This is a genomic window from Psychroflexus longus (genome assembly GCF_020164595.1).
Classification (GTDB): domain Bacteria; phylum Bacteroidota; class Bacteroidia; order Flavobacteriales; family Flavobacteriaceae; genus Psychroflexus; species Psychroflexus longus.
In genome coordinates this window covers 1-57,671 of record NZ_JAIQZE010000012.1, presented here as the reverse complement: position 1 = coordinate 57,671, position 57,671 = coordinate 1, and the positions used below count along the sequence as shown (strand labels likewise).

Genomic DNA, 57,671 nt, shown 5'->3' with positions numbered 1-57,671 from the left:
TCAAAACGACGACATTTATCAATCGGCTAATTCAAGGTTTGGTGAATCATGATGTGGAAGTTTATGTCTTAGGCTTTAACGAAGAGGTAAATGAAAAACTTAAAGGGGTTCATTATGTAGGTCTGGGAAGCAGTCAAAGTCGAATCAAATTTGCTTGGACGAGTTTAAAGTGGGGATTGAAACATGGAAATTTACTGAAGGCGATTAGACTTTTGACTAAAGAAAAAAAATCAGAACTTAAGCGACAAAATTTAAGTGCAGCTTTAGAGCAAATTCAGCCTGATCTGATTCAAGTGCAATGGGTGTCTAACATATCTTTGTTTGAAGAGCATTTGAATAAGAAAGAATTTAAATTTATATTATCTCAAAGAGGATTTCAAACTAATGTCCGTCCGTTTGTGAATCAAAAGAGTTTCGAATATTTACATAAGTGGCTTCCCGAATTTGATGGCTTTCATTCCGTCTCCAAAGCCATTTCAAAAGTTGGAGATGACCTCTATACGCATCCTAATAAAATTGACCAGGTAGTCTATACAGGCTTAGATTTAGCTGAATTCAATTTTCAGTCTGAAGTCATCAAAAATGAGACCTTACAACTCATTTCTGTGGGTCGTTCACATTGGATCAAAGGCTATAACTACGTGATTAAAGCTTGCTCTATATTACGTCAAAAAGGAATTGATTTTAAGTACACCATTGTAGGTGCTTTAGGGGATGAAGAATTGTTATTTTTAATCGATGATATGGGGTTAAGGGATAAGGTAATATTAACACCTAAATCGCCTCAAACCAAAGTGTTTGAAATGATGAAAGCTTCAGACTTATTTTTACTACCAAGTCTGGAAGAAGGCATCGCCAACGTCGCCGTAGAAGCTATGGCTTTAGGTACACCAGTCATCTCCACCGATTGTGGGGGGATGGAAGAATTGACTACGCATGGTGAAGAAGGATGGATTGTTCCAAAACGTGATGCAGAAGCTATGGCGGAACAAGTTCTGAGCTTTAGTAAGTTGGAAGAGGATGAGATAAGACTTATTAAAGTAGCTGCAAGACAAAAAGTTGAGCAGCAACATAATGAGAGACAAATGGTAGAGGGGATGTTAAGGTTGTATAATCGTGTAATCGAGTAATGGTCAAGTACATTAGTTGTAATTAGTGTGTGCGATCTTATATATGGTTAGAGATATTAATCTAATTACTTTTTTGATTACCCAACCCGCCTTAGGCGGGTGCAAAAAAGAAAAGAAGAAACCAAATGAAGTTTAATTGTGAAGGATAATTTATATCATGATGAAAGCATGCATAAAGGAGCAAAGCCTGATCTATTCGACAAAGCTAAATTGCTTAGAGAAACTACGACAGAGTCAGAAACTAAATTATGGAAACTTCTAAGAAAGAAAGACGCATTAGGCTATCGATTTAGAAGGCAACATCCTTTTGGCCACTATATCTTAGACTTTTATAACCACGAGTTAAAACTATGTATTGAAATTGATGGTGGTTATCATCAGTCGGTTGACCAAAAAGCTAGGGATAAGGATAGAGATAAGTTTATTGATTTTAATGATGTTACAGTTTTAAGATTCACGAATGATGAAGTTAATAATGGCATTGAAAAAGTATTAGAAAAAATCAGAAAACATATTGTAAAGGTAAAGCCATTCACCCTTTAGTGCTTGGGTAATGACAGCGAATATTTTAGTCAAGAAATCAAGCCATCCACCCTTTAGGGCTGGGGAAAGATGGCGATGCGAACATTTTAGTTAAGATTCAATTATGATTTAAATTCAATTAACAGTAAATTCGAATAATAGTTTTAATATGATAAATGTACCCACCTTAATCCTCCCTCAAGGGAGGAAACTGAAAGCAACTATCCCCTTGAGGGGATTATAGGGGTGTTTAATAGTAAAAATCAAAAAACGTATTCTTTTAATGATTAATAAATACACGTAGATTAAACTTAGTTATTACACTTTTAACCAAAGAAACGCTTACCCGAATATACTAATAGACGATCAAACCAATACACGAATATGCCAACCATAAAAACCCCCATCATCCCCATTCGCCAAACCTTCGTCAAGATCAAAGGTGAGCCAGAAGAACTGGACTACAAGGCCATTTGTGTGTTTGCAGCCACGGGATTCTTTTGGGAGGATTCTACGTATTGGAAGTATCAAAAAGTATTAAGACCAGGTACTATTAATGAAATTGATGAAGACGGTTACCTACTCAGCTCAAAGCCTTGGTTTAAGTGGTATTATAAACCCCAAAACCAAAGTTTTGATGCCTCTTTAAAACAATACGAGGAGTTGTTTGAGCAAATTGTCGACGAGCAAATTGGTGATCAGCAGGCCATTTTACCTTTGTCGGGTGGGCTGGATAGCAGGAGTCAGGCGGTGGCTCTTCATAAATTAGGAAAGCAGGTGACGTCGTATTCGTACTCTTTTCAAGATGGCTATAAAGAACATCAGATCAGTCAGCAAGTTGCTAAAGCTTGTGAGTTTGATTTTCAAGCCTTTGAAATTCCGCCGAATTATCTTTGGAAATGTATTGATGAACTAGCTGAGATCAATCAGTGCTACTCAGAATTTACACATCCTCGACAAATGGCCATACTTAATGAATTGGAGAAAATGAGTGGCGTATTTTGCTTAGGGCATTTAGGAGATTTGCTGTTTGATGAAGTTGGTAAAAACAAAAAAAATGCCGATCTAGTATATATTAAAAAAAATATTATTAAGAAAGGGGGCTTTTTGTTAGCAAATTCAATGTGGAAGTCTTGGGACCTGGATGGTGATTTTGAATCGTATCTTGATGATCTGATATTAAAAAGTTTGAGGAGTATAAATATTGAAAACAAATCAGCAAAATTAAGAGCCTTTAAATGTTTAAATTATGTACCACGTTGGTCGAGTATTAATTTAAGTGTTTTTGAAGCCGCCCATACTATTACTCTTCCTTATTATGACGATCGTATGTGTGAGTTGATATGTCAAATTCCTGAAGAACATTTGGCCAATCGAAAATTACAGATTGCCTACATTTTGCAAAATAGCCATGAAGTCGCCAAAATTACTTGGCAGGATCAGAAGCCATTTAATTTGACTAATTTTCATAAAAATAAAGCTCCTTATAATTTGCCTTACCGAATTACCGATAAACTTAAGCGAGTTTTAAACGAGAAAACGGGGAGGAAATACATTCAGCGTAACTGGGAATTACAGTTTCTAGGTAAGGAGAATGAAAAGCAGTTGGAGTCTTATTTGTTCAGCCAAGATTTCAAAACATTCTTAGATGCCTCGGTGGTTAAAGAGGCGTATCATAAATTTCAAAACGAAAATCAAGTTTACTACTCACATGCTGTAAGTATGTTGTTAACCTTGAGTGTTTGGTGGAGTAAACTAGATAAGAAAAAAGTAAATTTTTAATTAACTTAAAAAAGTATATGTGCTAATAAGTAAAAGTATTAAGAAAAAAGTCAAACTTTTAGTTTATAGAGTTTTAAATTTTCAGCAAAAGAAATATGTTGTAGAATATATAAATGACTTACCATCTAGCTTAAAACTTTTTAAATCAGAACTTATTTTAAATGATTTAGACCTAAAGTACTTGGAAAGTCAAAAGCTAATGAATTTTACTAATGAAGTACAAGAAGTAGAACTTGAATTTTATTATTACACAGATGTGATTTTAGACTCCTTCAACGGAACCTTAATATCTACAAACTTGGAAATATTAAATAGTTCTCTGAAATTTAAATCACAGGTGCCATATACGTACTTATCGAAAGTTCAGAACGTTGATTATTCTTTAGATCAAACCAGAAAATATGTTTTTATATCAAATCTTGATTCCGCATATTTTCACAAATGGTTTGACGGTTTAATTCAATTGTATTATGTAAAAGCCTTAAATGAAAGTTGTATCATTCTTATACCTGAGGGTACTTCATTGAAAATTAAAAATCTGCTACTAAATTTTAAAGAAGAGTTTGACTTTAAATTTATAGACGACAGATTTTTATATTTAAAAAATGTTTACAAATTCAAACACGTCAGCTGGGCTAAACATGCTCCATTAATTACTCCTGACATTGCTAATTTTTTTAAGAAGAGGATTCTCAATCAAAATTATAAGATAAAAACTTACGAAAAGATTTTTATTGGAAGGCGAAATACTACTAATCGAAAGATTAAAAATGATGAAGAAATAATTTCTGTATTTGAGAATTTTAATTTTAAGGTTATTTACTTAGAAGACTTTTCCATACCTGAACAGGCTTATTTATTTAATAATGCTAATTACATTGCAGGTTTACATGGCGCTGGGTTCACTAATTTGATTTTTTGTGAACCAAACACTAAAATAATTGAACTTCAAAATTTAGTGAATGTAACTACCTATTTTATGATTTCACATCAGTTGAACCTGAATTATTATTATATTTTACCCAATGAGTTTGATTTTGACAAAATAAAGCATCCTTATATTGAAAGTAGAAGTTTTTTTCAACAGAAATTAAAGGATACTTCTTATAATATAAATGAAATTAATATTCTTCTTAAAGAAATAGCTTAGTAAATGAATATTGTAGTCGCTTTATCCAAACCCCCAGGATATTCTGAAACCTTTTTTCGATCTAAGATCAAGGGGCTTCAAGAAAGTGGGCATCAAGTGATTTTGGTGACGGCGGCTACAGATGCAAAATTTGAGTCTTGTTTGCATCTACAACATCCAAAAGTTCACAAAAACTCTTTGGTACAACTTCTGCAAATGTTGATTATTTTGTTAAGTCTGTTGACTTATTTGAAACAGGTGTTGAGGTACGTTAAGCTTGAACGCATAGAAGGTACTGGTCTTAAACGTATTATAGAAAAGCTATACATCAACTCTACCTTATTAAAGATCAAAACCCACTGGCTGCATTTTGGGTTTGCAACCATGGCTATAGAGCGTGAGTTAGTGGCTAAAGCCATAGGTGCTAAATTAGCGGTTAGCTTAAGAGGTTACGACATAGGAGTATATCCTTTAAAACAACCTAATTGCTATAATAGGTTATGGAAGTATATAGATAAAGTTCATGTCATTTCAGATGACTTATATAAAAAAGCTCTAAAACATGGCCTCTCTTCAAAAACTGCGTATAAAAAAATAACTCCGGCTATAAATACAGAGCAATTCAGTAGTGAAGCTATTGATGCTAATAATAAATCGAGAGATCTTTATATTCTTACTATTGGCCGCTTACACTGGAAAAAGGGTTTCGTAGATACTTTAGAGGCTTTAAGTTTACTAAAAATGAAGTCAATTAAATTTAAATACTATATCATTGGAGAAGGAAAAGACTATGAACGTGTTGCTTACGCTGCCCATCAATTAAACTTAAAAGATGAGGTGGTTTTTTTAGGAAGACTAGATCATCAAGAAGTAAAAACGGAATTGATAAAAACAGATCTATACCTTCAATATAGTATACAAGAAGGCTTTTGTAATTCAGTTTTAGAAGCTCAGGCTTTAGGAAAGTTATGTGTTGTTTCTGATGCAGAAGGTTTGTCTGAAAATGTGCTAGATCAAGAGACGGGTTGGGTCGTTCCAAAAAGCCAGCCTGAATTATTAGTTGATAAAATTATGGAAGTGATACTACTTGATGAAGAGGATAAGAGAAAAATTCAAGAAAACGCGATAAAGAGAGTTCAAAATCAGTTTACTTTGGAGCAGCAAAAGGAGAAGTTTAATGCGTTCTATGAATGTTAATTCGATTCTTTTAAAATTAATTATAAAAAAAACTAAATGACACCATTTAAAGAGCCTTGCTTTATAGAATTGAATTCTATAGGATCTTCAGATTTAGGTTATATCACAGTAGCTGAGTATCAAAAAGATATTCCATTTGATATTAAACGGGTTTACTGGACGTATTATACTCCAAACAAAGTGACGCGAGGACATCATGCTCACAAAAAACTTGAACAGTGTATTTTTGCTGTAAGTGGTACGATTGATTTTGAACTGGTCAATCAATTTGGTGAAAATTTTTTTTTCACTTTGGACACTCCAGAAAAAGGCCTTTACATTCCGCCAATGCACTGGAGAACAATTCAATTTTCACATAGCGCTGTTTTATTATGTTTAGCTTCAGAGGTCTACCTGCAAGAAGACTATATAAGAGATTATGATTATTTTTTAAGTTTAAACGCTAAGTCATGATTCATTCTTTAGCAGAGGTGCAAACTTCAAATATTGGCAACAATACCACAGTCTGGCAGTTTGTGGTTATTTTGAAAGAAGCAAAAATTGGTTCCAACTGCAATATCAATATGAACGTTTTTATAGAAAATGATGTACAGGTCGGTGATAATGTAACCATAAAGCCTGGAGTCCAATTGTGGGATGGTACCAGAGTGGGAAATAATGTATTTATAGGACCAAATGTGACTTTTACCAATGATAAGCTACCAAGATCTAAGGCTTATCCTGATCAATTTTTGAAAACCAAAATTAATGACTACGCTTCTATTGGTGCAAATGCCACAATACTACCTAATTTGAATATTGGAAGTTATGCTATGATTGGAGCTGGTTCTGTTGTCACTAAAGATGTAAAGCCTTATCAGCTTGTGGTTGGAAATCCAGCTAGGCATATTGGGTACATCACAGAAACAGGACAAAAGATTTCCTTAAATTTGGAAGATGAGCATGGGAATAAGTTTGTCTATGAAAACGATAGACTCAAAAAACTTGAAGAATAATGGTTAAGTTTTTGGATTTGAAAGCTATAAATGAGCAATATCAGGTAGAGATAATTGATGCTATGAATAGCGTCTTAAATTCAGGTTGGTATATTAAGGGTAGTGCTGTTTCTAGTTTTGAAAACAATTTCGCTAAGTATTGCGGAACCAAACATTGTATTGGCGTTGCTAATGGTTTGGATGCTTTAATCTTAATTTTTAGAGCCTTGATCATTCAAGGAAAGCTTCAAGAAGGAGATGAAGTCATCGTTCCCGCAAATACGTATATCGCCAGTATACTTGCTCTAACCGAGAATAAGCTTGAACCAATACTAGTAGAGCCTGATCCTGTAACTTTTAACTTGAGTCTAGAAGGAATCAGATCAAAAATAACCTCAAAAACCAAAGCGGTTTTAAGTGTTCATCTATACGGGCAGTTAGCTGAAGATGTAAGTCAGTATTGCAAAGAACATAATTTACTTTTGATAGAAGATGCCGCCCAGGCTCATGGAGCAAAAAATAAGGAAGGTCAAAAGGCTGGTAGTTTTGGTATGGCAGCTGGTTTTTCCTTCTATCCAGGAAAAAACTTAGGAGCTTTAGGTGATGCTGGAGCAGTCACTACCAATGATAAAGATTTAGCTTTGCTAATTCAGCAATTGGGTAATTATGGTAGTGAGAAAAAATACCATAATTCATTACAAGGCTTAAATTCACGTCTGGACGAAATGCAGGCGGCTATCCTTGATGTGAAACTTAAATATTTAGATCAGGAAATCACTAAACGTCGTGAGACAGCTCAATATTATCAGCAGCATATCCAAAATCCCAAGATTAATTTACCTAAATGGGATCCAGAAGTTAAAGATCATGTGTTTCATTTATACGTCATTCGCTGCCAGAAGCGGGATCAGCTTCAACAGTATCTTAGTGATAAAGGCATACAGACGGTTATTCACTACCCCATTCCTCCACATAAACAAGAAGCCTATTCAGAATGGAATCAGTTGTTATTTCCTTTGACTGAGCAGCTACATGACGAAGTTTTAAGTTTGCCGTTAAGTCCTTTGATAGCACATCAAGATTTAGTAAAAATCTGTGATCAAGTGAATAACTTTTAATTCAAAAAAATAAGTGATTAAAAAAAATAAAAAAAAGGTATTACAATCAGTCCGATTAATAAAGCTAAAATTCAAACATCTTACTAGATTTGGTTCACTTAAATACAATTATAAGGATGAAAATAAAATCATCTTTTGTGTCAATGGTTGGGGGCATCATGGTGGTTGGACGGATAGATTAAAAGGTATTATAAGCACTTATCATTTTGCAAAAAAACACAATTTTCAATATAAATTATGGTACGATTTCCCTTGCGAATTAAATGAGGTATTACCATTTAACCCTAACTTATCAAGTTCAGATTCAGATAAAAGGTACAACCCATTAAAAGATAGAATACATTACTTGATCGATAAAAACAACGCCCTAATAGTCAAAAAGTTAACGAGAAAAGGGAAAAATTTTATTTATTATAACATTGATGAATTAAATTCACAAAGTGAATGGAGGGCAACGTATAAAGAAATATTTAAGGACAATAAAATAGTGGAAAATAAAGTTAATGAACTTTTAAAAAGTAATCCACAAAACATAGCATTTGTTTTTCGGTTTTTGAATCACTTAGGCGATTTTAAACTAGATAGAAGAAAAGGTTTAAGTAAGCTAAAAAAAGAAAAAATTATAAATAATTATCTAGTTAAGGTTTCTAAGTATTTAGGAAAAATAGAGCAAGAAGAAAAGTTAAATATCTATGCTTTTTCTGATAGTGATATTTTTTTAACTCGAGTAACTCATCAGTTTCCACAAATTATTAATATTAACCCTTTGAAACGTAATTTTATTCATTACAAAAATCAACCTAAAAATAAGGCTAAAGACACATTAGAGCGAACCTTATTTGATTTCATGTTTTTGGCTTCCTGTGATGAAATACACCATTTTGTCGATCATAAATATCTTTATTCAAGTGGTTTTCCTAAATATGCATCTATATTGAATAATAGTACATATAAAGTTACCGATTTAGAAAGTTTAAAATGAATATCCACTACTTGTCTTGCCATTATACTAAAAACCATCGTGGACAACTTTTTCCTTTCTTAAAACCTTTCATTAAGTCTAATCATTTTACAGACCATGAACGAAAAGAAATTTATCAGGTTTCTGAAACAGAGGTTGAATTTGTTACCAATATTAAGGCTGCAGACATCTGCATATTGACTATGTCCTGGAATTACTATGTAGAATATAATTTACTTGATAAAGCCAAACAGTATATTTTAGAGGCAAACGCTAAAGGTAAGCGGGTGTGGTCCTGGATGTCTGGTGATTTTGGAGTAGATTTGAAGTTAGAAGCAGATTATCTAGTTTTTCGCAACTCTGGACATAAAAGTCAGTTGTCAAAACAGCATATAGGAATGCCCGTATTTATTAGCGATCCCCTCCAAAAGATCTATAAGACTTCAGAATTACATTTGCCTGACTATGATTATAAACCTGTGGTTGGGTTTTGTGGCCAAGCCAATTCAAGTGCGAAACAAATTTTAAAGGAATATGTTATCCGAATTAATTATATGTTGAAATTTAAATTTGGACAAACGAAAACTTCTCCTCAACCAATTCAATCGACTTCCCTCTTAAGGGCTCAGCTTTTGGATAGATTGGAAGCTTCTAAAGAAGTGACCACTAATTTTATTAGAAGAGAAAAGTATAGGGCAGGGGTTACTAAACATAAAGATAATCACAAAACGACACAGGAATTTTACGATAACATCAAAGATTCGCACTATGTAATCTGCGTTAGAGGCGGCGGTAATTTTTCAGTTCGCTTTTATGAGATCGTGGCCATGGGGCGCATTCCTGTTTTTGTCAATACGGATTGTTTACTACCTTTAGAAACTAAGATAGACTGGAAGAAACACTGTGTTTGGGTTGACTTTAAAGATAGAGGTAAAGTTTCAGAAAAAGTTAAAGCCTTTCATGAGGCTCATTCACAAGAAAGTTTATACAGCTTAATGCAGGCCAATCGAAAATTATGGGAAAATAATTTGAGAAATGGGAATTTTTTTAAAAATAGCATTTTATGAATATTATTATTCACGGTCCTGGAAGATCAGGGACTACTTTATTCAATAAAATGTTTTCTTATCATCCAGATTTTGTTTGGCTATCCTCCTGGCATAATCGGTTTCCAAATCAAGCCTGGCTTGGAGTTCTAAATACGATATACCAAAATCAATGGTTTGGTAAAGATTGGTCGTCTGCTAGACATATCCCTAAGCCAGCAGAAGCTTATGGATTTTGGACTCATTATTTTCAGCATTTTATCACAGATGCTAACTTAGAACCTGAAAAGGTTGAAGATTGTAAAAAATTTATCAAGTCTCTTAAACAAATATCCGGGAAGCAGAATTTTGTTACTAAGCTTACAGGGAATTCAAGAAAAACAATTTTGGATGAAGTATTTGACCGAGACTACCTTGTTTTATGGATAGAAAGAGATCCCAGAGTCGTTATAAGTTCATATATGAAGCAGAGGTGGTTTTACAAAAATAAACCAAAGGAATTTGCGAAATTGAGTATGGAAGAGAAGATAAAATTTTATGCTGCATTTTATAAGAAACACTTTGATGGCGCTCAATTACTTGATAGGAAGATTCTGAAATACGAGGACTTATGCAAGGAGCCACTAGTGTTTTTTGAAAATTTATTCAATGATTTAGGACTTAAGTTTTACGATAGTCATAGAACTATCATCAAAGACTGGGATCTAAAAACGGTCAGTTGGGATGACTATTCAAAGAAATATACGCTGAAGGAAATTGAGCTTTTCAATTCAACTCTTAAAGAAGAACTAAACGCACTAAATTACACTATATAGATGCCTTTCCGATTCCTGTCTTACCTTCAACCCACCCACTATTTTCGTCTACAACGAAAAGATTCCAGATATATCTTTCCTGATGTACAGTCTGTTGAGGAGTCTTTATTGAAAATGGTAAACAAAGACAACAGCTATAAGTCTGAGCAAGCACAAAGCTATGACCAATCCTGGCGGATGATCCAGAAAGGCTATATCGGAGATACTGAGACCTATCAAAACTTTGAGAAGTTACCAATTATCGATGAATACCGTTTTATCCGTAAGAACTTCCATAAAGTCTGGGTGTTTTATGTATTACTCATTCGACTAGCCTCGTTTAAAAATCCGTTTAAAGAAGTAACAGCCTATTTTAAGACACGACATGTAAAACGTATGGATGAACATCAACATCCCATACCTTACCCAGAGTATAAGAACTTTCAATCTGAATTGATTCAGCAAAAGCCATTGGTGTCAGTCATCATCCCGACCTTAAATCGTTATTCCTACCTCAAAGATGTGCTGAAGGATTTAGAGCAACAAAAGTATACCAACTTTGAAGTGATTGTGGTAGACCAGTCGGAGCCTTTTCAAAAAGAATTTTATGATCAGTTCCAACTTAAGATCAATTTGATGTACCAGGAAGAGAAAGCACTTTGGTTAGCTAGAAATCGAGCTATTAAAAAAAGTCAGGGCGATTACATTTTACTCTTTGACGATGACTCGCGAGTGGATGCCGATTGGATCGCTGAACACCTTAAAACCTTAGATTATTTTAAGGCTGATTTGTCCTCAGGGGTGTCGATTTCAACTCATGGGGCCAAAGTACCTGCTAATTATGCTCATTTCGGGATTAGTAGTCAGCTGGATACTGGTAATGTCTTATTGAAAAAAAGCATTTTTAAAGGCATCGGTTTATTTGATCGCCAATTCGAAAAGCAACGTATGGGCGATGGTGAGTTTGGACTGCGAGCTTATCTGGCAGGCTATCTAAACATTTCTAATCCTTACGCTAAGCGGCTGCACTTAAAAGTCGGTTCTGGAGGCTTGCGCCAGATGGGAAGCTGGGATGGATTTCGACCTAAAAAATGGCTGGATCCCCGTCCCATTCCCAGTGTGGTCTACCTGTTTAGAAAATACCACGGCAATCAAGCCGCCAGACTAGCCTTACTTAAAACCGTACCCAGTTCCATCATGCCTTATCGTTATAAGAGTAACTCATTGATGATGGTGGTGGGTGTGTTGATAAGTGTTTTGATCTCCCCTTTAGTATTGGTTCAGGTCTTTAAATCCTGGTCCTTGTCGAGTGATAAGCTGAAGGAAGGCGCGAAGATTGAGAAATTAACGTAGTCATTAGTCAAATAGTCATGGGTCGTGTGTCAAATAGGTTATGATCATCAATCGTATATTCGTATAGTAGAATAGTCGTGTAATCGTCAAAGCGATTGTACTATTATACGATTATACGAATATACCACTAGTGACAAAGTCACACTAATCATAAACGCGTGAAATAAAGTATTATAAATTACAACCATGATTGAAATAGTCAACTATTCTCCAAAGTATGAAAAGCAGCATTTTGAGTTTGCGACTAAACTATTTGGCAAGCGGAGAAAACGGCGAAATCCAGATTATATCTACTGGAAATTTAGAGGAGAGTTTCAAAAAGAGATGACATCTCTTAAATTAGCTATAGAACATAACAAAGTTATTGGGCAAGTAGGTTTAATTCCCTGTTCATTAAAAATCGACAATAGTTCAATTGATGCACAGTGGATTTGTGATATAATGGTAGACCCTGATTTTAGAGGTAAAGGCGTAGCAAATCAACTTTATGAAGCTGCTCATCGCCAAAAGCCAATTACTTTAGGTAGTGATCCAAGTCCTGCGGCTACTAAATCAATGCTTAGAGCTGGATACAAAAAACTTGAAAGTTCCTCAAAGCAGTTTATTCCTGTCTATCTTGGAGTGCCTCTACAAATGAAAGGAATGCCGTATAAGCTTTTAAAATCTGTAAAAAATCCATTTTTATCGGTATATGGCCAAAAAAAATATCAGAATGAGTTTAAAGAACTCGATATTGTAAAGGAAAATCATCATGAGCTATTTCGAATGAAATCTGATAATGATTTAAGAATCTATGTAAATGATCGTTTTAAAGAATGGCGGTTTCAGAGATTTAAGGATTATTATCCAGGTGTGCGCTTATATAATCTATCAAATACCAGGACGTTCTTCTCTGGCTACTACCATGGCAGTATCTATTTTATCACCGATTTAGAACTGGAAGAAGCATCGCATTTTTATTCGATCATAAATTTTATTTTAAACCTAATTCCAAAAAAAATAGACCGCATCAGATTTCAGAATAATATTAATTCCAGTAAGTTAGGAAGTAAGCTGACCACTATAGAATATTCTACAAAAACGTCGATTATCTATTATACTGAAGATAAGGCTTTGGCAGATTTAATTAATGACAGGTATTTTTATTATACATTTCAAGATTCTGATGAAAATATTTAGTTGATGAAAAAGATCATATTAATCTGGGATTTTGATGGAGCCATTGGACTTATCAATGCATCTTATCCTTACAATTATAATTTTCAAAATCTCAAACGGGAGCAGGATCAAGTGAGACTTGTTCTGGATATATTGGATGACTATGCTATCAAATGCTGTTTTGCGATTACTGGATTTTCAGCAGAAGAAGGGATAGAGCCTTATACCTTTCCGAATCTTATCAAAGAAATTCACGAACGGGGACATGAAATCGCTTCGCATTCCTGGCGACACGAATGGTCCTCGATTTTTCAGTGGAATCAGGTAGATAAGAGTTTAAAAAGAAGTCAGTTAGTGCTGGAAAAAGCGATTGGAAATCAACAAAAAGTAACAGGCTTTGTGCCTCCGCATAATCGTCCTATGTCCTGGCTAAGGCGTGGCGCTTTTAGTTGGGGAGATCGCGGTGTGTATCCTTTTTTTAAGGCTGCAGATAATGAGTCGATTATTAAATTGTTGAAAAAGAACCAATATACCTGGGTAAGGGTGACGTTTAAAACCATAGTTCAAAAGCTATTTAGAGTTAAGCGCAACCCCACTGGGCGAGTGATCAGTTATAAAGGAATTACAGTCCTGGAAAATCACTATACGGGTTTTGATTCTTATATCGTAGATCATATTCTGAACACCAATCATCCAACCTACACCATCAGCGCCCACCCTTTAATGTTGGATTTCCCTAGCAAAAAAGAGAGCCTGGCGAATTTTAAAAACTTCTTGGAACAGTTGACAGCTTCTGGTCAAGACATTGAGTTTGTAAGGCCGATGGATTTGGAGAATCGAATAGTCGTTTAGTCGTATAATGGTATAGTCGTGTATTCGAATAGTCGGATAGCAGTAAGATTTGATTTATATTTCCAGCCGTATATTTGTGAAGTTGATTGTTCTGTATATGCTTGTTGACTAATATACGAATACACGAATAAATGAATAAACGAAATACTATGAATCATAAAGGATTAGATGTTTGGAAAGTATCTATAGATTTAGTTCCTCTTGTGTATAAGCTAACAGAAGCTTTTCCTAAATCTGAACACTACGGACTGGTTAATCAGATGAGAAGGTCTGCTGTTTCAATACCCTCAAACACTTGACCTGTGAAATAAATGCAAAGCTTAATGAAAGATTTTTATTACGTTTACATTCTTCAAAGTGAAACCGACGGCAAAAATTATGCGGGTTACACTCAGGATTTGAATTTACGATTTGAGCAACATAATAAAGGTTACGTAGAATCTACAAAAAATAGAAGACCATTTAAGATGATTTATTTTGAAGCTTGTTTATGTCAAAATGATGCATTGAGAAGAGAGAAGTACTTTAAAACACATTATGGTAAAATGTTCTTGAAAAATAGACTCAAATCGTATTTCACAGGTTAGACAGAAGGGAGTGGTCGAAATAGTTGGAAAGAGTTACATCAGTTTATAGGATATGCGATTGGTTCAGCGGCTGAATTAGATACTCAAATTATAATAGCAAAAAATCTAAAATACATAGATGATAAAACAGTTCATGAAGTATTTGAAATCCTTGAAAAAACAAGAAAATTATTATCAGGTTATAAGAAATATGTAAAAACGAAATATTAAATTTCGAATACACGAATACACGAATACACGAATACACGAATACACGAATACACGAATACACGAATACACGAATACACGAAATGAAAATCCTCTTCCTCACTTCCGAACTTCCACCCCAACCAGGGGGAATTGGCAATCATGCCCATCAGCTGGCGAACTATTTATCTGAGTTTTATGAGGTGAGTGTGGTAGCCGATCAGCGCTCTGAAGATGGAGGAGAAGAACGTGAGTTTGATAGCAAGCAAAAGTTTTCAGTGGTTCGGGTCAAACGTAAGTCAACCATAGTGATTACTTACATCCAACGTTTATTGACCAGTTTTAAGTTGCTGAAGTCAAACGACCTGATGTTAGTCTCTGGTAAATTTCCGTTGTGGGTGGGTGGAGTTTTATCCTTGTTCTCTTTAAAGCCTATAGTGGCGATCATTCATGGTAGCGAAGTTCAGTTATCCAATCCGTTAGCCAAAAAATTAACTGATTGGTCTTTAAAACGCTTGGATCATGTGATTTCTGTGTCTCGATTCACATTAAAATTGATTGAAGATTTAGGTTTAACATCCACCAGTGTGATTCCTAACGGATTTGACAAACCGAAATTTGAAGTTGAGGATTTATCTATTCAACATTCAGAGGCTATACAGCTTATCACCGTCGGCAATCTGACCCAGCGTAAAGGGCAACATAATGTCATTAAAGCTCTGCCTCAACTTTTAAAGGCTTATCCAAAACTGATTTACCATTGTGTCGGCATTCCGACCAATCAAAAGCAGTTGATGGAGTTGGCTAAAAGCTTAAACGTTGAAGAGTATGTGCAATTTCACGGCCGAGTGACAGAAAAAGAGAAATTTCAACTGCTGCAACAATCCGATGTCTTTATGATGCTCAGTGAGCAAACCTCCACTGGCGATGTGGAAGGTTTTGGGATTGCAATTCTGGAAGCCAATTCAGTAGGTTTACCAGCCATCGGCAGCATCAACTGTGGCATTGAAGATGCGATTAGGCAGGAGTATTCTGGACTTCTGGTTAATCCTCATGATGTCACTCAAATTTTCACGGCAGTCAATAAAATCATTACTAACAAAAGTCAATATGCTAAACAGGCTAAAGCCTGGAGCACTCATTTTACCTGGGATAAAATCGGAAAGCAATATGTGGAGGTGTTGGGGGAGTTCGAATAGTCGTATAATGGTATAATCGTGTATTCGAATAGTCGGATAGCAGAAAGATTTGATTTATATTTCCAGCCGTATATTTGTGAAGTTGAGTGTTCTGTATATACTTGTTGGCTATTGCACCAACACACCAATAGACTAATACACAATTACTCGAATACACGAATAAACGAATAAACGAAGTATTATGAATCATAAAGAATTAGATGTTTGGAAAGTTTCAATTGATCTAGTTACACTGGTATATAAGCTAACAGAAGCTTTTCCTAAATCTGAACACTACGGACTGGTTAATCAGATGAGAAGATCTGCAGTCTCAATACCCTCAAACATAGCAGAAGGGAGTGGTCGAAATAGTTGGAAAGAGTTACATCAGTTTATAGGATATGCGATTGGTTCAGCGGCTGAATTAGATACTCAAATTATAATAGCAAAAAATCTAAAATACATAGATGATAAAACAGTTCATGAAGTATTTGAAATCCTTGAAAAAACAAGAAAATTATTATCAGGTTATAAGAAATATGTAAAAACCAAATATTAAATTTCGAATACACGAATACACGAACAACAGTAAACACTCAACTAAAAACGCATATGACCCTCTGCATCATCTCCCATACTGAACATTATCAAGATGAAAACGGTATCATCAAAGCCTGGGGATCGACTGTGACGGAGATCAATCATTTACTGGGCATCTTTGATCGCATTATTCATGTGGCGCCTTTGCATGAGGGACAACCTCCTAAAAGTAGTCTGGCCTATGCAGATACTGAAAACATAATATTTATCCCTTTAAAACCTTCTGGAGGGAAAGGTTTGAGGAAATTAAGTATCGGTTTCACAGCTTTATCCAATCTGAGACAAATTCAGAAGGGCATTCAGAAAGCTGATATTATACATTTTCGGGCGCCTACCGGAATGGGACTTTATGTATTACCGTATTTGAAGTGGTTCACTGCCAAACCTTACTGGGTGAAGTATGCCGGCAACTGGGTAGATCCTGAGATGCCCTTAGGTAATCGACTTCAGAAACAATGGCTTCAAAATTACATTGAACTTGAAACTCAGGTCACTTACAACGGTAATTGGGAAACTAAACCTCAGTTTTTAAGTTTTGATAATCCATGTTTTACAAAAGAGACCTATACACAAGCCAAATCAGCAATTAACCAAAAGTCAAATCCAAAAGACCAGGGCTGGACGCTTTGTTTTGTAGGCGCTTTAAATGAACATAAGGGCGTACCCCTAATTCTGGAGGCATTAAAAAAGCTTCCTGAGCATATTCAGGTTAAAACTATTCATTTTGTTGGAGATGGGCCTGAACGGGCTAAATATGAAGAGCTGGCTCAACAATTGAAGATGGACATTTACTTTCATGGCTTTTTACCCAAACCTGAAGTGCATGATATCTTAGCCCAGTCGGATGCTTTAGTATTACCTTCAAAATCTGAAGGCTTCCCTAAAGTCGTAGGAGAAGCGATGGCGTTTGGCTGTGTGCCTATCGTCTCAAAGGTGTCCTGCATTGAAGACTACATCACTAATGGCGATAATGGATTTCTTTTAAAGGAATTATCTGCAAAAGCTTTAGTTCAAAGCTTACTTCAATTGTCGGGTTTTACGAACTCAGAACTCAATGAGCTTAGGCTTAAAAATTATACCTTTGCCCAGCGATTTACCTATGCGTATTACAACAAAGCGCTTAAAGAAAAAATTCTAAATGTTCGGCTTAGATAAAACAAGTTATAAGCAATTACAACTATTGGCATTTCATGTCGGTATTGGGTTTGTGGTGAGTCAGGTGAGAGCTATGGCGCAGCTTTATTTGTTAGGTATCGTAGTTTACTTTGTTTACCAAATTATATCCAAAAAAGATAAAACTTATTATGCGCTTGGTGCTGCCGGGTATATAGCCGCGGCTGAAATATTCCTAAGAATGACTAAAGCCATGCCCTTTTGGGAACTGGGAAAGTATACGGTGATTTTCTTTATGTTGCTGGGCATGTTCTATGAAGGTTTTAAGTTAAAGGCCTGGCCTGTTTTAGTTTTCCTAGGCTTGTTGTTGCCTGGTGTGGTGATTACTTATCTCAATTTTGATTATTTTGAAGAAAGCTTTAGAAAAGCCATCTTATTCAATTTATCTGGTCCCTTATCTTTGTTTGCTACAGCCTTGTTTTGCTATCATAGAGAAATAAAATTCAAGACTTTGTTAAAAGTTGTAGATATGATGATATTGCCTATTATATCTATGGTGGTTTATATTATTCTTTACGCTCCTCCGCTCGAACAAATTGTATTTACTACAGAGTCCAATCAGGCAGCTTCTGGTGGTTATAGCGGTAATCAGGTCGCTACAGTTCTAGGCTTAGGTATGTTTTTGACTTATGTGAGATTTCTAATCCCATATAGGAATTCACTTCTGAATATAGTTAACATTGGTCTTTTAGGGCTTCTTACTTATCGCTGTTTGCTGACCTTTTCCAGAGGTGGCTTTATCACAGCTATATTGATGATGGCTGTTTTTACAGTCTTATTTATCAACTGGGCGCCATTAGCTAAGAAGGCGAAGGCTACGGTCAAGCTGGTTGGGCTAGGTGTAGGGGGCTTTTTATTATGGGGATTAGTAGTTGCTGTTACCGGAGGTCTGATTGTCAACCGCTATGCCGGAGAAAATGCCTTAGGCGAAGAAAAAGATATTACCACTGGTCGTGGTGAAATCATAAGTGAAGAATTGTCTGCTTTCTTAGAAGATCCTTTTTTAGGGGTAGGAGTGGGCATGGGTAAGTTTTTCAGAATAGAAGAAGAAGGCGGAGGTGGGGCTAGTCATAACGAAGTAGCTAGAATGCTGGCTGAGCATGGCTTGCTAGGGGTTTTAGCTTTAGCTATTTTATTTTTGATTCCCTTAGGGTTTCTACTCTCTAAAAATAGAAACCTGCTTATGCTGCCTTTTGTAGCTTTTTGGTTTCTGACCATTAACCACTCGGCGATGCGAGTGGCGCTACCTGGATTTATGTACGGATTTGCCTTATTATCTATAACTTATGCTTCCAAAAAAAAGAAAAAAACTAAAGTCAAAACAGCTCCTGTACCTCGGCAACAAGCTGTCGCTTAAAGGAAGAAATGTGTCCACGGTTGAGTTTTTGTCTGGTCAGTTAGAAGCTGAAGGCTATAAAGTCATCTCTGGATCCAGCCAGAAAAATCAGGCGCTTCGACTAGCTGATATGCTTTTGATGGTTCTAAAACACCATTCCAGGACTCATATTTTATTGATTGACACCTACAGCACCTCCGCTTTTTGGTATGCCTATCTGTTGAGTCAGTTAGCTTATGCCTTAAAGCTGGACTATATTACTATTTTACATGGTGGTGACTTACCAAAACGTCTACAATCCCATCCTAAACACTGCCAGCGTTTATTTAGCAGAGCTAAAGTCAATGTGGCTCCGTCTCCTTATCTGTTGCATCATTTTGAAAAGGCAGGCTATACCAACTTAAGCTATATTCCTAATACCATTAATTTAGAGAACTATAAATTTCAACAACGCGAACAACTTCAGCCTAACTTATTATGGGTACGCTCTTTCGCCCACATCTATAATCCTTTATTAGCCCTTAAGGTTTTGGAAGCACTCCTAAAGAGTTATCCAGACGCAAAACTGAGTATGGTCGGGCCGTTTAAAGACGATTCTATAGAGGACTGTAAAACTTACGCCAATGAGCATAATTTACCAGTAACCTTTACAGGCGGAATACCTAAAGAAGACTGGCTCGAGTACGCCAAAGACTTTGACATCTTTATCAATACCACCAATGTGGACAATACGCCCGTTAGTGTGATTGAAGCCATGGCGCTTGGACTACCAGTTGTGAGTACCAATGTGGGCGGAATTCCTTTTTTGCTGAAAGATGAACAAGATGCCTTACTGGTAAATCCCGATGATGTCCATTCATTTACCGAAGCTGTGTTAAAACTCCTGAAGAATCCAGAACTCGCTCGAAAACTCTCCAAAGCCGGAAGACAAAAAGTTGAGCATTTCGACTGGGAAGTGGTGAAGGAGAAGTGGCACGCAGTGATTAGTGATTAGTGAACAGTGAGTAGTGGATAGTGAGTAGTGGATAGTAAATAGTGATTGGTAAACGGTGTAATAGTTTAGTGGTATAGTAGCATAATGGTCTTCAGTCAATAGTGGATAGTGAAGGGACTTGTCGTTAAAATTAATTGTTGATTGAGTTGGTGGCTGAGTGTCCGCCTCTGGCGGATGTATCGAGGCTACCATAAGTTATCGGTGACTAGTAATTTGTTGGCTGAGGTAATGTCAGGTCGAGTGGATTTTGCTTTTGAGAAAAAGTAAAATTTGTATCGAGACCTCTCTTCAGCATCTCAATTAACCTTAAGCAAAGACCCTGAAACAAGTTCAGGGTGACAATGCTATCAGGTTGGGTAGTAGGGTTGTAAAATTTGAAATAAATTGTGAACTGGTGGCTGAGTGTCCGCCTCTGGCGGATGTATCGAAGCTACCATAAGTTATCGGTGACTAGTGATTTGTTAACTGAGAAATGTCAGGTCGAGTGGATTTTGCTTTTGAGAAAAAGTAAAATTTGTATCGAGATCTTATTAAAGCTCTTCGTATTAAACCACCTCTCGATACATCCGCTAAAAAAAAAAGCGGACACTCGAGGAGACATTGCGAGACCTGGTAAAAGTTCTTCGTTTTAAACCACTTCTCGATACACGCGCTGAAAAAAAGCATGTACTCAAAGTGGCATCAGAGTTTTAAATTAAAATCTATAAAATAAACGGCCTACTTTTTATAGATGTTGATTAATTATGAGTCGTGAGTTGGTGGCTGAGTGTCCGCCTCTGGCGGACGTATCGAAGCTACCATAAGTTATCGGTGACTAGTGATTTGTTAACTGAGGTAATGTCATGTCGAGTGGATTTTGCTTTTGAGAAAAAGTAAAATTTGTATCGAGACCTCATTAAAGCTCTTCGTATTAAACCACCTCTCGATACATCCGCTAAAAAAAAGCGGACACTCGAGGAGACATTGCGAGACCTCATTTAAGGTTTCAGCATCTTCATTATTTTTAACCCTAGGCTTTTGGCTCTGCCCCCTAGATCATCTTTTTTAGTCCTCTGTGAGGTCTTTGTACTTTAATTTTCAGTCAGGGTCGCTAGCCCTGCTATCTTCATAAAAAACATGTGAAAGAGCAAATAAGGGGTGTAACCCTGACATTTCCATGTGAGCTGGAGTCAACTTATTTGTAAATTCATGGGCTATAGCATCCAAACTATCTCATTGATATGCATTAAACGAAAATTAAAAAAAGAACACTGAATATCGAATAAAGAATTTTAAATTCGACTACCGATTACCGACTACCGACTACCGACTACCGACTACCGACTACCAACTACCGACTACCGACAACCGACTACCGACAACCACCTAAAACCTACTTCACTGCTTTAGCTCCCTCCGCAATAAACCTATAATTCAACTTTGGTTCAGTTATTTTAGCGATTTCTGCTTCGCTTTTGCCGGCATCTTCAGCGTAGTGCTTCAGAGTTTCTACATCGGTTTGCTCGATAAAAGCGACACCATTGACCAGCATATTGTGACCCTGACTGTCTTTAGGCACGAAGAAGCCGTAATCTTTAAAGGTGACGTGTGCATTCTGATCATCGGGTAAGTCAAGCTTCATCCAGCAGCCTTTCTTAGCACATACGCTTTGAACTTCAGATTGAAACTGAACTTTCAATGTGTCTCCAGGCTTTAGGCTTTGGTAGGTAGCAAGCATTTCAGTACCTGTTTTCACTTCAGCCAGCTCAAATTCATCACCAAATTGCTTATCGGTTTGAATGCTCAAGTCCTTTTCTTGAGAAGTGTTTTCAGTGGTAGTTTCAGAAGTGGTGTGTTCTTGCTTTGAATGGTTTTGACCACAAGCCAAAATCATCAATAGAATTAGTAATAAAATCAGGTTTTTCATGATAATTATTAAAAATTTATAAGATGCATAATGTCAAAGTTAGGAATCTTACGGAATTAAGCTTATTTAATTTTGTACATTTGCAAAAAAATAATACCGATGAATAGTACCAATATAGAACTGGATATTACAAAAGCTGCCTCTTCAAAAATCGATCAGGTTGATTTTGATAATCTCCAATTTGGAAAAGTCAATGCAGATCATATGATGTATTGTGACTATAAAGATGGAGAATGGCAAACGCCTAAAATCGTGCCTTACGGTCCAATGGAATTTGAGCCTTCTGCTAAAGTTTTTCATTATGGTCAGGCGGTTTTTGAAGGGATGAAAGCCTTTAAAGATGAAAACGATGAAGTTTGGTTGTTTAGACCAGATCAGAACTTTGAGCGCATCAATAAGTCCTCTAAGCGTATGGCTATTCCTGAATTCCCAAAGGATTACTTTTTTGAATCTTTAAAAACTTTATTGGAACTCGATAAGGACTGGGTGAAGAAAGGAGAGGGTAATTCGCTTTACTTACGTCCATTTGTGATTGCTACAGAAAATGGAGTATCTGCCTCAGAATCTGATGAATATAGATTTATGATCATCACTTGCCCTGCTCAGGCCTACTACAACAAGCCTATTAAAGTGATTTTTGCACAGGAATACAGCAGAGCAGCCGATGGTGGTGTTGGTTACGCTAAGGCAGCCGGAAACTATGGGGCTCAGTTTTACCCGACTAAACTGGCAAAAGCCAAAGGCCTTGACCAGATCATCTGGACGGATGCCAGTTCACACGAATATCTGGAAGAAGCTGGAACGATGAATATCTTTTTTAGAGTGGGAGACAAGTTACTCACTGCACCAACCAATGACAGAATTCTGGATGGTGTTACTCGTAAGAGTATCATTCAGCTGGCTAAAGACAATGGTGTTGAAGTTGTCGTTGAAAAAGTATCAGTCAAGGAAATTGTGAATGCAGCCAAAAAAGGTGAGCTTAAAGAAATTTTTGGAGCAGGAACCGCAGCGACTGTAGTGAGAGTTGATGGTTTTGAGTACGATGGAACGTATCACGATTTACCAACGATTAACGAACCTTACGGAACCTTCTTTAAAAAAGCTCTGCAAGATATTCAATACAATAGAGTTGAAGATCCACACGGTTGGACTATGAAAGCTTTTTAAATAGTTCACAGTTGACAGTTGACTGTTTTTAGTGAATCGTGACTAGTGCAACGTTATAACAAATAAAATAAAATATGAGCCTGATGATTTAATTCATTGGGCTCTTTTATGTTTACAAGTCCACCAGTCCACCAGTTAATAGTGAATAGTGGTGAGAGGTGAGTGACTTTTTACTTATTCCCAGTTACTAATTACTTTTTACTGATTACGAATATCGAATACTGAATACTGAATAACGAATTAAAAATTTTAAATTCGACTCACGACTCACGACCTGCCTTTGCCAAGGAAACGCAGGCAGGCTCACGACTCACGACTCACGACTTTTTCAAGTTAAAACCATACTAAACCTAGGCTGGAGATAGAACAAAGGCGCTAATTTTAATAAAAATAAGAGTATGAAAGTTTTAATTACGGGTGCAACGGGTTTGGTAGGTCAAGCTTTAGTCGATTTGTTTCACGAACAAGACATTGAGGTTAATTATTTGACGACAAGCCGATCCAAAATTGAAATAAAATCCAATTATAAGGGCTATTACTGGAATCCTTCAACTTCTGAATTGGATCTCGATAGCTTAAAAGGGGTAAACACCATCATCAACCTTGCCGGAGCCAGCGTAGCTAAGCGATGGACATCTTCCTACAAAAAAGCGATTTTGAACAGTCGAGTCGACAGTTTGATGACTTTAAAGTTAGCTTTATCAAAACAAGACCATGAGGTGGAGCATTTGATTTCAGCGAGTGCCATTGGATTATACGAAGACTCGTTAACTAAATTTCATGAGGAAGACGATTATGAGAAAGGAGATAACTTTCTGGCCGATGTGGTCGAAAAGTGGGAAACTGCCGCTGATGAAGTTGGAGAATTAGGACTTGAAGTGACCAAAATCAGAATTGGGGTAGTGCTGTCTGGTGATGGCGGTGCCCTCGAAAAAATCAAAGAACCTATTGAAAAATACATCGGCGCTCCGCTCGGAAGTGGTAAGCAGTGGCAATCCTGGATACATATTTCAGATCTAGCCCGACTTTTTCATCATGTGATGATCAACCGGCTGGAAGGGGTTTTCAATGCAGTTTCACCAAACCCGGTTAATAACAAAGAACTTACGGAGTGCATCGCTACTCAATTAGAAAAACCTCTTGTACTGCCTAATGTTCCCGGATTTGTACTTAAACTAATGCTTGGGGAGATGGCAACTATAGTGCTGGGAAGTCAGCTGGTGAGTTCCAAGAAAATCCTTTCGACAGGATTTCAGTTTAGATACGCTCAGTTAAAGCCTGCGATTGCAGATTTGTTATAACTTATCTTATTTCAAAATCTTTCTTATTTTTAAAAGCTAGGTTTAGTTATGAAAAAAATTATAGTATTTATTAGCTTATTAGTCATGTCAAAGTCTTTTAGTCAGGAGCCACTTAAATACCTCGCTTTAGGGGATTCTTACACCATTGGAGAACAAGTGACTAAGGAAGACTCCTGGCCTTTTCAACTGACATCGTATCTAAATACTAATTCATTTGCTGTAGAAGACCCTGAAATTATCGCTGTTACCGGATGGCGAACGGATGAGCTTCAGGACTCTATTGCTGTTCAGGATTACAAAGCCAATCAATTTGACCTGGTTTCCCTCTTGATTGGTGTTAACAATCAATATCAAAAAAAGCCTTTCAAACAATTTAAGAAAGAGTTTGAAGAGCTGTTGCAAACCGCGATTTCGCTAAGTGCTCATGATGAAAAAGGAGTCTTTATCGTTGGGATTCCAGATTATAGCTTGTCAAAATTTGCCCGGGATGAAAAATTGAAAAGAGTATCTTCCCGACTAAAACGTTACAACAGATACATCCAGAAAATGAGTCAACGCTATGGAGTGGCTTTCTATCCTTTGCAAAAACTCAGTAAGCCTTTGCATAAAGATCAAGACATGCTCGCAGAAGATCTTTTGCACCCGAGTGGTGAACAGTATCGGGTTTGGGTGGATAGTTTTAAAGACCGGGTAGTTGAACAACTTAATAACTTGTAAAATGCAGGAAGCCTTTCTTCATAGTTTGTGGAAATACAAAAAGCTGAATTTAAGTCAGCTCAAAACCACTACTGGAGAAGAACTTCAGGTGTTGAATACGGGGCTTCACAATGAAACAGAATCAGGTCCGGATTTCTTTAAAGCTGAAATTATTATTGCAGGTCAGCACTGGGTAGGCAATCTTGAAATTCATTTAAAATCTTCAGATTGGTATGCGCATCATCATGAAATTGATCCGGCCTACGATAATGTGATTTTGCATGTGGTTTGGGAAGATGACGTGAGCATTTTCAGAAAAGATAACACTGAGATTCCTTGTTTGGAATTGAAGCATTACGTCTCCGAACAGCAACTTCAGGCCTACAAGGATTTGTTTGACAAGACCTCTCAAAAGTGGATCAATTGTGAGAAGCATTTTCATGAGGTTGATGATTTTAAATTGAATAGCTGGCTAGAACGTTTGTATATAGAACGCCTGGAAGAAAAAAATCAGTTAATTCTGAATTTATTGAAAGTCTCTAATAATAACTGGGATGAGGTTTGTTTTAAGCTAATGGCAAAGGCTTTTGGACTAAACGTGAATGGGGAAGCTTTTCTGCAGATGAGTTCCTCTGCAGATTTTAAGGTTTTTCAGAAATGCTTCCAAAATCCTAATCAGCTGGAAGCTTTATGCTTTGGCTTATGTGGGATGTTACCTGCTGAAAGTGAGGAAGCTTACCCTAAACAACTTCAGCAGGAATTTAGATTTCTGAAACAAAAATTTCAGTTGAACGCGCCGGAGACAAGTCAGGTAAAATACTTCAGGCTTCGACCAGACAACTTCCCGAGCATCAGGTTATCTCAGTTTTGTAAGCTATACTCTCAACGACCTAATTTATTTTCTGAACTGATTCAGTGTAAAACCCCAAAAGACATTTACAAAATTTTAGATGCTCAAACCTCCGACTATTGGAAAACTCATTATACCTTTGAAAAAGAAAGTAAGTCTAAAGTCAAAAAGCTAAGTGTTCCCTTTAAAGACTTGGTCATCATCAATACGCTTCTGCCATTGAAATTTGCCTACCTGTCTTTTAAAGGTCAGCTGGGTTTTGAGGAGAGCATTTATCCTTTGATCACCAGTCTAAAACTTGAAGCTAACAGCATTACTAAAGGCTTCGAAGAATTAAAAACTAAGGTAGTCAAGTCAGCTTTGGAAAGTCAGGCATTTATTCAGTTGAAGACTCAGTATTGCGATGTGAACCGCTGTTTAAAGTGCCAAGTCGGATTAGAATTGATACACTCATGAAAAATTTTATATACAATCTTAGAACTTTTTTTGAGAAGCACGGTTTTTATGTGAGTTCACGACTGGCAGATACGCTGGGGATGAAAGCAAAATCTGTACGGATATTTTTCATTTACGTCTCCTTTGCTACTTTCGGGTTTGGGTTTGGCCTATATCTTACATTAGCTTTCTGGCTAAAGCTCAAGGATTTGGTGTATACCAAGCGTACCTCAGTGTTTGATCTTTAATTTTTCTCTATGAAACGAAGTATAGTCACCACCAGTGATGGGTCCAAGACCATACGTATAGAATACTGGGACGAGCATTACCACTCTACTCATGGTGCAGTTCAAGAATCCATGCATGTTTACATCCACGCAGGCTTAGATCATTTTTTTTCCTTATATCCAACATCTGAATCTATATCCGTCATAGAAGCTGGTTTTGGTACCGGTCTTAATGCTTTGCTAGCAGCACATTGGTCATCAACAAACAACATAAAAATTGATTATCTGGGGATAGAAGCCTATCCAATTTCAGAAGAGGAAGTACAGGCTTTGCAGTATGATAAGGTTTTAGGAGAGTCAACTTCAGAAGAGATTTATGAAAAATTTCATCAGGCTCAGTGGGAGGAGTGGCAGCAAATTACATACACCCTTAGAATCAAAAAACAACAAACCTGTTTCTCTGAAATCCAACTAAAAAATGCTGCTGATATTGTGTTTTATGATGCTTTTGGACCAGCAGTTCAGCCAGAGTTGTGGGAAAGAAACATCTTTGAGGGGTTTTATGAGGCACTGAAGCCGGGTGGTGTGTTTGTGACCTACTGCGTAAAAGGAACTGCAAGGAGAGCATTGCAGGCTATTGGTTTTGAGGTGGATATTATAGAAGGGCCGCCCGGAAAACGCCATATGATGCGTGCTATTAAACCAAAATAATCTATGATCTGAAACAGATGCTAAAGTCTTAAAGATTTTAAGACTTAGCGTTTGAATGGAAACCATATTTTTTGCATCTTGCGGGACATTTTATACTTAATTGAATTTAAGTTAACGTTTCACTTTGAAATATCAAATCATAAATAGCCTTATGTTAAGAAATATCACGCTGATTGCTTTTCTATTGTTTACTATTTCGTTTATCTCTGCACAGGATTTGCAAGTTGAAGGAACTAAAATTAATCCATCAGATAAAATTAACAATGGACAGATTGAACTGACTGTCACCGGAGGAACACCTCCATACGAGTTTCAATGGTCTAAAGATGATGTACCTCTCACCTCCAGTAAAGCCAGTGATCTTACAGAAGGGATTTTTTACACGGTAAAAGTGTCCGACGCTAGTGGCGCTTCCGTAGAAAAGTCATACAAAGTAGATGCGGTTTCTATTGTAGAAAATTTTAATGGAACTTTCCAGCCTGTGGTTGATGCCATGGGAAGTGTATTGTTCTGGGACCCTTTTGCTGCTATAGGCATTTATGATCCTGTTGTTTACACAGACCAAAAGCTTCTATTTTCTCCATCCTGGGAGCCAAATACTTCGAGTAAATTCTTACTTAAAGAATGGCTGGTTACGGAAAATGAGCACGTTGAAAAAGGCCAGGATGTGGCCATTATTGATATTGATGGGCAAACACAGACTGTGCAGGCAGCTGCAAACGGTAAGATTCATTTCATAACACCTCAGGGTGAATACATTTATAATCCGGAAAATCAGGAAGATGTTATTGCTCAAAACGCACATAAATTCGGTTCAATTATTTATGATGAACCTATTGCATTAACCAATCCTAACGGAACGCCACTTGAAAAAGGGATTCCTTTTATTGTGATATGGTTAATTTTTGGAGCGGCATTCTTTACGTTTAGAATGGGCTTTATCAATATTCGCGGGTTTAAGCATGCCATACAGCTTGCTAAGGGCCAATATGATGAGCCTAATGCTCCAGGAAGTATCACTCACTTCCAAGCGCTAGCCACGGCTGTGTCTGCAACTGTAGGTTTGGGTAACATAGCCGGTGTAGCTATTGCCGTTTCTTTGGGTGGTGCAGGAGCAACATTTTGGATGATTTTGGCCGGTCTATTAGGAATGTCTTCCAAATTTGTAGAATGTACACTGGGGGTGAAATACAGATTCATTAACAAGGAAGGTAGAATTTTTGGAGGGCCTATGAACTATCTGAGGTACGGGCTTGAAAAAAGAAACTTAGGTAAGCTAGGAAAAGTTCTTGCAGGTCTATTTGCCGTTCTTGCCATCGGTGCCTCATTTGGTGGAGGTAATATGTTCCAGGCCAACCAATCTTTTGAGATTTTATCCAACCAGATTCCTTTTTTAGATAGTGAAAGCGGATTCTTTTTTGGTGTTTTTCTCGCGATTTTAGTTGGTGTTGTTATTATAGGAGGAATCAATAGTATTGCGAAAGTAACGGGTAAAATTGTGCCAGTAATGGCGGGTGTTTATATTTTAGGAGCTCTGGTAGTTATAGGAATAAACATTGATAATATAGGACCAGCCTTTGATGCTATATTAAGCGGTGCTTTTACTCCAACTGCCCTCAAAGGTGGATTTATAGGAGTTCTTGTCGTAGGTTTCCAGCGTGCCGCCTTTTCCAACGAAGCAGGTGTTGGTTCTGCAGCAATTGCTCACTCAGCAGCCAAAACAAATCACCCACCTTCAGAAGGTTTTGTTGCTTTACTAGAACCTTTTATAGATACCGTAGTTGTTTGTACACTTACTGCTCTGGTTCTTATTTTTACAGGAATGCACGAAGTTGAAGGTGTGTCTGGTGTTCAGCTAACTACAGAAGCTTTCGGTAGTGTGATCTCCTGGTTTCCTTATGTTCTTTCTGCAGCGGTATTCTTATTTGCCTTTTCAACAATGATTTCCTGGTCATATTATGGTATGAGAGCCTGGACTTATATTTTCGGAAGAAGTAACCGTTCTGAAATTATTTACAAAGTGATTTTCTTATTTTTTGTAGTTCTTGGAGCGTCTGTAAGTTTAGGTGCTGTACTGGACTTTTCAGATATGATGATTTTAGCAATGTCATTTCCTAACATCATAGGTTTATATATAATGTCTGGAGAGGTGAGAAATGACCTCAGAGAATATATGTCAAAATTAAAGTCTGGTGAAATCTTCAAAAAAGAAGTGTTGAAGAAATAATAACTACTGATGAATACGACTAAAAAATTCCGTTTCGGCTACACTAAAGGTGATCGAAACGGAATTTTTTTGTTTTGTCTGATCTTGATTTTGGGTGTAGGTCTTAACTACTGGAGTTTGAATTCTTTTTCAAAGACTCATCGAGCTGACGAATTAACCAAAATAGAAGATTCTATTCAACGCCTTGTAGATTCGTTAAAAATTAAACAAAGCCTTGAGTCTCAGCGAGTCATTTATCCTTTTAATCCTAATTTTATCGATGATTATAAAGGCTATACTTTAGAGATGACGGTTGATCAAATTGATAGATTATTAGACTACAGGGCTGAAGATAAGTGGATCAACTCTAAAGCCGACTTCCAAAAAGTTACACAGGTTACTGACGAATGGATGAAAGAATATGGTCCATATTTTAAATTCCCTGAGTGGGTTGTTATGGCAGAACAAAGGAAGTCTAATGCCAAAAGTATCAATTTGTTGACTTACGCTGAAAAGAAAGACCTCAATACAGTTACAGCCTCTGATTTGATGGAGGTGTCGGGAATTGGTGAGGCTTTGTCCAGTCGAATCATAACCTATAGAGATAAGTTGGGAGGCTTTGTAGATATGATTCAATTGAAAGACGTTTATGGATTAAAATACGACGTCATTGAAAATCTCAAAGAGAGAATTGCGCTCAAGAGTCCGATGGAAGTACAGAAAAAAGATATCAATACTATAAGTGTTTTGGAATTATCTGAGTTACCGTATTTTGATTATGAACAGGCGAGAGTTATTGTCAATTTCATAAAATTAAGAGAAGGTATTGATGATTTTGAAGAATTGTCAAAAATTGAAGATTTTCCTAACTATAAATTAGATAGAATTCAATTATATTTGGAAATTAAAGAATAATACTCAAAAATTAGATAATAAGATATGAATCATATGTATTTTAGTGAAGAACACGAGATGTTCAGAAAAAGTTTACAGGAATTTCTTCAGAAAGAAGTAGTTCCGCATCTGGATAAGTGGGAAGAAGAAGGAACGATAGAGCGTTTTATATGGAAGAAGTTTGGCGAAATGGGTTACTTCGGCCTGGCTTACCCAGAAAAATATGGAGGCTTAGATTTAGATTTATTCTACACCATTATACTTTTAGAAGAATTACAGAAGATAAATTCAGGAGGATTTGCTGCAGCTATTTGGGCTCACGCTTACTTGGCGATGACCCACGTGAACAAAGAAGGTAGCGAAGAAATCAAAGAAAAATACCTCACGGCCTCTATCAATGGAGATATGATAGGTTGTTTGTGTATCACAGAACCTTTTGGAGGGTCTGATGTTGCCGGGATGAAAACAACAGCCGTAGAAAAAGACGATTCATTCGTGATCAACGGATCTAAGACTTTTATCACCAATGGTGTATATTCAGATTATCTTATAGTTGCCGCCAAAACCGCTCCGGAAAAAGGCGGAAAAGGCATGAGTATTTTCTTGGTAGATAGAGATACCCCCGGAATTTCTGCAACCAAACTCAACAAACTAGGCTGGAGAGCATCTGATACAGCAGAGTTGGCTTTTGATAATGTCGAGATACCAAAATCTCACTTGATGGGAGAACGTAATCAAGGATTCCCCTACATTATGCAGCACTTTGCCTTGGAGCGTTTGATCATGGGAGTGAATGCGCATGCCAGAGCTGAATATGCTTTGGATTACGCTATGCAATACATGTCTGAGCGAGAAGCTTTTGGACAAACTATAAATAAATTTCAGGCATTAAGACATAAAATTGCTGAAAGAACTAGTGAAGTGGAAATGGCTAAAGCCTTCAATTATACAACAGCTAAACGTCTGGATGAAGGCGAATATGTGGTTAAAGAAGCCACCATGTCCAAATTGCTTTCCACTAAAATTGCAGATGAGGTGATTTATGATTGCTTACAAATGCTGGGTGGTTATGGCTATGTAGAAGATTATCCTTTAGCAAGAATGTTCCGTGATAGCCGACTAGGTCCTATTGGTGGTGGAACTTCAGAAATTTTGAAAGAAATCATTGCAAAAATGGTAATTGATAACAAAGACTATAAGCCGGCGACCTAATTGCTTTTAATTGATAAATTTGTAACCATGTGTTTCTAAAGAGCACATGGTTTTTTTATGGAACATATTCAAGCTTTTACAGATTATCTTCAGTTTGAGAAAAATTATGCTCAGCATACATTGACTTCTTATGCTTCAGATTTAAATCAATTTCAATCGTTTATTTCTGAAAATTATGACACCAAAGATTTAGCTGAAGTCAATTATCCCATGATAAGGCGATGGGTTGTTAGTTTTGTTGATAAAGATTTGACTCACAAAACGATCAACCGGAAGTTATCATCTCTTAAAACTTTTTACAGGTTTTTAATGAAAATTAAAGCAATTGAGGTTAATCCTATGCTTAAGCACAAATCTCTAAAGCTTCCCAAGCGAGAGCAGGAAGTCTTCTCGCTTAAGGAACTTGAAGACATCTCAAACTATTTTGAGGATTCAACCTTTGTAGGACTTAGGGATCATCTCATCATTGATCTTTTGTATTCCACAGGAATGCGAAGACAGGAATTGATCGACCTGAAAGTCTCCAGTGTAAATTTTAGCCAAAAGCAGTTGAAAGTACTTGGTAAGAGAAACAAAGAGAGAATAGTTCCTTTGATGAAAACAACTATGGCGCTTATCAATCACTATTTGAAGGTGCGAGAATCTGTGGAAAACACTGGCGATGATTTATTCGTCACCAGCAAGGGTAAACCTATCTATCCCAATCTCGTTTACAGAACGGTCACTTCTTATTTTAAAAAAGTATCTATAAAGCAAAAGTTGAGTCCGCACTTGCTTCGTCACGCCTTCGCTTCTCATCTTTTAGAGAAGGGTGCTGAAATTACAGCGATTAAAGAACTATTGGGACACAGCAGTTTAGCTTCAACAGAAGTGTATACGCATTCAAATTTTAAGGAGTTAAGTAAAGCTCATGCAGCAGCACACCCTAGATCCATAGGGAAAGAGGAAGACTGAATCAGAATGAAATGAAAATTCACTTTTTTCTGTAAAAAAAAGAGGTAAATAATTTTCAGATACCAATATTCGTTTTATATTTGCAGTCCGTTACGAAAAGTAGCGTTTGACATACTGATAAGCCGATGTAGCTCAGCTGGCTAGAGCAGCTGATTTGTAATCAGCAGGTCGTGGGTTCGAGTCCCTCTATCGGCTCAAAGTGTAGGACGATGTTCATTTTATGATTGTTGAAAATAGAAGTTATTTCGTTTAAGGATGAGAAGTTTATCCTGAGCGAAGTCGAGGGGAGTCCCTCAATTAGTTCTATTATCAGATTTTGGGGAGATACTCAAGCGGCCAACGAGGACAGACTGTAAATCTGTTGGTTTTACCTTCGCAGGTTCGAATCCTGCTCTCCCCACAACCAAGTCGGTTAACACCAGACTTTGCATTGACATATTGATTAAATAAGCGGAAGTAGCTCAGTTGGTAGAGCGTCAGCCTTCCAAGCTGAATGTCGCCGGTTCGAACCCGGTCTTCCGCTCTATTTTTATCTAATGCAATATCTGCTTGCCGACGTAGCTCAGGGGTAGAGCGTTTCCTTGGTAAGGAAAAGGTCACGAGTTCAATTCTCGTCGTTGGCTCAATTTTAAAGTCTCAAAACCTGGTTTTGTTGGCTTTTTATGTTGTTATAAACATTAACACTAATATATAACTAAGATTAAATAATTTACTACTATGGCAAAGGAAAATTTTGATCGATCCAAACCACACCTTAATATAGGTACGATTGGACACGTCGATCACGGAAAAACTACACTTACAGCTGCTATCACTAAAGTAATGGCAGATGCTGGATATTCTGAAGCTAGTGCTTTTGATCAAATTGATAATGCACCTGAGGAAAAAGAGCGTGGTATTACTATTAACTCTTCTCACGTTGAATATCAAACTGCAAATCGTCATTACGCCCACGTTGACTGTCCAGGTCACGCCGATTACGTGAAAAACATGGTAACTGGTGCTGCTCAAATGGACGGTGCTATTCTTGTTGTTGCTGCAACTGATGGTCCAATGCCACAAACTCGTGAGCATATTCTTTTAGGACGTCAAGTTGGAATTCCAAGAATTGTTACTTTCTTAAACAAAGTTGACCTTGTTGATGATGAGGAGCTTTTGGAATTAGTTGAAATGGAAGTAAGAGATTTGCTTTCTTTCTACGAGTATGATGGAGATAATGCTCCTGTCATTTCTGGTTCTGCACTTGGTGCATTGGAAGGAGATGAGAAGTGGTCAAAAACTGTTCTTGACTTAATGGAGGCAGTTGATGAATATATCGAACTTCCAGAGAGAGATGTTGAAAAGCCTTTCTTAATGCCTGTTGAAGATGTATTCTCTATTACTGGTCGTGGAACTGTTGCGACTGGTCGTATTGAAACTGGTGTTGCTAATACTGGTGACCCTGTTGAAATCAACGGTATGGGTGCAGAGAACATGAAATCAACAATTACTGGTGTTGAAATGTTCCGTAAAATCCTTGATAGAGGAGAAGCTGGTGATAACGTTGGTATCTTGTTGAGAGGTATTGAGAAAAGCCAAATCTCTAGAGGTATGGTTATCGCTAAGCCAGGTTCTATCAAGCCACATGGAAAATTCAAAGCTGAAGTTTATATCTTGAAAAAAGAAGAAGGTGGACGTCACACTCCATTCCATAATAACTACAGACCACAGTTTTACGTAAGAACAACAGACGTTACAGGTACAATCAACCTTCCTGATGGAGTGGAAATGGTTATGCCAGGTGACAACTTAACCATCACTGTTGAATTGATTCAACCAATTGCATTGAACGTTGGTTTAAGATTTGCAATCCGTGAAGGAGGCCGTACAGTAGGTGCTGGTCAGGTTACAGAAATACTATAATTTAGATTAATATCTATAATACAGTTAAGGTGTTCACTTAAGGTGAATACCTTAACTTTTTAAATTTTCTTTTTTATCTGCAGGAATTTTTGTTTCTTTGCACGCTTTAAAAAATGAAAATATACGGGTTTAGCTCAGTTGGTAGAGCACTGGTCTCCAAAACCAGGTGTCGGGAGTTCGAGCCTCTCAACCCGTGCAAATCTTAAAGAAGATGTCAAATTTTAAAAATTACGTAAGCGAGTCTTACAACGAATTAAGAAATCATGTGACTTGGCCAACCTGGGCTGAGGGGCAAAAACTCATGGTAATTGTTGCGGTTTTTTCTATACTTTTCTCGCTTGCTATTTGGGGAGTTGATGAAGTATTTAGTGCCGCTGTAAAGCAATATTTTAATTGGGTTAAATCATAATACATGTCTGAGACTGGTTTAAAAAAATGGTATGTCGTAAGAGCAATAAGTGGCTCTGAAAGCAAAATCAAGGATTATATAGAAAAAGAAATTGCTCATCAAGGTCTTAGTGATTATGTTGATGATATTTTGGTGCCTAAAGAAAACGTTGTTCAAATCCGTAATGGAAAAAAAATAACAAAAGAAAAAGTTTATTTCCCAGGATATATAATGGTTAACGCAAACCTTGAAGGTGAAGTTGGTCATATTATTAAGGGTGTAAATGGAGTTATAGGTTTTCTAGGTGAAACTAAAAGAGGTGAGCCAGTTCCTATGCGTAAATCAGAAGTTAATAGAATGCTTGGTAAAGTTGACGAACTTTCTGTACAAACAGAAAATGTCGCCATACCATTCAATATAGGAGAATCCGTTAAAGTTGTGGATGGCCCTTTCAACAGTTTTACAGGAACTATTGAAAAAATTAATGAAGACAAAAGAAAATTACAAGTTATGGTTAAGATTTTTGGTCGTAAAACTCCAGTTGAGCTTAGCTATATGCAAGTAGAAAAAGTTTAAATGTTACATATAATATAGAGTTGTTTTTAAATATAATGCTTCCCACTGAAAACAATTCAACTAAATTTTGAAAAATGGCAAAAGAAGTAAGTAAAGTAGTAAAACTCCAGGTAAGAGGTGGTGCAGCGAACCCATCCCCACCGGTTGGACCTGCTTTGGGTGCTGCTGGGGTAAATATCATGGAGTTCTGTAAGCAATTCAATGGTAGAACTCAAGATAAGAGTGGAAAAATCTTACCTGTTGAAATAACAGTTTATAAAGATAAGTCATTTGATTTTATTATCAAGACTCCACCTGCAGCAGTACAATTGATGGAAGCATCAAAACTAAAGAAAGGCTCTGGTGAACCAAACTCTAAAAAAGTAGGTTCTGTAACTTGGGATCAAATAAAAGCAATAGCTGAAGACAAAATGCAAGATTTAAATGCATTTACAACCGAATCTGCAATGAAAATGGTAGCCGGTACAGCAAGATCGATGGGTATAACTGTAAAAGGTAATGCACCATTTTAACAAAACGAAATTAACATGGCAAAAATAACTAAGAAGCAAAAAGAAGCAGTTGGTAAAGTGGATAAGTCAAAAACTTATTCAGTAGCTGATGCCTCCGCTTTATTGAAAGATGTGGCTTACGCTAATTTCGACGAGTCAGTTGATCTAGCTGTAAGACTTAACGTTGATCCTAGGAAAGCTAACCAAATGGTTCGTGGTGTAGTAACCCTACCTCACGGAACAGGTAAAGATGTAAAAGTCTTAGCTCTTGTAACTCCAGATAAAGCTAAAGAAGCTGAAGATGCTGGTGCAGACTACGTTGGTCTTGATGAATACCTTGAGAAAATCAAAGGTGGATGGACAGATGTAGACGTTATTGTCACTATGCCAAGTGTAATGGGTAAATTAGGCCCGTTAGGCAGAGTTTTAGGTCCAAGAGGGCTCATGCCCAACCCTAAAACCGGTACAGTAACTATGGATATCGCTAAAGCAGTATCTGACGTAAAAGCTGGTAAAATTGACTTTAAAGTTGATAAAACTGGTATCGTTCATGCTGCTGTAGGTAAGGTATCCTTTGATGCAGAAAAAATTGCTGGAAATGCAAGAGAATTACTAACGACGCTCGTCAAGCTTAAGCCTCAGGTTGTGAAAGGTACATACATAAAAAGTATCCATATCGCTTCCACAATGAGTCCAAGTATTGAAATCGATACTAAACGATTTACCGAGCAATAATTTTAAGTTATGACAAGAGAAGAGAAATCTATAGTAATAAAAGATTTAACTACTAAGTTAGCGGATTCATCAAATGTATATTTAGCAGATATTTCAGGATTGAACGCATCTTTAACATCGGACTTGAGACGTGCCTGCTTTAAAGCAGACGTAAAGTTGATGGTAGTTAAAAACACTCTCCTAGCTAAAGCTATGGAAAGTACAGATAAAGAATTCGGAGACTTAACAGGTATTTTGAAAGGAAGTACTTCAATAATGCTTTCCGAAACTGGAAATGCTCCAGCTAAAGTTATTAAAAACTTTAGAAAGAAAAATGAAAAGCCTATCTTGAAAGGGGCTTACGTTGCAGAATCAGTTTATGTTGGTGATGAAAATCTTGATGCTTTAGTAGACATTAAGTCTAAAGAAGAGGTGATAGGTGATATCATAGGATTATTACAATCTCCAGCTAAAAACGTTATATCAGCACTAAAATCAAGTGGTGGTAAACTTTCTGGAATTCTTACAACACTTTCAAAAAGAGAGGAATAAACACGCACTAATTACTAAATAATAAATTACACTAAAACGATAGAAAATGGCAGAATTAAAAGATTTCGCAGAACAATTAGTTAACCTTACTGTTAAAGAAGTAAATGAGTTAGCTGATATTTTAAAAGAAGAATATGGTATAGAGCCTGCAGCTGCTGCTGTAGCTGTAGCAGGTGGTGGCGGTGCTGCTGCTGAAGAAGCTGAAGAGCAGTCAGAATTTGACGTAATTCTAAAAGCTCCAGGTGGTTCTAAACTAGCAGTTGTTAAGCTTGTTAAAGAATTGACAGGTTTAGGTCTTAAAGATGCTAAAGCATTAGTTGATGGTGCGCCAGCTCCAGTAAAGGAAGGTGTTGCTAAAGATGAAGCAGAAGCACTTAAAGCACAACTAGAAGAAGCAGGTGCTGAAGTTGAGCTTAAGTAAGCTCACTCTCACTTATATTATTAGGTTTAGACCACAAGATTTAGTCTTGTAGGTCTAAACCATTTTGCGTATCTATACGCGACGTGTTTATTTTACTTTTTTACAAGTTAATATTGCTGATGAATTTTCATTGAATTCAAAGCATTAAAATCTTTCTTAGATGTTAGCAATGCATAATGAACGAATTAGTTTTTCTTCCGTACAAAACAAGCCAGATTATCCAGATTTTTTGGATATTCAGGTAAAGTCTTTTCAAGACTTTTTCCAGCTTGAAACTAAGCCAGAAGAAAGATCCAACGAAGGATTATATAATACCTTCCAGGAAAATTTTCCAATTACAGATACGAGAAATCAATTTGTACTTGAATTTTTAGATTACTTTGTAGATCCTCCCAGATACTCCATTCAAGAGTGTATAGAGAGAGGACTTACTTACAGTGTGCCTCTTAAGGCCAGATTAAAACTTTACTGTACCGATCCAGAACATGAAGATTTTGAGACGATCGTGCAGGATGTCTATTTAGGTACTATCCCTTACATGACTCCAAGTGGAACGTTTGTGATCAATGGAGCAGAGCGAGTCGTAGTTTCTCAATTACACAGATCCCCTGGTGTTTTCTTTGGGCAATCTTTTCACGCCAATGGAACTAAACTTTACTCGGCTAGAGTAATTCCTTTTAAAGGATCCTGGATTGAATTTGCTACAGACATCAACTCTGTGATGTACGCATACATAGACCGTAAAAAGAAATTACCTGTTACAACACTCTTCAGAGCTATTGGCTTTGAAAGAGATAAAGATATTTTAGAGATTTTTGACCTTGCAGAAGAGGTGAAAGTTTCTAAAACTGGTTTGAAAAAGTACCTCGGTAGAAAATTAGCTGCAAGAGTATTGAATACCTGGTATGAGGATTTTGTTGATGAAGATACAGGTGAAGTTGTTTCTATCGAAAGAAATGAAATCGTACTTGACCGTGATACCATTTTAGAAAAAGACCATATTGAAGAGATTTTAGAAACTGGTTCAAAAACTGTCCTTCTTCATAAGGAAGAGAATTTGACTGGTGACTATGCTATTATATATAACACTTTACAGAAAGATCCTACTAACTCAGAAAAAGAGGCTGTAGAGCATATCTACAGACAATTACGTAATGCTGAGCCGCCTGATGAAGAGACTGCTCGTGGTATTATTGATAAATTGTTCTTCTCAGATCAACGTTACAACTTAGGTGAAGTTGGTCGTTACAGAATGAACAAAAAATTAGGACTTGATATTAGTATGGACAGCAAAGTTCTTACTAAGCTTGATATTATTACTATCATCAAGTACCTTATAGAACTGGTTAACTCCAAAGCTGAAGTAGATGATATTGACCACCTTTCTAACCGTCGTGTTAGAACAGTTGGTGAGCAATTGTCTCAACAATTTGGTGTAGGTCTGGCAAGAATGGCTAGAACCATAAGAGAACGAATGAATGTTAGAGATAATGAGGTCTTTACTCCTATTGATTTAATTAATGCGAAGACCTTGTCTTCAGTTATTAATTCATTCTTTGGTACAAACCAATTGTCTCAGTTCATGGATCAAACCAATCCATTGGCAGAGTTGACCAACAAAAGAAGACTTTCTGCATTAGGACCTGGAGGTTTATCTAGAGAAAGAGCAGGTTTTGAGGTACGTGATGTTCACTACACTCACTATGGAAGACTTTGTCCTATTGAAACTCCTGAAGGACCAAACATTGGTTTGATATCTTCTATGTCTGTTTATGGAAAAGTGAACAGCATGGGATTTATCGAGACTCCATACCGTAAAGTTGAAAATGGTAAAATTGATTTTGAATCAGAACCACTCTACCTTTCTGCTGAAGAAGAAGAAAATAAGTTGATTGCACAGGCAAATATTCCTGTTGCTGAAGACGGAACTATGACCTCAGAACGAGTTATTGCTCGTATGGAAGGTGATTTCCCTGTTGTAGATCCTAAACAAGTGGATTATATTGACGTTGCTCCAAACCAGATTTCGTCAATATCAGCTTCATTGATTCCGTTTTTAGAACATGATGATGCTAACCGTGCGTTGATGGGATCCAACATGATGCGTCAGGCTCTTCCTTTATTAAGAGTCGATGCTCCTATTGTTGGAACTGGACTGGAAAGACGTGTTGCTCAGGATTCAAGAGTTTTAATTAACGCTGAAGGTGCAGGAACTGTTGATTATGTCGATGCAAGAAAAATCATCATTTCTTACGATAGAACTGAGAATGAACAATTAGTAAGTTTTGACGATGATGATAAGACTTATGACTTGATCAAATTCAGAAAAACAAACCAAGGATCTACTATTAACCTAAAACCAATCGTTAGAGTTGGAGATAGAGTGACTAAAGGTCAGGTGCTTTGTGAAGGTTATGCAACTGATAATGGAGAATTAGCCTTGGGTAGAAACATGAAAGTGGCCTTTATGCCATGGAAAGGTTACAACTTTGAGGATGCGATCGTGATTTCAGAACGTGTGGTTAAGGATGATCTTTTAACTTCAGTTCATATTGATGAATATTCTTTAGAGGTAAGAGATACAAAACTTGGTAATGAAGAATTAACCAGTGATATTCCAAACGTTTCAGAAGAAGCGACGAAAGATTTGGATGAGCATGGTATGATCAGAATCGGTGCTGAGATTAAGCCAGGAGATATTCTTATTGGTAAGATTACTCCAAAAGGTGAAAGCGATCCTACACCAGAAGAAAAATTACTGAGAGCTATCTTTGGTGACAAAGCTGGTGATGTAAAAGATGCTTCTTTAAAAGCTTCTCCATCGCTTAACGGTGTTGTAATAGACAAGAAATTGTTTACCAGAGCAGTAAAAGATAAGCGCAAGAGAGCTCAGGACAAGCAAGAAATTGATGCACTTGAGTCTAAGTACCAAGTCAAATTTGAAGAACTAAGAAACCGATTAATTGAAAAATTATTTGGAATCGTTGGCGGTAAAACTGCTCAAGGTGTTCAAAATGATTTAGGTGAAGATACGTTACCAAAAGGTAAAAAGTATACGCTTAAAATGCTAAACTCTGTAGAAGACTTTAGTCACTTAACCAAAGGGACTTGGACTACAGATAAAGAAACAAATGCTTTAGTTGCAGATCTTTTACACAATTATAAGATAAAGCAAAACGATCTTCAGGGGAACCTAAGAAGAGAGAAATTTACTATTACAGTTGGAGATGAACTTCCATCTGGAATTTTAAAACTTGCTAAAATTTATGTTGCCAAGAAACGTAAGTTGAAAGTAGGAGATAAGATGGCGGGTCGTCACGGTAACAAAGGTATTGTTGCCAAGATCGTAAGAGAAGAGGACATGCCATTCCTAGATGATGGAACTCCAGTTGATATCGTATTGAATCCACTTGGTGTACCATCTCGTATGAACATCGGTCAGATTTATGAGACTGTTCTTGGATGGGCAGGTCAGAAATTAGGTAGAAAGTTCGCAACACCAATTTTTGATGGTGCGACTTTAGATCAAATCAATGAACTCACCGACGAGGCAGGAATTCCAAGATTTGGACATACATATCTTTATGATGGTGGAACTGGTGAACGTTTTGACCAACCTGCAACAGTAGGTGTCATTTATATGTTGAAACTGGGACATATGATTGAAGATAAGATGCACGCAAGATCTATCGGACCTTACTCATTGATCACGCAGCAACCACTTGGTGGTAAAGCACAATTTGGTGGACAGCGTTTTGGTGAGATGGAAGTCTGGGCACTTGAAGCTTATGGAGCTTCAGCTACCTTGAGAGAGATCTTAACTGTAAAATCTGATGATGTTATCGGTAGAGCCAAAACTTACGAAGCCATCGTAAAAGGTGAACCAATGCCAGAACCAGGATTGCCAGAATCTTTCAACGTGTTGATGCATGAATTGAAAGGTCTAGGATTAGATATCAGATTAGAAGAGTAATAGCAATCCTGCCTTCGGGCAGGAGATGTTATCACATTTATTACAATAATTCTTTAGCACTTGTATTATGACAAGAAATAATGATAAGAATACACAAAAGAGATTTAATAAAATCTCTATAGGTTTATCTTCCCCAGAAAAGATTCTAGCAGAATCCAGAGGTGAAGTTTTAAAACCTGAAACTATTAATTACAGAACACACAAGCCAGAAAGAGATGGACTGTTTTGTGAAAGAATTTTTGGCCCGGTCAAAGATTATGAATGTGCTTGTGGAAAATATAAGAGAATACGTTACAAAGGAATCGTTTGTGACCGTTGTGGTGTAGAAGTTACTGAGAAAAAAGTAAGAAGAGACCGTGTTGGACACATTAATCTAGTGGTTCCTGTAGCTCATATCTGGTACTTCAGATCTTTACCTAACAAAATTGGATACCTTCTTGGAATTCCTTCCAAGAAATTAGACATGATCATTTATTACGAAAGATATGTCGTGATTCAGCCAGGTAATGCGAAGAATGAAGAAGGTGAGCCACTGAAGAAGATGGATTTCTTAACTGAAGAAGAATATCTAAATATATTAGAAGAACTTCCACAGGAAAACCAATATTTGGATGATGATGATCCTAATAAGTTCTTAGCGAAGATGGGAGCTGAATGTCTTTTGGAAATTTTGAAAAGATTAGATCTTGATGAATTATCCTATGACTTAAGACACAAAGCCAACAACGAAACTTCTAAGCAAAGAAAAACTGAAGCTTTAAAGCGTCTTCAAGTTGTTGAAGCCCTTAGAGATTCAAAAAACAATAGAGAAAACAATCCTGAGTGGATGATCATGAAAGTGATCCCAGTAACTCCACCAGAATTAAGACCTCTTGTACCACTTGATGGTGGACGTTTTGCGACTTCAGATTTGAATGATCTTTACAGAAGAGTAATTATTAGAAACAATCGTTTGAAGCGATTGATGGAGATAAAAGCTCCTGAAGTAATTCTTAGAAATGAGAAGCGTATGCTTCAGGAATCTGTGGATTCGTTATTTGACAACACCAGAAAATCTTCTGCAGTCAAAACAGATTCTAACAGACCATTGAAATCCCTTTCTGATTCCCTAAAAGGAAAGCAAGGACGTTTCAGACAAAACCTTCTTGGTAAGCGTGTGGATTATTCTGCCCGTTCTGTGATTGTTGTTGGACCAGAAATGAAAATGTTTGAATGTGGATTGCCAAAAGATATGGCAGCAGAACTTTACAAGCCTTTTGTCATCAGAAAACTGATAGAAAGAGGAATTGTTAAAACTGTAAAATCTGCTAAGAAAATAATAGACAAAAAAGAGCCCGTAGTTTGGGATATATTGGAAAACGTGTTAAAAGGACATCCCGTCCTACTTAACCGTGCACCAACTCTTCACAGACTTGGTATACAAGCTTTCCAACCTAAATTAATCGAAGGAAAAGCGATACAATTACACCCATTGGTATGTACTGCGTTTAACGCCGATTTTGACGGTGACCAGATGGCGGTTCACCTTCCATTGGGACCTGAAGCTATTTTGGAAGCTCAACTCTTGATGTTGGCATCACACAGTATTTTGAATCCAGCAAATGGATCTCCTATTACTGTACCTTCTCAGGATATGGTTCTTGGACTGTATTACATGACTAAACCAAGATCATCTACTCCTGAACATAAAGTGAAGGGAGAAGGTCTGAAGTTTTATTCACCTGAAGAAGTTAATATTGCTTACAATGAAAAGCAAGTTGATTTAAATGCTTTGATCACGATCAGAACGAATGATGTTGATGAAAATGGTGAGATCGTTAAGAAAAATATTGAAACAACCGTTGGACGTGTATTATTTAACGAATCTATCCCAGATAGTGTTGGTTTTATAAACGATGTCATGACTAAAAAAGCTCTTCGTGATGTAATCGCAAGAGTATTAAAGAAAACGTCTGTTCCTGAAACGGCTGAATTCCTTGATGAAATAAAGAGTTTGGGTTATAACTTCGCCTTTAGAGGTGGGTTATCTTTCTCTTTGGGTGATATTATTATCCCAGAGGAGAAGCAAACCATGATTGATGATGCCAACGAACAAGTTGAAGGCGTTATAGGAAATTATAACATGGGTCTTATAACCAACAACGAACGTTACAATCAGGTTATTGATATCTGGACGGCAACCAATGCTAACTTGACTGAATTGGCTATGAAGCGAATTCGAGAAGATAAGCAAGGTTTTAACTCAGTTTACATGATGCTTGATTCTGGAGCAAGGGGTTCTAAAGAACAAATTCGCCAATTAACAGGTATGCGTGGATTGATGGCTAAGCCTAAAAAATCAACTTCTGCAGGTGGTGAAATTATTGAAAACCCAATTTTATCTAACTTTAAAGAAGGTCTTTCAATTCTAGAATACTTTATCTCTACTCACGGTGCTCGTAAAGGTCTTGCCGATACAGCATTAAAAACTGCCGATGCAGGTTACTTAACTCGTAGATTGGTGGATGTATCTCAGGATGTGATCGTAAGAGAAGAAGATTGTGGTACACTAAGAGGTATTGAAGTTTCAGCATTGAAGAAAAATGATGAAGTTGTAGAAAGTCTTGGTGAGCGAATTGTAGGTAGAACTGCTTTAAACGATATTGTAGATCCTATTTCTCAAGAACTATTGGCTACAGCGGGTGAAGAAATACTTGAAGACGCTGCAGATAAAATAGAAGCATCTGCATTAAATTCAGTAGAAGTGCGTTCCCCATTAACTTGTGAAGCAAAACAAGGTATTTGTGTGAAATGTTACGGTAGAAATTTATCTACTAATAAAACTGTACAAAGAGGTGAAGCTGTTGGTGTAGTTGCTGCTCAGTCTATTGGTGAGCCAGGTACTCAGTTGACCTTAAGAACCTTCCACGTTGGAGGTATTGCAGGTAACATTTCAGAAGAGAACAAACTCGAAGCTAAATTTGATGGTGTTGCAGAGATTGAAGATCTTAAAACTGTTGAAGGTAAAAATAGCGAAGGAAATAAAGTTGACATTGTTATTTCAAGAACTTCAGAAGTTAAAGTTATAGATAAGAAGTCTGGAATAGCACTCAGTACAAATGTTATTCCTTACGGTTCTGAATTATTAATCAGTCCTGGTGACAAAGTCAAAAGAGGCGATGTCATTTGTAAATGGGATCCATACAACGGTGTAATTATTTCTGAATTCTCTGGTAAAATTGAATTTGAGAACATTACTCAAGGACAGACTTACGAAGTTGAAAGCGATGAGCAAACTGGCTTCCAGGAGAAAGTAATTATAGAATCCAAGAACAAGCGTAAGATACCAACTCTTCATATCAAGAGTGATGGTGATGAAATCTTGAGATCTTACAACTTACCAGTTGGAGCTCACTTGATGGTGGACGATGATGAGGAAATCAAAATCGGAAAGATTTTGGTAAAAATTCCTAGAAAATCATCTAAAGCTGGTGATATTACTGGTGGTCTTCCTCGTCTAACAGAATTGTTTGAAGCGAGAAATCCTTCAAATCCTGCTGTAGTAAGTGAAATTGATGGTGTTGTTTCTTTCGGAAAAATCAAAAGAGGTAACCGTGAGATCATCATCGAATCTAAACTAGGTGAGGTCAAGAAATACTTGGTCAAACTTTCCAACCAGATTCTGGTACAGGAAAACGATTATGTCAAAGCAGGTATGCCGTTGTCTGACGGTTCTGTAACTCCTGAAGATATCTTGAATATCAAAGGACCTAGTGCAGTACAGCAATACTTAGTGAACGAAGTTCAGGAAGTTTACAGACTACAAGGTGTACAGATTAACGATAAGCACTTTGAAGTTGTTGTGAGACAAATGATGAGAAAAGTGAGAATTCAGGATTCTGGTGATACTATTTTCTTAGAAAATCAATTGGTGCACAAAGAGGATTTCATTGAAGAAAATGATAACATTTTCGGAAAGAAAATTGTCGAAGATGCTGGCGATAGTACAACATTGAAACCTGGTCAAATTGTCACTCTACGTGATTTAAGAGACGAGAATTCAATCTTGAAGCGTGAAGATAAGCAGCTAGTGACAGCACGTGATGCTGAATCTGCAACCGCTTCACCAATCTTGCAAGGTATTACAAGAGCATCGTTACAGACTAAGTCGTTTATTTCTGCTGCTTCTTTCCAGGAAACTACCAAAGTATTAAATGAAGCTGCGGTAAGCGGTAAAGTGGATTACTTGGAAGGCTTAAAAGAAAATGTAATTGTAGGACATAGAATTCCAGCAGGTACTGGACTTAGAGAATTCGACGATATTATTGTAGGTTCCAAGGAAGAATTGGCCACAATGATGGAAAAGAAACAAGAAGTGAATGTAAACTTTAATTAAATATGAGTGATCAAGACGATAAAAAGCAACAAAAGCTAAATATCCAAATTGATGATGATGTAGCTCAGGGAATATACAGTAACCTAGCCATCATTAATCATTCACAAACTGAGTTTGTTTTGGATTTTGTGAATATAATGCCTGGTTCTCCTAAGAATAAAGTGAGATCCAGAATTATACTTACTCCTCAACATGCGAAGCGTTTGTTAAGAGCTTTGAGTGATAATATCAATCGTTTTGAAAAAAGTCAGGGCAAGATTAAAGAACAAGATAAACCCAATGTTCCGATGAACTTTGGACCTACAGGAGAAGCTTGATTCTCTTTTAGGCTAAAAAAGAAAATCCCTCAAATTTATTTTTGAGGGATTTTTTATTTTGGTAGTATCTGAACTAATTTTATTCAGCTTTAAACGTTTTCAAATCAAACGATATTTTCATCTGATCGCTTACAAAGTTATCCCCAAGATTTTCAACAAATGATTTTGACATAAATTTTATCCCCCATTCAGTTCTATCCAAAATAATTTCTTCTGAGGTTAATAATAAAGACTCATCAGCATCATTCATCGAAACGTTTACAGGAAAAGTTATGTTTTTGGTTATCTCTTTTAATGTTAGATTACCAGATAACATAGCCTGATCTTCAACAGTTTCAAAACCAGTAATTTCAAATTTGGCTTCAGGGTATTTAGTGGCATTAAAGAAGTGATCTTCTTTTCCATTGGAATATCCCATTAAGTGATTTTCAAGATCTTTTTTATCTTCTCCTTCCAAGTCCTGAACTTCGATACTTGTCATGTCTAGAGTGACTTCACCACCAATGACCTGATCATCAGACACCATTAAGCTACCCTCAGATAAAGGAACTATACCATTATGTTGTCCAGCTGGTTTAGAACCCACCCAATTAATCTTAGACTGTTCTACGTTTACATTGTAAGTGTCTGCCATTTCGGTCGTTTCCTTAGCATCTTTAGCATCAGAGGTTTCAGTTTTTTTGTCACTCTTACAGCTTAAGGCAGTGACGATCAATGATAAAACCAACATTGAATTAATTACTCTTTTTTTCATTTTATGTTTATTTAAGTTTCAGTCAACGTAGCTAAAAACATTCCATTATTTGTATCTGTCATTGTGGCATTAAACTGTTATTGGCAGTACATTTGCCTATTTTGAATAAATTAGTAAGTAATGAGTAAAGAAAATATAAAATCAGAAGATAAAGATCCAGTAGAAATGGAAAGTAAAGAAAAGCAAAACGATGCTCAAGAATCTCAAAGAGAAGATGCTTCCACAGTTGAACACAATGAAGCTGAGGAGGTTGAAAATTGTGCTTCTGAAGTAGAATTATCTAAAGAAGAACAATTACAACAAGAGCTTGATGCAAAAGATGACAAATACTTAAGATTATTTGCAGAGTTTGAAAATTACAAACGTAGGACGTCTAAGGAACGCATAGAATTATTTAAAACAGCAAGTCAAGACGTAATGCAGTCTTTACTTCCTGTATTGGATGATTTTGACAGGGCGATGCAAGAAGTTAAAAAATCCAGTGATCAATCTTTGGTCGAAGGACTTGAGCTCATAAGCAACAAATTGAGAGAAACTCTTAATAATAAAGGATTGGAAGTTATGTCGGTGAAAGCTGGAGATGTCTTCGATTCCGAACTGCACGAAGCGATTACACAGATTGCTGCTCCAAGTGATGATATGAAAGGAAAAATTGTGGATGTTGTAGAAAAAGGATACACTCTTGGTGATAAAATCATACGTTATCCTAAAGTAGTTACTGGAAAATAATAAGTTATGAAAGAAGATTATTACGACATATTAGGCTTATCAAAAGGTGCTTCTCAAGCCGAAATTAAAAAGGCTTACAGAAAGATGGCTGTAAAATACCATCCTGACAAGAACCCTGACGATGCTGAAGCCGAAAATAAATTTAAAAAAGCTGCGGAAGCTTATGAAGTTTTAGGAAACGAAGAGAAAAGACAAAAATACGATCAATTTGGTCATAGTGCTTTTGACGGTTCTCAAGGCTTTGGCGGCGGAGGTATGGATATGGATGATATCTTCAGTCAGTTCGGTGATATATTTGGAGGTGGTTTTGGCGGAAGAAGCCAAGGTTTCTCTGGATTTGGCGGCGGCTTTGGCGGTGGACGTCATAGAGCTAAAGGTGGAAATTTAAGAATTCGAGTGAGTCTTACCTTAGAAGAGGTTGCTAAAGGTGTAGAGAAAAAGGTAAAAGTTTCTAGAAAGAAAAAGCCATCAGACACAACTTTTAAAACTTGTACAACCTGTAAGGGGTCCGGTCAGGTTACAAGAGTAACTAATACTATTCTGGGAAGGATGCAGACCGCTTCTGCATGTCCAGCTTGTAGTGGGTCTGGTCAAATAATAGACAAGAAAGGTCAAGGTACCGATGCACACGGTCTGAAGATGACAGAGGAAACCGTTTCAATTAAAATTCCAGCTGGTGTTGAAGACGGCATGCAGTTGAAAGTTGGAAATAAAGGAAATGAACCTGTTGGAGATGGAGTTCCCGGAGATTTGATTGTGCTTATTGAAGTTAAAAATCATGAAAACCTGCAGAGGGATGGCGAAAACTTACATTATGACTTATTTATCAGTTTCCCTGAAGCCGCTTTAGGAGCTAGTAAAGAGATACAAACCGTAGGTGGAAAAGTGAGAATAAAAGTAGAACCTGGCGTTCAAAGTGGAAAAATTTTAAGATTGAGAAATAAAGGTTTACCAAACTTAAATGGTTATGGAATAGGGGACTTGCTTGTACATATCAATTTATGGACACCCCAGGATTTATCCAAAGAACAAAAAGAATTCTTTGAAACAAATCTTGGTGATTTCAATTTTGAACCTAATCCAAGTAAGTCTGATAAATCTTTCTTTGAGAAAGTAAAAGACATGTTTTCTTAAGCTGTTAACAGAATATTATATATATTTGAATACCGTTAAATTCAGCGGTGTTTTTTCTTTTTCATAGCAATTTTTTTCCCACCCTTCATTGCGCAGGGTGGGTTTTGTTTTTAAAGCCTCTTAGCTTTTAAAATATTCCAAAAAATGTTGAGGTTGCAACTTTAAACTTCAGATAAAACTTATATTTAATTTCATAAATTAAAATTATTATGCCAAGATTACTCATTATTGAAGACGAAGATGCGATAAGAAGAGTACTGAAAAAAATTCTTTCAGAGGAAGAGAAGAATTACAATATTGATGAGGCTGAGGATGGTTTAATAGGGATAGAACTGATCAAGAAAAATTCTTATGACTTGGTTTTGTGCGATATTAAAATGCCAAAGATGGATGGAATGGAAGTTTTATCTGCTTGTCAAAAACTTCAGCCTGAACTTCCTGTAATAATGATATCGGGACACGGGGATCTGGAAACTGCTGTTGAAACTATGAGGATGGGTGCTTTTGACTACATTTCGAAGCCTCCAGATTTGAACCGATTGCTTAATACAGTGAGAATTGCCCTTGACCACACTCAGCTTGCTCAAGAAAACAAGCAATTGAAAAAGAAAGTTTCAAAACAATTTGAAATGGTAGGTAAGTCAGAGGAGCTCGATCAAATTAAATCAATGATCAATAAAGTTGCTCCAACTGAAGCCAGGGTTTTAATCACAGGTGAAAATGGTACTGGTAAAGAGCTGGTAGCTCATTGGCTGCATGAAAAAAGCAACAGGAATAAAGGGCCTTTTATAGAGGTGAACTGTGCTGCGATTCCTTCAGAATTAATTGAGAGTGAATTGTTTGGACACGTAAAAGGAGCATTTACTTCTGCCAATAAAGATAGAGCTGGAAAATTTGAAGCTGCTAATGGAGGGACAATTTTCCTCGATGAGATTGGTGATATGAGTTTGTCCGCCCAGGCAAAAGTCTTGAGAGCTTTACAAGAAAACAGAGTTCAACGCGTAGGAAGTGATAAGGATATAAAAGTAGATGTGAGAGTAATTGCAGCAACCAACAAGAACTTAAAGGAAGAAATAAATGAGAGGAACTTTAGAGAAGACCTATACCATAGACTAGCCGTGATCATTATTCATGTGCCTGCGCTTAAAGATAGGCGAGCAGACATTCCTGAGCTGATTCATCACTTCACAGAAAAAATAGCTAAAGAACAAGGCACAAAGCCAAAAGTTTTTGAAGCGAAAGCTGTTTCACTTTTAGAAAAGCTGAACTGGACAGGGAATATAAGGGAGTTGCGTAATGTCGTGGAACGCCTTATTATCCTTGGGGATCAGCAGATTACTGAAGACGATGTGAAGAAATTTGTTCAACTTAAAACTAGTTAGAATCCAGTTGCGGTGGGGTATATTTTAAAAAATACATTTTATCACCACTAGGATGTTTCCATTCCTTGAGCAATTCAAAACCATACCTTCTGTAAGCAATGTTTACTTTTCTAATACGAGTTTCCGCATAAATAGGTAATTGTAAAGCCTTGGAAATACGAAACATTTCGTCTTTCATCTTATAGGGCGTTTTGTCACTAGTATTTCCCCTGGCATCGGGTAAAATTCCCCAAAACCAACAATATAAAAACTCACCATCATTGGGGCGCTGTTGACGAACAAATTTCTGAGATTTTAAAGCTTTCAGCCCTTTAGTAATTCCAGTAACATTTATGGCTAGTTTGAGATCACTTATCAGTTCAGTCCAGAAGCCTTCACTTTTTCCATCCATTCTAAAGAAAATAGCGATTCCTCTTCCATCGTCAGAAACGAGAAGTGCGTCTTTCTTAATGGCCTTTTCAACCATATGTTTCGCTAAATAAAGAAAACGTTGTTCTTTTTTGGAGTCATCTTTTACGATTTCCATTGATGTGGGAATCTCTTGTAGTAAAGTGGCTACATGCTTGATAACTTCTTCCTTGTCAAAATCTTTTTTCAAGTTTCTTTATTTTCAGAATTAATTCTCAAATATAAAGTAAATTCAACTTTTTGGGGCTAATCTATATTCAAAGACTTTAACTGATTAAATAATGAGGCTAGATTATATATTCTATTCTCAAAGTGTACTTTTGCCTTTTGAAAAAATAAAAAGACTTTTGAATTTATCTATTTACACCAGGGAGTTTTCAAAAAATTTCAGTCTAGCATTTCCGATAATGCTTGGTCAACTTGGGCATGTCCTTGTAGGATTTGTTGACAATTTGATGATCGGAAAGCTTGGAGCTGCACCCCTCGCTGCTGTTTCATTAGGGAATACACTTATATTTTTTGCACTTTTTTTAGGAATTGGATTCAGCTTCGCCATTACTCCACTAATTGCTGAAGCAGATGGAGAAGGAGATACCACCAAAGGGCGTTTTTTTTTCCAGCATGGTCTGGTCATGTGTACGGTCAATGGCATTGTTTTGTTTTTATTGCTATTGCTAGCAAAGCCTATACTTCATCATCTGGATCAACCCAAAGATGTTGTTGAGCTCGCCTTACCCTATCTGGATATCGTGGCGTTTTCTCTCATTCCACTTATGATTTTTCAAGGATTCAAGCAATTTGCAGACGGGCTTTCTATGACCAAATATGCTATGTATGCTACTATTTTAGCTAACATTGTGAACGTAATATTTAATTATTTACTGATATATGGAGTTTGGTTTTTTCCACGTCTGGAGCTGGAAGGAGCTGCAATTGGTACATTGATTTCACGAGTTTTCATGCTGATTTTACTATATCTTATCTTAAGCAGAAGGCCTAAATTGAAGCCTTATTTTATTTTAATGAAGAAGTCCCTGGATAAAGCTATTTTTAAAAGATTGATTAACCTTGGGTTTCCTACCGCTTTGCAAATGTTGTTTGAAGGAGGGATTTTCACGGCAACTGTACTTTTGGCTGGAACTTTGGGTACCAAACCTCAAGCTGCAAATCAGATTGCTCTCAATCTGGCCTCTATGACTTTTATGATTGCTGTAGGGCTTGGCGTAACTGCTACGATAAGAGTAGCTAATCAAAAAGGTAAACGCCAATTTAAAACCCTTAGAGATGTAGCCTTTTCTATTTTCCTTCAGGTTTTTCTTATCGAAGGCGTTTTTGCTATTGGTTTTATCCTTTTGAAAGGATTCCTGCCCACTTTATACATCGATGACTCGGAGGTTATACTTCTAGCATCTCAGTTACTTATTGTGGCAGCACTTTTTCAATTAAGTGATGGCTTACAAGTGGCTATTCTTGGAGCATTACGGGGATTACAAGATGTAAAAGTTCCAACCTTACTTTGTTTTATCGCTTATTGGCTTATTGGCCTTCCAATATCTTATTTTACTGGAAAAGAGGAGGTGCTGGGAAGTGTAGGTATTTGGCTTGGGCTTCTTTCTGGTCTTACGGCATCTGCTATTATGTTGTATATCAGATTTAATATGCTCTCCAAGAAACAAATTCATACTTTTGGCGAAACTAAATTATCACAATCATGAAATTACCAAGATTTATATTAGGTGACAATACTGATTTTCCTGAGTCTATATTCATCATCCACACCGAGTTTCCAAGATTCATTATTGACCTCAAGACAGATGATATTGAATGGCTTGAGGAGTTTGATGTTGAAAACGAAGAGGAAATGGTAGAGGAGACTAATAATTTAATCAAAGAGGCTTCAGAGTTTTACGATAGAGAAGTGGATCGTTACCAATAGAATATGCTAGAACAACTTCAGACTTTAGACAGAGAATTGTTTCTTTTTCTCAATAACCTTGGGGTTAAAGAATGGGATTGGTTTTGGGTATTATTGACAGAAAAGGAAACTTCATATCCACTGTATGGGATTCTTTTGTTTCTGATTTATCAAAAAATAAAATTAAAAGGCTTGCTAATTACAGTCGTTGTAGTGGGATTGATGATAGCTTTCACAGATCAGCTGGCAAACTTCTTTAAGGATACTTTCGAAAGGCTAAGGCCATGTAATGAACCTTTTATTGAATACGGTCGATTTTTAGCGAAACGCTGCGGTAAATTCGGATATTTTTCTGGGCATGCAATCAGTTCTTTTGCTGTGGCGACTTTAGTCTCCAATCTTCTTAAGCCCCATTATAAAAATGCTTTCTATTGGATATTTTTCTGGGCTTTTATGGTTACCTACAGTCGTATTTATGTGGGTGTGCACTATCCGGGAGATATTATCACTGGTGCTTTGCTCGGAATTTTAACAGGGTATTTATTCTCCAAATTCCATAGCTATTTAAAATCAAGATTTGATACAGCTCAATAGCTTATTCCTAAATTTTTGCTTTTTTTAAAAGATATTCCGCTGCTTCAAAAGGGCTTAAGTCCTGATTATGAATTTTCTCAAGAACTTCTGGAAACTCACTCTTGATGACTTCATTCTGGTAGAACTCTTTTTTGAGAGAATCTTCAATGGTTTGGGTCAGCCAGAATTTATTTTGATCAGCTCGTTTTTCTTCAAAATATCCGTTTTGTTTAGCCTTTTCAAAGTAGTCAGTAAGCATTTTCCAAACCTTGTCGATGCCTTCATTTTGCAAGGCACTGGCTAGTTTTACTTTAGGATCCCAGCCATTGGACTTTGAAGGATACATGTGCAAAGCTCTATTGAATTCAACTTTAGCTTTTTTAGCTGCTTTTATATTATCTCCATCTGCTTTATTGATAACTATGGCATCTGCCATTTCTATAATACCGCGTTTGATGCCTTGTAATTCGTCTCCAGCACCTGCGAGTTTTAATAGTAAGAAGAAATCTGTCATGCTATGCACAGCAGTTTCACTCTGTCCAACCCCAACTGTCTCTATAAGAAGTATGTCATATCCAGCGGCTTCGCAAAGCAAAATGCTTTCGCGGGTTTTTCTAGCTACTCCGCCCAGAGATTCGCCCGAGGCTGTAGGCCTTATATAAGCCATGGGATGCTGAACCAATTTTTCCATCCGGGTCTTATCTCCAAGAATGCTTCCTCTTGTGACCGAACTAGACGGATCTACAGCCAGGACTGCTACTTTATGCCCCTTCTTAACCAACAACAATCCTAACTGCTCTATAAATGTACTTTTTCCAACTCCTGGCACACCAGTGATACCAATTCTTAGCGATTTGTTGGAGTACGGCAAACAAGTAGAAATGATAGTTTTTATGTCTTCTGTATGACGTTTACTTTGACTTTCAATAAGCGTAATTGCCTGACTTAAATCTGTCTTATTTCCACTTAAAATACCTTCAGTAAGTTTTTTAATATCTTTAGATTGTCGTCTCAAATTTTTAATGCGCTCAGCCGAGGTTTGACTCAAATTCAAACTCGGATCACTTTTGGTTTCATGAAGCGCAGATTTTTTATTTTTAGACGAAGACATAATTTAGATTTAGTACAAATTTATGAATTCATTTTTTCACTAAGGTCGTGTAGTTAGTATATTCGATTAAATTAAAATTTAAACTCATGAAAACACTTTATACAGCGAAAGCTACAGCAACCGGAGGTCGTAAAGGTCACGTCAAAACTGAAAATGGTCCTATTGATATGCCGTTGAGCATGCCTAAAGGTCTCGGTGGTGATGGTGGAGACGGAGTGAATCCAGAGCAACTTTTTGGATCAGCGTACTCCGCATGTTTTGGAAGTGCTTTGAGCTTGGTTGCCGAAAAACACAAAGTAGATTTAGGAGATTTTAGCGTTACAGCACATATTAGTATCAATAAAGAAGATGATGGAAGTCTGCTACTTTCAGCAATTTTAGATTCTTACTTGCCAGGCGTGGATGATATCAAGACGGCTGAGACATTGGTCAACGAAGCTCATGTAGTATGCCCATTTTCCCGAGCAACACGAGATAATATAGATGTTACACTCAATGTCTTAAGAGACGAATAAAAATTATCTATTATTGAATAATATTAAAACCCCAATTTTATTGGGGTTTTGTTAGTTTAATATATAAGGTTTTACATTATGCTGAATTTGATAAAAGACCATATTAAGAGTTCATTCTTTTCTATTTTAGGACTTTCTTTTTCTGAATCTGATTATGCTCCACTAGACCTTTCAGATACCAAGACTTCTGAACTGAAAATTGATTTATCAGCTGAATTTGCTCTTCAGGCTTATTTGAAAGATTATCTAAAAAATAAAAATGCGAAAGCTGCTTATGGCGGATATTTGGAAAAGAGAAGTTTATATGACAGAAGCTCATATTTTGGGGTCAATTCTCATTCTCATAAACGAAATGTTCATCTTGGTATAGATGTGTGGGTAGAAGCAGGAACACCAGTTTTTACTCCATTACCTGGAAAAATCCATAGTCAAAAGGATAACTTGAATTTTGGAGATTACGGACCAACAATAATTTTGGAACATCATATAAAAGACCTAAAATTTTATTCACTATACGGTCATTTGTCAAGAGAATCCTTGCAGCTGCATCAAGTAGGAGAGGGAGTCACCATAGAAGAACCTCTGGCCTTTCTTGGAAGCAACGAAGTCAACGGGAATTATGCCCCGCACTTACATTTTCAAATTATAATGGATATCGATGATTATTATGGCGATTATCCAGGGGTTTCTTCTCAGGTAGATCTTGATTTCTACAGAAAAAATTGCCCAGATCCTAATATTTTTCTGAATTTCAAGGCTTGATTTTTAACAATAGTTCAAGGATTTGTTTCTAAGTAAGTATATTCGCGCAAAAAAATAAAATACATTGAAACTACATATTTCTAATGAGACCTCAAGGTTAAAAACCGTGGTCTTGGGTGTTGCCAATTCTATTGGCGATCAACCAAAGTTGGAGGATGCTTACGACCCTAAATCCATAAAACATATCAAAGAAGGGACCTACCCGGAAGAAGAAGATATGATTAAAGAAATAGAGTCTGTGGCCGACATTTTCAAAAAACATCATGTTGAAGTTCTAAGACCAGTTATCTTAAAAGATTACAATCAAATTTTTTCCAGAGATATCGGGTTTGTCATAGAAGATAAATTTATATTCGCCAATATTCTCCCAGATAGAGAAAAAGAAATCAAGGCTATTGAGCATGTTTTAGATAAAATTGATGCTGATAAAAAGATAAGACTTCCAGAGCACTGCCATATTGAAGGTGGCGATGTGATGCCTCATGGAGATTACATTTTGGTTGGAACTTATAGGGGAAAAGATTATTCAGACTACATCACAGCCAGAACAAACGTTGAGGCAGTTGAAGAATTACAGAAATTGTTTCCGGGTAAACAAGTAAAATCCTTTAACTTAAGGAAGTCTAATACAGACCCAAAAGCCAATGCATTACATTTAGATTGCTGTTTTCAGCCTGTTGGAAGTAAGTATGCGATTATTCACAAAAACGGGTTTCTGGAAGAGGAAGAGTACCAGTGGCTGATCAACCTTTACGGAAAAGAAAATGTTTTTGAAATTACTGCCCAAGAAATGTACGACATGAACAGCAACATTTTTTCTATTTCAGAAACTGTAGTGATTTCAGATGGATATTTTACACGACTAAATGAATGGCTGAGATCAAAAGGGATTTTAGTTGAAACTGTCAATTATAGAGAAATTGCCAAACAAGAGGGTCTTTTAAGATGCTCGACTTTACCATTAATAAGAGAATAATGAAACAAATTACAGATACATTAGTAATGATTCGACCAGTCATCTTCAGAATGAATGAAGAAACAGCTGTCAATAATTACTTCCAGAAATCTACGAGCGATCTCCAAGCAACTGTTAATAAAAAAGCACAAGATGAATTTGATGCATTTGTGGATCAACTAAAAGCAGTTGGAGTAAATATAATCGTGATTGATGATATTGCTAGTCAGGATACACCAGACTCAATATTCCCAAACAATTGGGTGTCCTTTCATGAAAACGGAGATGTTGCTTTATATCCAATGTTTGCCCAAAATAGGCGCAAAGAAAGACGTGAAGATGTTTTTGAAAAAATTGAAGCAGAAGGTTACTTCATAAGAAATTTTGTAGATTATACTTCCGCAGAAATGGAAAATGTCTTCCTGGAGGGAACAGGAAGCTTAATTTTGGATAGAGAAAATAGAAAAGCTTACTGCGCTTTGTCTCCAAGAGCTGATGAAGATTTAGTGATCGAATTCTGTGAAGATTTTGAATATACTCCTATAATTTTTAAAGCCTATCAAACCCACGATGGAGAGCGCTTGTTAATTTATCATACTAATGTGATGATGTGTGTCGCCGAAGAGTTTGCAGTGATTTGTCTGGATACCATCGATGATAAAAAAGAGAGAAAACTAGTGGCTGACAGTCTCACTCAGGATGGTAAAGAGATCATTACAATTTCTGAAGAGCAAATGAATAATTTCGCTGGAAATATGCTGCAGGTTCAAGGTGAAACAGATAAGTATACGATAATGAGTCAGGCGGCTTATGATTCACTTACTGATAAGCAAATTCAAGCTATAGAGAAATATTCTAAAATCTTAAGCAGTGATCTAACCACCATAGAAACTCATGGAGGAGGCAGTGCAAGGTGTATGCTTGCAGAGGTTTTTATACCTAAAGTTGACTAGCATAGGCTAAATAAGTGTCTCGTCCTAAATAACCGATACAGATTATTAGCCATTAAATTTATAATTTAAACCTTAACGATGCTAGCATCGTTAAGGTTTTTTGATTTATACGATTTTCTTTTGAGTTTGTTTTGCTTGTGCA

55 protein-coding genes, 5 tRNA genes and 1 pseudogene (1 of these 61 running past the window's edge) are annotated in these 57,671 nt (G+C 36.8%); 57 read left to right on the top strand and 4 right to left on the bottom strand.

Annotation, left to right across the window (positions count from 1 at the left end; translation table 11 throughout):
• The 22 genes and pseudogenes from LB452_RS10940 to LB452_RS10835 form a co-directional block, all read left to right on the top strand.
• Positions 1 to 1,130, top strand: partial view of a glycosyltransferase family 4 protein gene (locus LB452_RS10940; RefSeq protein WP_224461774.1) — the 3' portion only. 28 nt of this gene lie to the left of the window's left edge; the window shows 1,130 of its 1,158 coding nt (coding positions 29–1,158); the start codon falls outside the window, past its left edge; the stop codon is at positions 1,128 to 1,130.
• A gap of 138 nt (positions 1,131 to 1,268) precedes the next feature.
• Positions 1,269 to 1,673, top strand: coding sequence for an endonuclease domain-containing protein (locus LB452_RS10935; RefSeq protein WP_224461773.1), 405 nt, complete (start codon positions 1,269 to 1,271; stop codon positions 1,671 to 1,673).
• 363 nt (positions 1,674 to 2,036) lie between these two features.
• On the top strand, positions 2,037 to 3,434 hold the full coding sequence (locus tag LB452_RS10930; protein WP_224461772.1) for an asparagine synthase-related protein: 1,398 nt from the start codon (positions 2,037 to 2,039) through the stop codon (positions 3,432 to 3,434).
• A gap of 19 nt (positions 3,435 to 3,453) precedes the next feature.
• Positions 3,454 to 4,584, top strand: coding sequence for a glycosyltransferase family 61 protein (locus LB452_RS10925; protein WP_224461771.1), 1,131 nt, complete (start codon positions 3,454 to 3,456; stop codon positions 4,582 to 4,584).
• A gap of 3 nt (positions 4,585 to 4,587) precedes the next feature.
• Positions 4,588 to 5,760, top strand: coding sequence for a glycosyltransferase family 4 protein (locus LB452_RS10920; protein WP_224461770.1), 1,173 nt, complete (start codon positions 4,588 to 4,590; stop codon positions 5,758 to 5,760).
• Positions 5,761 to 5,796: 36 nt separating this feature from the next.
• Complete coding sequence (locus LB452_RS10915; RefSeq protein ID WP_224461769.1) at positions 5,797 to 6,213, top strand: sugar 3,4-ketoisomerase; 417 nt, start codon at positions 5,797 to 5,799, stop codon at positions 6,211 to 6,213.
• Positions 6,210 to 6,755, top strand: a complete 546-nt coding sequence (locus tag LB452_RS10910; RefSeq protein ID WP_224461768.1) for an acyltransferase — start codon at positions 6,210 to 6,212, stop codon at positions 6,753 to 6,755. The genes LB452_RS10915 and LB452_RS10910 overlap by 4 nt, the downstream gene beginning before the upstream one ends.
• Complete coding sequence (locus LB452_RS10905; protein WP_224461767.1) at positions 6,755 to 7,852, top strand: DegT/DnrJ/EryC1/StrS family aminotransferase; 1,098 nt, start codon at positions 6,755 to 6,757, stop codon at positions 7,850 to 7,852. The genes LB452_RS10910 and LB452_RS10905 overlap by 1 nt, the downstream gene beginning before the upstream one ends.
• 13 nt (positions 7,853 to 7,865) lie before the next feature.
• Positions 7,866 to 8,834: a hypothetical protein gene (locus tag LB452_RS10900; RefSeq protein WP_224461766.1), complete on the top strand. Its 969-nt coding sequence runs from the start codon at positions 7,866 to 7,868 to the stop codon at positions 8,832 to 8,834.
• A complete protein-coding gene (locus tag LB452_RS10895) occupies positions 8,831 to 9,880 on the top strand; it encodes an exostosin domain-containing protein (RefSeq protein WP_224461765.1) in 1,050 nt (349 codons plus the stop codon). The genes LB452_RS10900 and LB452_RS10895 overlap by 4 nt, the downstream gene beginning before the upstream one ends.
• Positions 9,877 to 10,674: a sulfotransferase gene (locus tag LB452_RS10890; RefSeq protein WP_224461764.1), complete on the top strand. Its 798-nt coding sequence runs from the start codon at positions 9,877 to 9,879 to the stop codon at positions 10,672 to 10,674. Before LB452_RS10895 ends, LB452_RS10890 begins: the two co-directional genes overlap by 4 nt.
• Positions 10,675 to 12,006 carry a glycosyltransferase family 2 protein gene (locus LB452_RS10885; protein ID WP_224461763.1) on the top strand — a complete coding sequence of 444 codons (1,332 nt, stop codon included), beginning with the start codon at positions 10,675 to 10,677 and terminating at the stop codon, positions 12,004 to 12,006.
• A 186-nt stretch (positions 12,007 to 12,192) separates the two neighbouring features.
• Complete coding sequence (locus tag LB452_RS10880; RefSeq protein ID WP_224461762.1) at positions 12,193 to 13,185, top strand: GNAT family N-acetyltransferase; 993 nt, start codon at positions 12,193 to 12,195, stop codon at positions 13,183 to 13,185.
• Between the two features lie 3 nt (positions 13,186 to 13,188).
• Entirely contained in the window at positions 13,189 to 14,016 is an 828-nt protein-coding gene (locus LB452_RS10875; protein WP_224461761.1) for a polysaccharide deacetylase family protein, read from the top strand.
• 149 nt (positions 14,017 to 14,165) lie between these two features.
• The gene (locus LB452_RS10870) at positions 14,166 to 14,315 is read left to right on the top strand and encodes a four helix bundle protein (protein WP_224461760.1); all 150 of its coding nucleotides are present in this window, start codon (positions 14,166 to 14,168) and stop codon (positions 14,313 to 14,315) included.
• A 24-nt stretch (positions 14,316 to 14,339) separates the two neighbouring features.
• Positions 14,340 to 14,603, top strand: a complete 264-nt coding sequence (locus tag LB452_RS10865; protein ID WP_224461759.1) for a GIY-YIG nuclease family protein — start codon at positions 14,340 to 14,342, stop codon at positions 14,601 to 14,603.
• Positions 14,604 to 14,618: 15 nt separating this feature from the next.
• A pseudogene (locus tag LB452_RS13640) lies at positions 14,619 to 14,813 on the top strand (four helix bundle protein); the annotation flags it as partial.
• Positions 14,814 to 14,893: 80 nt separating this feature from the next.
• Positions 14,894 to 15,988 carry a glycosyltransferase family 4 protein gene (locus LB452_RS10855; RefSeq protein ID WP_224461758.1) on the top strand — a complete coding sequence of 365 codons (1,095 nt, stop codon included), beginning with the start codon at positions 14,894 to 14,896 and terminating at the stop codon, positions 15,986 to 15,988.
• Positions 15,989 to 16,169: 181 nt separating this feature from the next.
• Positions 16,170 to 16,526, top strand: coding sequence for a four helix bundle protein (locus tag LB452_RS10850; RefSeq protein WP_224461757.1), 357 nt, complete (start codon positions 16,170 to 16,172; stop codon positions 16,524 to 16,526).
• A 53-nt stretch (positions 16,527 to 16,579) separates the two neighbouring features.
• Complete coding sequence (locus LB452_RS10845) at positions 16,580 to 17,722, top strand: glycosyltransferase (RefSeq protein WP_224461756.1); 1,143 nt, start codon at positions 16,580 to 16,582, stop codon at positions 17,720 to 17,722.
• Entirely contained in the window at positions 17,706 to 19,097 is a 1,392-nt protein-coding gene (locus LB452_RS10840; protein WP_224461755.1) for an O-antigen ligase family protein, read from the top strand. Before LB452_RS10845 ends, LB452_RS10840 begins: the two co-directional genes overlap by 17 nt.
• Positions 19,027 to 20,070, top strand: a complete 1,044-nt coding sequence (locus LB452_RS10835; RefSeq protein WP_224461754.1) for a glycosyltransferase family 4 protein — start codon at positions 19,027 to 19,029, stop codon at positions 20,068 to 20,070. Before LB452_RS10840 ends, LB452_RS10835 begins: the two co-directional genes overlap by 71 nt.
• Positions 20,071 to 21,442: 1,372 nt before the next feature.
• Here the strand turns inward: LB452_RS10835 and LB452_RS10830 are convergent.
• Complete coding sequence (locus LB452_RS10830) at positions 21,443 to 21,976, bottom strand: DUF4920 domain-containing protein (protein WP_224461753.1); 534 nt, start codon at positions 21,974 to 21,976, stop codon at positions 21,443 to 21,445.
• A gap of 99 nt (positions 21,977 to 22,075) precedes the next feature.
• Here LB452_RS10830 and LB452_RS10825 point away from each other — a divergent pair, with 99 nt between their 5' ends.
• The 25 genes from LB452_RS10825 to LB452_RS10705 all read left to right on the top strand — a co-directional run bounded on the left by LB452_RS10825 (position 22,076) and on the right by LB452_RS10705 (position 46,338).
• Entirely contained in the window at positions 22,076 to 23,143 is a 1,068-nt protein-coding gene (locus tag LB452_RS10825; RefSeq protein ID WP_224461752.1) for a branched-chain amino acid aminotransferase, read from the top strand.
• A 398-nt stretch (positions 23,144 to 23,541) separates the two neighbouring features.
• Positions 23,542 to 24,444 carry a TIGR01777 family oxidoreductase gene (locus tag LB452_RS10820; protein WP_224461751.1) on the top strand — a complete coding sequence of 301 codons (903 nt, stop codon included), beginning with the start codon at positions 23,542 to 23,544 and terminating at the stop codon, positions 24,442 to 24,444.
• An 84-nt stretch (positions 24,445 to 24,528) separates the two neighbouring features.
• The gene (locus LB452_RS10815; protein WP_224461750.1) at positions 24,529 to 25,161 is read left to right on the top strand and encodes an SGNH/GDSL hydrolase family protein; all 633 of its coding nucleotides are present in this window, start codon (positions 24,529 to 24,531) and stop codon (positions 25,159 to 25,161) included.
• A gap of 1 nt (position 25,162) precedes the next feature.
• Positions 25,163 to 26,446 carry a DUF2851 family protein gene (locus LB452_RS10810; protein ID WP_224461749.1) on the top strand — a complete coding sequence of 428 codons (1,284 nt, stop codon included), beginning with the start codon at positions 25,163 to 25,165 and terminating at the stop codon, positions 26,444 to 26,446.
• A complete protein-coding gene (locus tag LB452_RS10805) occupies positions 26,443 to 26,673 on the top strand; it encodes a PspC domain-containing protein (protein WP_224454824.1) in 231 nt (76 codons plus the stop codon). The genes LB452_RS10810 and LB452_RS10805 overlap by 4 nt, the downstream gene beginning before the upstream one ends.
• Positions 26,674 to 26,682: 9 nt before the next feature.
• Positions 26,683 to 27,363 carry a tRNA (5-methylaminomethyl-2-thiouridine)(34)-methyltransferase MnmD gene (gene mnmD / locus LB452_RS10800; protein WP_224461748.1) on the top strand — a complete coding sequence of 227 codons (681 nt, stop codon included), beginning with the start codon at positions 26,683 to 26,685 and terminating at the stop codon, positions 27,361 to 27,363.
• Positions 27,364 to 27,514: 151 nt separating this feature from the next.
• On the top strand, positions 27,515 to 29,590 hold the full coding sequence (locus tag LB452_RS10795; RefSeq protein ID WP_224461747.1) for an amino acid carrier protein: 2,076 nt from the start codon (positions 27,515 to 27,517) through the stop codon (positions 29,588 to 29,590).
• A 9-nt stretch (positions 29,591 to 29,599) separates the two neighbouring features.
• Positions 29,600 to 30,484: a helix-hairpin-helix domain-containing protein gene (locus LB452_RS10790; protein WP_224461746.1), complete on the top strand. Its 885-nt coding sequence runs from the start codon at positions 29,600 to 29,602 to the stop codon at positions 30,482 to 30,484.
• 24 nt (positions 30,485 to 30,508) lie between these two features.
• Positions 30,509 to 31,675 carry an acyl-CoA dehydrogenase family protein gene (locus tag LB452_RS10785; protein ID WP_224461745.1) on the top strand — a complete coding sequence of 389 codons (1,167 nt, stop codon included), beginning with the start codon at positions 30,509 to 30,511 and terminating at the stop codon, positions 31,673 to 31,675.
• A gap of 57 nt (positions 31,676 to 31,732) precedes the next feature.
• The gene (locus tag LB452_RS10780; RefSeq protein ID WP_224461744.1) at positions 31,733 to 32,629 is read left to right on the top strand and encodes a tyrosine-type recombinase/integrase; all 897 of its coding nucleotides are present in this window, start codon (positions 31,733 to 31,735) and stop codon (positions 32,627 to 32,629) included.
• A gap of 121 nt (positions 32,630 to 32,750) precedes the next feature.
• A tRNA-Thr gene (locus LB452_RS10775) sits at positions 32,751 to 32,824 on the top strand.
• A gap of 123 nt (positions 32,825 to 32,947) precedes the next feature.
• Positions 32,948 to 33,029 (top strand) — tRNA-Tyr (locus LB452_RS10770).
• A gap of 50 nt (positions 33,030 to 33,079) precedes the next feature.
• Positions 33,080 to 33,152: transfer RNA gene (locus LB452_RS10765), tRNA-Gly, on the top strand.
• A gap of 28 nt (positions 33,153 to 33,180) precedes the next feature.
• Positions 33,181 to 33,252, top strand: a tRNA-Thr gene (locus LB452_RS10760).
• A gap of 94 nt (positions 33,253 to 33,346) precedes the next feature.
• Positions 33,347 to 34,531, top strand: a complete 1,185-nt coding sequence (gene tuf, locus LB452_RS10755) for an elongation factor Tu (protein WP_224461743.1) — start codon at positions 33,347 to 33,349, stop codon at positions 34,529 to 34,531.
• A gap of 123 nt (positions 34,532 to 34,654) precedes the next feature.
• Positions 34,655 to 34,727, top strand: a tRNA-Trp gene (locus tag LB452_RS10750).
• 15 nt (positions 34,728 to 34,742) lie between these two features.
• Positions 34,743 to 34,940: a preprotein translocase subunit SecE gene (gene secE / locus LB452_RS10745; protein WP_224461742.1), complete on the top strand. Its 198-nt coding sequence runs from the start codon at positions 34,743 to 34,745 to the stop codon at positions 34,938 to 34,940.
• Between the two features lie 3 nt (positions 34,941 to 34,943).
• Positions 34,944 to 35,495 carry a transcription termination/antitermination protein NusG gene (gene nusG, locus LB452_RS10740; RefSeq protein WP_224454817.1) on the top strand — a complete coding sequence of 184 codons (552 nt, stop codon included), beginning with the start codon at positions 34,944 to 34,946 and terminating at the stop codon, positions 35,493 to 35,495.
• Positions 35,496 to 35,569: 74 nt separating this feature from the next.
• A complete protein-coding gene (rplK, locus tag LB452_RS10735) occupies positions 35,570 to 36,007 on the top strand; it encodes a 50S ribosomal protein L11 (RefSeq protein WP_224454816.1) in 438 nt (145 codons plus the stop codon).
• Between the two features lie 15 nt (positions 36,008 to 36,022).
• A complete protein-coding gene (gene rplA, locus LB452_RS10730; RefSeq protein WP_224461741.1) occupies positions 36,023 to 36,721 on the top strand; it encodes a 50S ribosomal protein L1 in 699 nt (232 codons plus the stop codon).
• A 9-nt stretch (positions 36,722 to 36,730) separates the two neighbouring features.
• Positions 36,731 to 37,252, top strand: coding sequence for a 50S ribosomal protein L10 (rplJ, locus tag LB452_RS10725; protein ID WP_224461740.1), 522 nt, complete (start codon positions 36,731 to 36,733; stop codon positions 37,250 to 37,252).
• Between the two features lie 46 nt (positions 37,253 to 37,298).
• Entirely contained in the window at positions 37,299 to 37,673 is a 375-nt protein-coding gene (gene rplL / locus LB452_RS10720) for a 50S ribosomal protein L7/L12 (protein WP_224461739.1), read from the top strand.
• A gap of 160 nt (positions 37,674 to 37,833) precedes the next feature.
• Complete coding sequence (gene rpoB / locus LB452_RS10715) at positions 37,834 to 41,646, top strand: DNA-directed RNA polymerase subunit beta (RefSeq protein WP_224461738.1); 3,813 nt, start codon at positions 37,834 to 37,836, stop codon at positions 41,644 to 41,646.
• Positions 41,647 to 41,713: 67 nt separating this feature from the next.
• The gene (gene rpoC / locus LB452_RS10710) at positions 41,714 to 46,021 is read left to right on the top strand and encodes a DNA-directed RNA polymerase subunit beta' (protein WP_224461737.1); all 4,308 of its coding nucleotides are present in this window, start codon (positions 41,714 to 41,716) and stop codon (positions 46,019 to 46,021) included.
• Between the two features lie 2 nt (positions 46,022 to 46,023).
• Positions 46,024 to 46,338, top strand: coding sequence for a DUF3467 domain-containing protein (locus LB452_RS10705; protein WP_224461736.1), 315 nt, complete (start codon positions 46,024 to 46,026; stop codon positions 46,336 to 46,338).
• A gap of 79 nt (positions 46,339 to 46,417) precedes the next feature.
• On the opposite strand, the gene LB452_RS10700 is transcribed toward LB452_RS10705, so the two are convergent.
• Positions 46,418 to 47,092, bottom strand: a complete 675-nt coding sequence (locus tag LB452_RS10700; RefSeq protein ID WP_224461735.1) for a YceI family protein — start codon at positions 47,090 to 47,092, stop codon at positions 46,418 to 46,420.
• A gap of 120 nt (positions 47,093 to 47,212) precedes the next feature.
• Between LB452_RS10700 and LB452_RS10695 the strand changes: the two genes are divergently transcribed.
• The 3 genes from LB452_RS10695 (at position 47,213) to LB452_RS10685 (ending at position 50,337) form a co-directional block, all read left to right on the top strand.
• The gene (locus tag LB452_RS10695) at positions 47,213 to 47,821 is read left to right on the top strand and encodes a nucleotide exchange factor GrpE (RefSeq protein WP_224461734.1); all 609 of its coding nucleotides are present in this window, start codon (positions 47,213 to 47,215) and stop codon (positions 47,819 to 47,821) included.
• A gap of 6 nt (positions 47,822 to 47,827) precedes the next feature.
• A complete protein-coding gene (gene dnaJ / locus LB452_RS10690) occupies positions 47,828 to 48,955 on the top strand; it encodes a molecular chaperone DnaJ (protein WP_224461733.1) in 1,128 nt (375 codons plus the stop codon).
• A 209-nt stretch (positions 48,956 to 49,164) separates the two neighbouring features.
• Entirely contained in the window at positions 49,165 to 50,337 is a 1,173-nt protein-coding gene (locus LB452_RS10685) for a sigma-54-dependent transcriptional regulator (RefSeq protein ID WP_224461732.1), read from the top strand.
• Here the strand turns inward: LB452_RS10685 and LB452_RS10680 are convergent.
• Positions 50,330 to 50,935, bottom strand: a complete 606-nt coding sequence (locus LB452_RS10680) for a hypothetical protein (RefSeq protein WP_224461731.1) — start codon at positions 50,933 to 50,935, stop codon at positions 50,330 to 50,332. The genes LB452_RS10685 and LB452_RS10680 overlap by 8 nt on opposite strands.
• 157 nt (positions 50,936 to 51,092) lie before the next feature.
• On the opposite strand from LB452_RS10680, the gene LB452_RS10675 reads away from it, so the two are divergent.
• From LB452_RS10675 to LB452_RS10665, 3 genes are read left to right on the top strand one after another with little or no spacing between them, the layout of a single operon-like run.
• On the top strand, positions 51,093 to 52,460 hold the full coding sequence (locus LB452_RS10675) for an MATE family efflux transporter (protein WP_224461823.1): 1,368 nt from the start codon (positions 51,093 to 51,095) through the stop codon (positions 52,458 to 52,460).
• Positions 52,457 to 52,681: a hypothetical protein gene (locus tag LB452_RS10670; RefSeq protein WP_224461730.1), complete on the top strand. Its 225-nt coding sequence runs from the start codon at positions 52,457 to 52,459 to the stop codon at positions 52,679 to 52,681. The genes LB452_RS10675 and LB452_RS10670 overlap by 4 nt, the downstream gene beginning before the upstream one ends.
• Before the next feature lie 3 nt (positions 52,682 to 52,684).
• Positions 52,685 to 53,254, top strand: a complete 570-nt coding sequence (locus LB452_RS10665; RefSeq protein ID WP_224461729.1) for a phosphatase PAP2 family protein — start codon at positions 52,685 to 52,687, stop codon at positions 53,252 to 53,254.
• Positions 53,255 to 53,261: 7 nt separating this feature from the next.
• Here LB452_RS10665 and meaB read toward each other — a convergent pair whose 3' ends face one another.
• A complete protein-coding gene (meaB, locus tag LB452_RS10660; protein ID WP_224461728.1) occupies positions 53,262 to 54,344 on the bottom strand; it encodes a methylmalonyl Co-A mutase-associated GTPase MeaB in 1,083 nt (360 codons plus the stop codon).
• Positions 54,345 to 54,430: 86 nt separating this feature from the next.
• Here meaB and LB452_RS10655 point away from each other — a divergent pair, with 86 nt between their 5' ends.
• From LB452_RS10655 to ctlX, 4 genes are all read left to right on the top strand, one after another.
• Positions 54,431 to 54,859 carry an Ohr family peroxiredoxin gene (locus LB452_RS10655; protein WP_224461727.1) on the top strand — a complete coding sequence of 143 codons (429 nt, stop codon included), beginning with the start codon at positions 54,431 to 54,433 and terminating at the stop codon, positions 54,857 to 54,859.
• Positions 54,860 to 54,937: 78 nt separating this feature from the next.
• A complete protein-coding gene (locus LB452_RS10650) occupies positions 54,938 to 55,621 on the top strand; it encodes a peptidoglycan DD-metalloendopeptidase family protein (protein ID WP_224461726.1) in 684 nt (227 codons plus the stop codon).
• A 64-nt stretch (positions 55,622 to 55,685) separates the two neighbouring features.
• Positions 55,686 to 56,597: a dimethylarginine dimethylaminohydrolase family protein gene (locus LB452_RS10645; RefSeq protein WP_224461725.1), complete on the top strand. Its 912-nt coding sequence runs from the start codon at positions 55,686 to 55,688 to the stop codon at positions 56,595 to 56,597.
• Positions 56,597 to 57,529 (top strand): citrulline utilization hydrolase CtlX, encoded by a 933-nt coding sequence (ctlX, locus tag LB452_RS10640; RefSeq protein ID WP_224461724.1) that lies wholly within the window; start codon positions 56,597 to 56,599, stop codon positions 57,527 to 57,529. The genes LB452_RS10645 and ctlX overlap by 1 nt, the downstream gene beginning before the upstream one ends.
• Positions 57,530 to 57,671 lie beyond the last annotated feature (142 nt).

Bases quoted from the DNA above. Each gene is read 5' to 3' on its own strand.
- LB452_RS10810 (WP_224461749.1), top strand. From the start codon at position 25,163: ATGCAGGAAGCCTTTCTTCATAGTTTGTGGAAATACAAAAAGCTGAAT.
- nusG (WP_224454817.1), top strand. From the start codon at position 34,944: ATGTCTGAGACTGGTTTAAAAAAATGGTATGTCGTAAGAGCAATAAGT.
- LB452_RS10910 (WP_224461768.1), top strand. From the start codon at position 6,210: ATGATTCATTCTTTAGCAGAGGTGCAAACTTCAAATATTGGCAACAAT.
- LB452_RS10845 (WP_224461756.1), top strand. From the start codon at position 16,580: ATGACCCTCTGCATCATCTCCCATACTGAACATTATCAAGATGAAAAC.
- mnmD (WP_224461748.1), top strand. From the start codon at position 26,683: ATGAAACGAAGTATAGTCACCACCAGTGATGGGTCCAAGACCATACGT.
- rpoB (WP_224461738.1), top strand. From the start codon at position 37,834: ATGTTAGCAATGCATAATGAACGAATTAGTTTTTCTTCCGTACAAAAC.
- LB452_RS10795 (WP_224461747.1), top strand. From the start codon at position 27,515: ATGTTAAGAAATATCACGCTGATTGCTTTTCTATTGTTTACTATTTCG.
- tuf (WP_224461743.1), top strand. From the start codon at position 33,347: ATGGCAAAGGAAAATTTTGATCGATCCAAACCACACCTTAATATAGGT.
- LB452_RS10850 (WP_224461757.1), top strand. From the start codon at position 16,170: ATGAATCATAAAGAATTAGATGTTTGGAAAGTTTCAATTGATCTAGTT.
- LB452_RS10650 (WP_224461726.1), top strand. From the start codon at position 54,938: ATGCTGAATTTGATAAAAGACCATATTAAGAGTTCATTCTTTTCTATT.
- LB452_RS10655 (WP_224461727.1), top strand. From the start codon at position 54,431: ATGAAAACACTTTATACAGCGAAAGCTACAGCAACCGGAGGTCGTAAA.
- ctlX (WP_224461724.1), top strand. From the start codon at position 56,597: ATGAAACAAATTACAGATACATTAGTAATGATTCGACCAGTCATCTTC.
- LB452_RS10835 (WP_224461754.1), top strand. From the start codon at position 19,027: ATGCTTCCAAAAAAAAGAAAAAAACTAAAGTCAAAACAGCTCCTGTAC.
- LB452_RS10815 (WP_224461750.1), top strand. From the start codon at position 24,529: ATGTCAAAGTCTTTTAGTCAGGAGCCACTTAAATACCTCGCTTTAGGG.
- dnaJ (WP_224461733.1), top strand. From the start codon at position 47,828: ATGAAAGAAGATTATTACGACATATTAGGCTTATCAAAAGGTGCTTCT.
- LB452_RS10785 (WP_224461745.1), top strand. From the start codon at position 30,509: ATGAATCATATGTATTTTAGTGAAGAACACGAGATGTTCAGAAAAAGT.
- LB452_RS10880 (WP_224461762.1), top strand. From the start codon at position 12,193: ATGATTGAAATAGTCAACTATTCTCCAAAGTATGAAAAGCAGCATTTT.
- LB452_RS10870 (WP_224461760.1), top strand. From the start codon at position 14,166: ATGAATCATAAAGGATTAGATGTTTGGAAAGTATCTATAGATTTAGTT.
- LB452_RS10805 (WP_224454824.1), top strand. From the start codon at position 26,443: ATGAAAAATTTTATATACAATCTTAGAACTTTTTTTGAGAAGCACGGT.
- meaB (WP_224461728.1), bottom strand. From the start codon at position 54,344: ATGTCTTCGTCTAAAAATAAAAAATCTGCGCTTCATGAAACCAAAAGT.
- LB452_RS10665 (WP_224461729.1), top strand. From the start codon at position 52,685: ATGCTAGAACAACTTCAGACTTTAGACAGAGAATTGTTTCTTTTTCTC.
- LB452_RS10855 (WP_224461758.1), top strand. From the start codon at position 14,894: ATGAAAATCCTCTTCCTCACTTCCGAACTTCCACCCCAACCAGGGGGA.
- LB452_RS10840 (WP_224461755.1), top strand. From the start codon at position 17,706: ATGTTCGGCTTAGATAAAACAAGTTATAAGCAATTACAACTATTGGCA.
- LB452_RS10830 (WP_224461753.1), bottom strand. From the start codon at position 21,976: ATGAAAAACCTGATTTTATTACTAATTCTATTGATGATTTTGGCTTGT.
- LB452_RS10705 (WP_224461736.1), top strand. From the start codon at position 46,024: ATGAGTGATCAAGACGATAAAAAGCAACAAAAGCTAAATATCCAAATT.
- LB452_RS10685 (WP_224461732.1), top strand. From the start codon at position 49,165: ATGCCAAGATTACTCATTATTGAAGACGAAGATGCGATAAGAAGAGTA.
- LB452_RS10790 (WP_224461746.1), top strand. From the start codon at position 29,600: ATGAATACGACTAAAAAATTCCGTTTCGGCTACACTAAAGGTGATCGA.
- rplK (WP_224454816.1), top strand. From the start codon at position 35,570: ATGGCAAAAGAAGTAAGTAAAGTAGTAAAACTCCAGGTAAGAGGTGGT.
- LB452_RS10700 (WP_224461735.1), bottom strand. From the start codon at position 47,092: ATGAAAAAAAGAGTAATTAATTCAATGTTGGTTTTATCATTGATCGTC.
- LB452_RS10930 (WP_224461772.1), top strand. From the start codon at position 2,037: ATGCCAACCATAAAAACCCCCATCATCCCCATTCGCCAAACCTTCGTC.
- LB452_RS10875 (WP_224461761.1), top strand. From the start codon at position 13,189: ATGAAAAAGATCATATTAATCTGGGATTTTGATGGAGCCATTGGACTT.
- LB452_RS10905 (WP_224461767.1), top strand. From the start codon at position 6,755: ATGGTTAAGTTTTTGGATTTGAAAGCTATAAATGAGCAATATCAGGTA.
- rpoC (WP_224461737.1), top strand. From the start codon at position 41,714: ATGACAAGAAATAATGATAAGAATACACAAAAGAGATTTAATAAAATC.
- LB452_RS10780 (WP_224461744.1), top strand. From the start codon at position 31,733: ATGGAACATATTCAAGCTTTTACAGATTATCTTCAGTTTGAGAAAAAT.
- LB452_RS10885 (WP_224461763.1), top strand. From the start codon at position 10,675: ATGCCTTTCCGATTCCTGTCTTACCTTCAACCCACCCACTATTTTCGT.
- LB452_RS10825 (WP_224461752.1), top strand. From the start codon at position 22,076: ATGAATAGTACCAATATAGAACTGGATATTACAAAAGCTGCCTCTTCA.
- LB452_RS10915 (WP_224461769.1), top strand. From the start codon at position 5,797: ATGACACCATTTAAAGAGCCTTGCTTTATAGAATTGAATTCTATAGGA.
- secE (WP_224461742.1), top strand. From the start codon at position 34,743: ATGTCAAATTTTAAAAATTACGTAAGCGAGTCTTACAACGAATTAAGA.
- LB452_RS10695 (WP_224461734.1), top strand. From the start codon at position 47,213: ATGAGTAAAGAAAATATAAAATCAGAAGATAAAGATCCAGTAGAAATG.
- rplA (WP_224461741.1), top strand. From the start codon at position 36,023: ATGGCAAAAATAACTAAGAAGCAAAAAGAAGCAGTTGGTAAAGTGGAT.
- LB452_RS10820 (WP_224461751.1), top strand. From the start codon at position 23,542: ATGAAAGTTTTAATTACGGGTGCAACGGGTTTGGTAGGTCAAGCTTTA.
- rplL (WP_224461739.1), top strand. From the start codon at position 37,299: ATGGCAGAATTAAAAGATTTCGCAGAACAATTAGTTAACCTTACTGTT.
- LB452_RS10920 (WP_224461770.1), top strand. From the start codon at position 4,588: ATGAATATTGTAGTCGCTTTATCCAAACCCCCAGGATATTCTGAAACC.
- LB452_RS10895 (WP_224461765.1), top strand. From the start codon at position 8,831: ATGAATATCCACTACTTGTCTTGCCATTATACTAAAAACCATCGTGGA.
- LB452_RS10890 (WP_224461764.1), top strand. From the start codon at position 9,877: ATGAATATTATTATTCACGGTCCTGGAAGATCAGGGACTACTTTATTC.
- LB452_RS10670 (WP_224461730.1), top strand. From the start codon at position 52,457: ATGAAATTACCAAGATTTATATTAGGTGACAATACTGATTTTCCTGAG.
- rplJ (WP_224461740.1), top strand. From the start codon at position 36,731: ATGACAAGAGAAGAGAAATCTATAGTAATAAAAGATTTAACTACTAAG.
- LB452_RS10865 (WP_224461759.1), top strand. From the start codon at position 14,340: ATGAAAGATTTTTATTACGTTTACATTCTTCAAAGTGAAACCGACGGC.